Source organism: Rheinheimera sp. 1928-s, assembly GCF_029269265.1.
Lineage (GTDB): Bacteria > Pseudomonadota > Gammaproteobacteria > Enterobacterales > Alteromonadaceae > Pararheinheimera.
Window position 1 is genome coordinate 113603 of sequence record NZ_JARIXP010000007.1, and the last position, 57671, is coordinate 171273.

The window sequence follows — 57671 nt, forward strand, 5'->3', positions numbered from 1 at the left end:
AAGGTACCCCAGCCAAATAGTTGTTGTAATGACATACCATCTTCCCAGATTTAGTTTTTTTATTGAATTTTACTTTGCTGCAGCTGTTGTAAGGCTTGCATCGCTGCTTCTGCCTGATGCACAGGCACCAGAATATGATCATGAAAAGCGCCGGCAAATACATTACAACTTAAGCCTGAAGCGGCCAACGCTGTAGAAAACGCAGCTGTTAAGCCCACAGCTTCCAGATCTGAAAACACCGTCAGACTGATCCAACGCGCCCTGAACAAAACATCCAACTGATACTCCGTCGCCTGCTGTTCTGTCAGCACTAAGGTCAGACCTTCTTTTTCTTTAAAGGTGGCCAAAGGCAAAGGACCGTGCCAGCTTTTGTCCAAAGGCCAAATACAATACACATACACCTCTGGTTCCAACGTTGGCTGCATGGTACTCAGCAACTGATCCAGAGCTTGAATTGCCACTGTCATTGTTGATCCTCACTCCGTTATTTTAATAACACTGGCAACTGGCCCACAGATTTCACTTCCCCCAGTAAAAATCCAATCACCGCATCATAAGCTGGCCCTGAAAATGGTCGCTCTGCAGTTTGAGGTTTCTGATTATAGCTATAGGTAGCCAATCGTAAGTCTGCACTGTTGGCAAAATCACTCAGCTCGTAAGGGGTGCGTAAAGACACCATCACAGTTTTTTTGCCTGCAGCTTTAGCTTGTTGTAACAGCTCAACTAACACCTTTTTTTGCTCTGTCACTGTTAGTTTCATCGCAGGTAAAGCCTGTAAGTCAGCCAATACACCCAACTCGGCTGCGCTTTGAGCTGGCGAAATCAGTGAACCTAACACCAGATCAGCCTGAGCTATCTGCTGTAAAGCCAGCTTTTGCTCAAAAGAAGTTAAATCACTACAAGTGACTGACTTCGCTTTTATTCCCCACCCGCTTAACGCCTGCATCCAGCTTTGGCATTTGGTTTGATCAGGCGCAATCAGGTGTAGTTTTAAAGCGGAAAGATTAAGTGGTAACTGTAATTTATTTGTACCAACCTGCGTCAGGCTTGCCTCTGCCAGTTGTCGCTCCAATTGCAGATCATGCTCTAAACGTGTGGTATCAGGTAAAGACGTCTGTGCCGGGCTGGCGTTAAGCTGCTGGCGCAATCTGGTGATCCGCTGGGCTGATTGGGCTATTTCAGTGCTGTTTAACTGGCCTTGTTGTACCGCCAGCACCACTTGATCAATAAGCCTTGCCAAAGCCGCCATATCGGCAAGCGTTTTTATTTCATAAGGCATCAGCGCTATATCAGCACCAGCCGCAAACGTTTGGATCACAGCTTCCGAGGGGGTAAAAAACTGACTGATGCCCGCCATATTCAGTGCATCGGTAATAATGATGCCATTGAAGCCCATGTCCTCACGTAACAAGTCCGTAAGAATGGCACGGGATAAAGTGGCAGGTTTAATCAGCGCCTCACCGGATTTGCTGGTTAAACTGCTGTTATCCAACGCAGGGTACTGAATATGAGCTGTCATCACCATCGCAGGCTGATGCAGTTTTATCAGTTGACGAAATGGATACAAATCCACAGCTTCGACTGTGACTTTGTCATGCTCAACCAAAGGTAAACCTGTGTGGCTGTCAACATGAGTGTCACCATGTCCAGGAAAATGTTTAATGGTGCCTAAGACGCCCGCCTGTTGCATGGCATCCAGCATAGCGCCACCCGCCGCTGCTACAGCGACAGGGTTATCGCCAAAAGAGCGGGCATTAATCACAGGGTTAGCCGGATTATTATTCACATCCAGGCTGGGAGCGAAATTTAAGTTAATACCAAGCGAGCTTAATTGCTGCGCTATAGATCGGCCAACAGCAGTGGCATAGCTGTTGCCAGACCTTGCCAAAGTGGCCCCTATAGCCATATTACCGGCAAAGGCAGGAAACTCGTGAGTCGGTAGACGAGCCACACGACCGCCTTCCTGATCAATACCTATCAGCAGCGGTAAACCATCGCTGCTGGCCGCTTGCAAATCAGCAGTTAAACGGCGAATTTGGTTTTTATCTTTTAAGTTATTGGCGAATAAGATCACCCCGCCTAAATGCAGCTGCTGTATAGCCTCGGCAAATTCTTTGGGTAATTCAGTCAAGTCGGTTTTGCATTGTGCTGATGAGCCTTCAGCGCAAAAGTGGCGCAGGTCGATCATGAGTTTTTGTCCGATCTGACGGCGTAACTCTTGTTGCTCCAGTGATTTTTGTCCCACACAACCTCCTGCACTTAACGTCATTACTGCCAGCAGCAGTGCATATTGTTTCATCTTGTCACCACATTCTGAGTTTATCTGAGCACTATATCAGGGCTACGCAAGCTCTGTAACCGCATCAGTTGTAATGGTTTTTGTTTGTTCATTCTTTAAGCGCAGAAGCTGTGTTTATCCTCGTTCAGCGCTTTGACAGCATGCAGGCTTTTGTTATGCTCGGGCTGTTGTCATTCAAAGATCAATAAAAAACCTGGCCAAAGATGCCGGATGTGGCAACAGATGAAGCAACTAGATCGTACTCAATAAAGCAAAAATGGAGTCTGAACCTGATGAAAAAAACCTACCTGCTGGCTCTTAGTCTGAGCCTTGGCAGCCCCTTTTTATACGCAAAAACTCAGCCTGCGGGCGAACTGATGATTGTGGGCGGAGCTTTAGCCAGTTCCAACAAAGCCGTATACCAACAGTTTATTCAAAGTGCTGGTGGAGCAGATAAAGCCAGAATAGTGGTGATCCCTGCGGCCAGCAGTCAACCGGTGAAATACTTTCGTCAATTCCAGCAGGATTTAGCCTTATATGGCGTGCCTGAGCAGCAGGTGCAACTCCTGCCTATAGCGGTGAAAGATGACAAAAGCACCACAGAAGATGAATCCTTATGGCGTAATAATGCTGCAGACCCAAAACTGGCGGCTCAAGTGCAACAAGCCACTGCGGTCTGGTTTTTAGGTGGCGACCAAAATCATCTGGTTGATACCTTAAGAGCTGAAGGGAAAAACAGCCCAGTACTTGATGCTATCTGGCAACTTTATCAAAGCGGCGGTATTGTCGGCGGCACAAGTGCAGGCGCTGCAATCATGAGTGAAACCATGATTGCTTCAGGCTCGTCCTGGACTGCCTTAGCCAGAGCTGTTGCAAAGCCTGATACACAAATCGATGAAGCCGCAGATGAGCCACTGCAATTACGTCGCGGCTTAGGTTTTTTCCCTGATGGGGTGATTGATCAACACTTTGACCGCAGAGCCCGTTTTGGCCGTTTAATAGTAGCGGTGGCAGAACAAAACTCCGCTTCAGCTATAGGTTATGGTGTGGACGAAGACTCAGCGTTGTTTTACCAGGCTAAAACCCGGCAATTTCAGGCGTTAGGCTCTGGAGGCGTGACTGTGATTGATTTACGTCAGGCAAGAAAAGTGACGAACCCGCTTGGCTTTCAAATGGAAAATATCCGCTTAAGTTATCTGCAGGGCGGCGATCGGTATGACATTCAGCACCAGCAATTTTTACCTCACCCGGATAAAGTCAAAACTACAGGTGCAGAGTATGGCAGTAATCCAAATCCAGTGATGTCCGGTGTTTTTAGTGCCAATACACGTTTAAAAGATTTTATTACCTTTGAACTAACCGATAATAAAGCGGCCAATCAAGCCATTAGCTACCTGCATCAGGGCAATGGTCTGGTGTTTGGTTTAACCTTCAGCAAAGATGAAAAAACCACTGGTTACTGGCAATATCTGGATGGGTTAAAAGACAACAGCAGCGCCCATCAGGTTCGTTTGGACATAGTGCCAGGCCGGATACAAATTGATTTAAAACCACAAAGTTGAGCTATCAACAGCCGGAGATCAGCAGAGATCCGGCTTTGTTCTCGCACAGCGGCACGAAAAACCCCATAAAAGTTTGCATAGGCTATAGCTTAGGCAGTTATAATCGCCGCAGTCTTTTGTCGTTAAGCCGTAGTCGGAAAGGTTGTTATGTATAAGCCCACACCATTGTTAAGCTATTTCTGGGGTTTGTTTAGTGGTTTGATTGTCTCAGCATTTTTATTTAACTCCCTGACTCAAACTGAAGTTGAAACAGAGCATACCGAGCCTAAAGCAGAGCAGACTGATACAACTGCAAGCTCTACTCCTGCTGCAGATACACCGGTTTTGACCTTAGCTGCCAGAGCAGAATTATTACTGAAGTACTACACCATTCGGGATGGTGCTGAAGAAACCAATTTAGCGCCTTTGTTGCAAAAAAATGGGCATCTGGAGATTTTCCGTCAGATGTTGCAACAAAGCTCTGCGGATGTCAGCGATTTGATCCAGTCGACTCAATCTTTTACCGCAGCACAGTTTTATGCGTCATTAGTGCGTATTAAACAAAGAGATGAAGAGCAGCAAGCCAAAGCCCAACTGGAATTACTAAAACCTGCACAAGCACCAGCTCCATTGCAGACACAGTAAGGGCCTGACGCCTTAGCGGCCCTTACTGGAGAAACAGCTCGAACTATTGAGTTTGCATCTGAGCAATAAATTTATTTGAATCTGCTATCGCCTTATTCATTTCAATGATCAGGCTGCTGACATCCTGCTGTAAACCGGCAAAATCTGTTTGAATAGAACCAATGGCTTTAGCATTCAGGTTATGTTTTAAAAACAATACGTTGTCGTGCATGATTTTAAGCACTGGCTGCATTTTCTTTTCAGCGGAGCGCATCTTTTTCAACAGCATGTCGAACTGCTTTTCTGTCGTGACCAGCTTTTGTTTGCTCTGAGCTTTTAGACTGGCATTCTGGTATTGCTCCAGCTCGTCACGCCATTCGTTAAATAAAGCATCAGCCACAGACTGCACTTTATTAATACGGCTGCTGACCAGTTCAGCGGCTTTGACGCTTTGCTGATACTCCGAATCCAGCTCTTCGTATTTAGTTTGTAAGTCGCCGCCATGAAACTTCAATAACTGACTCAGCTCATCCAGCGCATCTTTAAACTGTTGCTGGCCTTCCACCTGAGCATCCCTGGCATCCTTCACCCTGTCGACCAGTATTTCACGCTTCTCCACACCAAACTTTTCCATGGTGGCGTAGTAGGCTTGCTGGCAGCCTGCCAGACATAAAACAAGCAGCAGTAAACCACTTAATTGTCGCATCCTGTACTCCAGAATTCTGTGTAAAAAACCATAGTACTAGCTTAAGGCCGGGAAATCATCTGACTCGAAACCCAAACACTATTTGAGTCTTGTTTTAACTCAGGCTAGCATTCACAAAAAATACACAAAGCACAGGCAAAATTGACAGACTGTACTCAGAAAATGTCAGCCTTTTCCGGCTTTTATTCCCCATTTCAGGTTAAATAGAGGAAGTTATGCAATTTAACCATTTGTCTATCAGACACAAGTTGTTACTCAGTTTAAGTGGTGCAGTGCTGATTGCCAGTGTGCTGATCAGTATGATCAGCCAGTCGATGACTCAGACGGTATTAACCGACAGGATGCTCAACAGCGAACTGCCAAAAAGTCTGCAGCAGATTAAAACCAGTATAGAAACCGAAATTGACCATCTGAGCCGTATTGCACAGCAATTAGCAACATCCCCGCAGTTTCATGACTTTTTGAACAGCAACAGAGATCCGGAGCGTGAACAACTGCTGGTCGCTGAACTGGAAAATATAAAGCAACGCCATGGTTTGCAGGCAGCATCCTTTTGCAACAGAGAACTGGGAGATTACTGGAACGAGGCAGGCTTTTTACGCAGGTTAAATCAGCAGGAAGATAGCTGGTTTTTTGCATTTAAAGACAGTGGCAAAGCCAGTCAGGTTTCAGTGTTCAACAGTCCGGAAGTGGGTTACCAGATTTTTGTCAACTACCAACAGTTGGATGGCAGAGGTTTGTCTGGCATCGCCAAGCCGCTGACTGAAATGGTGACCATGATCAGTCAGTACAAAATCGAACAGACTGGTTTTGTTTATCTGGTGAACCCTCAGGGTCAGATCCAATTGCATCCAGAGCAAAGTATTGGTACAGCATTATCCGCTGTTTTACCTGAAGTCGATCTCAGTGATCTGTTAAAACCACAAGGTATTCAAGTGCTTTCTGCAACAGTGAAGGATCAGAAACTGGTGCTGGCCTCAGTTTATGTACCAAGTATGGACTGGTATTTAGTGGCTCAGGTCCCAGAAAATGAAGTCTTCTCTGTGTTGGATCAGATCAAACAAACCAGTTGGGTAACGGCATTTCTGGTGACCCTGGTTTTTGCGTTTATATCTATACTGCTCAGTAACAGCATTAGCCGCCCTATTCAGCAATTAGGTGAACTTTTTGCGCGTATGGGTCAGGGTGAAGCGAATTTGTCGGTCAGAATTGAACAGCAAAAAGGTGCGGAACTGCAACAACTGACAGATGGATTTAACCAATTCATCGGTAAAATTGCCGATTTAATCAGCGACATTCATCAGAGCAGCATCACACTTAATGCCCAGGCCAAAGCCTTATCAGAACAATCTTCACTTAGTCTGGAGCAAAATCAACAACAGCTGGCATCCTATAACAATGTGCAGCAGGCGATGGATCAAATGGAAGCCACAGTGGCCGATATAGCGCAGAATTCTGCGCTGGCCGCCGATAGCACCAGCAATGTCAGTCTATTAGGCTCAAAGAGTAAATCCTGTGTTGATCAGGCCAGTGCTCATATCAGCAGTTTGTCAGTTGAAGTCACTCAAGTGGAAATCGTAATCAAGTTGCTGGCAGAAAAAGCCGATAGCATCAGCCAAATTCTCGATGTGATCCGTAATGTGGCCGAACAAACCAATTTATTAGCACTGAATGCGGCCATAGAGGCCGCCAGAGCGGGTGAACAAGGCCGTGGTTTTGCCGTGGTTGCAGATGAAGTTCGTAATCTGGCGGCGCGCACCCAACGCTCCACTACAGAAATTCAGGATGTGATCAGCAGTCTGCTGTCCAGCACTTCAGCGGCGGTAACAGCAGTCACTAAGGCAGATGCAAAAGCTCAGCAAGGAGTTGAACTCAGTCAGCAGGTCAGCCACAGTCTGAGCGCTATCGCTGACCAAATTCAAAGCCTGGAAAGTATGAGCCTGCAAATTGCCGCAGCCACAGAGCAACAAGCTATGGTGACAGCTGACGTCAGCAGCCAGTTAACACAGATGAACAGCGTGAATAAGGCGAACGTCAGCAGCGCCGAACAGATGCAACAAGCCTCACAGGGCTTATTAACATTAGCCCAGCAACTTAATCAACTCGCCAGTCGTTTCTCCGGCTAAATCACTCAGCAGACAGAGCGGACATAAAACTCCGCTCTGGTTTTAATAACCATAACAGCCTTCGAACCCATAGCGTTAAGTTATTTTTCTAAAATTTGTCACAGTTTTATCTTTTGCCGTGTCTTTGTTTTAACGCAGGTTACTTCAATAAAAAAACAGAGGACAGATCGATGAAATCAACTACAGTTTCCACTTCAATCCAACTTCATATCGCGGCAACTATCATAGCTGCTGTTGCCTTTCATGCAGCGTGCAGTTACAGCTCCGGCTGGTTTACGCCGCTGCTTTGTTATCTGCTGGCGATGATCAGCTTGTTTACTCTGATCCATCGTTTTGGTCCGCTGAGCAAGGCACAAAAAATTGGCTTATGGGCGGTTCAGCTAGTGGCAACACCAGCTTTTGTCGCCGCTTTATGGTTCAGCGGTAAACTGAACTCTATATTCTGAGCTAGCATATTTTCATCAGAGAAAGGTGCTTAGTGCAGTTTCCAGTTGGTCCAGAGACTGCACTTCCAGATCCGCTGTAATACCTGCAGGTAAAGTAGCGTTAAAACGATTGAGCCAGCAGGTATAAAAGCCTGCTTGTTTACCGCCACCAATATCAGCTATCGGGTTATCACCCACCATCAGCACGCTGCTAGGTTCAGGGTTTCCCATCAACTCTTTGGCGTGAGCAAAAATCTGCGGATGAGGTTTAGCCGCACCCACCTGCTCGGAAATCACCAGAATATCAAAGTGATTGTGTAAGCCAGTGCGCTCTAAACGGATTTGCTGTAGGTCGGTAAAGCCGTTAGTGATAATGCCTAATTTGGCTTTGCCTTGCAGCGCATTGAGTAAACTGACAGCACCAGGCAAAGGTGTGCACACTTCAGCCATAGCTTGTAAGAAACCGGCATTGAGCACTGAAGGTGCAATATTCAGCTGCTCGCCCCAATAGCTAAAACGTTGTTCCTGCAACTGTTTTGCACCGATTTCGCCGCTTTGATACTGTACCCAGAGTGGCTGATTGAGCGCCTGATACACGTCATACTGCTCAAGCGTAAAATCTACACCATAACCTTTAAACATCAGCTGTAAGCCAGCATAAGCATCAAAATGAAATAAGGTTTCGTCGGCGTCGAATAAAATCCAGTTAAAAGCTTTCACGTTCTTTCTCTTCAAATTGAAAATGGGGTCAGATCACATTAGTTACACGTAACTAATGTGATCTGACCCCATTTTTAGTTAACTGTCAGATGAGCCGTTGACTATCTCGGCTATCTCTTCCAGACGGCGCAGCGCCAGGTAGTTGATGGTGCGTTTTGGATACTGGCCTTTGCTGTTACGCTCACCGGCCGGCATATCCATTAACAGTTCCAGCGCTTCATCCACACCTTTGACCACATAAATATGGAACTGGCCCTGCTCTACCGCTTTGATCACTTCATCATTCAGCACCAGATTCAACTGGTTGCTGGCAGGAATAATACAACCCTGTTTACCTGTTAAACCACGGGACTCACACAAGCGGAAGAAACCTTCAATTTTTTCGTTCACACCGCCAATGGCCTGCACCTGACCATGCTGGTTAATAGAACCAGTCACCGCTAGACTTTGGGTAATAGGGATATCGGCTATGCCTGAAATCAGTGCACAGACCTCAGCCAAGGATGCGCTGTCGCCATCTATTAAGCCGTAGGATTGCTCCATGGCTATATTGGCCGACAAGGTCAGCGGAAAATGCTGAGCGTATTTAGCACCTAAATAACCAGTCAGCAGCATCACACCTTTGGAGTGAATGGATTTACCCAGTTCTACTTCACGTTCAATATCGACCACACCAGTGGAACCGGCAAAAACTGTGGTACTGATACGGGCTGGCGTACCAAAAGCAGTATCACCAATTTCCAGCACTGTTAAACCGTTAATTTTGCCAACAGCCCAATCGTCAGTGTCTATTAAAATCTGGCCTTCCTGAATATCTTCTAAAAAGGATTCGCTGATACGGCCTGTGCGGTATTGTTTGCCTTCCAGCGCCATTTGCACATGCTCTGCGCGCAGTTCAGACGAGTCATGCTGAGCGGCGTAAAAACAGGCTTCTCGCACCAGCTCCAGCACTTCGGCAAAACGGGCAGAGAGTTTGCGCTGATGTTCGGCCTGACGGAAACTGAAATTCAGCAACTGCTTTAAACCGCAGGCGGACAAGGTTTCCATATCCATTTGCTGAATTTGATCCTGAATTTGCAGCGACATATAACGCACTGTCTGCTCGTTAAACGGCAAATAATGCTCAAAGTCGGCTAACACACGGAACAGTTCGTTAAACTCATCGTCCACGTCCTGAACCAGATAATACAAATCCCGCGAGCCCAGCAGCACTATTTTGACGCTGAGTGGAATAGCTTTAGGCGTAATAATGGTGGAGTTGGTGACAGCATGATCGCTTAGGGTATCAATCAGAATTTCGCCGGTTTTCAGCGCCAGTTTCAGCGCATCCCAAAGGCTTGGCTGTGACAATAAACGATCGGCATCGAGCACCAGATAACCACCATTGGCTTTATGCAAAGCGCCGGGGCGGATCATGCGGTAATTTGTGTATAACGAGCCTTGCATTGAGCTGTATTCAACCCGGCCAAATAAATTGCCGTAGCTTGGATTCGGCTCAAAAATAATAGGAGCGCCGTCCATCAATTCGTGATGCATCAGCACATTAGGCACAAAGTCGCCAACAAAAATGCCACGGATATCCAGCTCTTCCAGCTTATCGCTTTCGGCTTCTTCAGGCAGCAGTTCCAGCATGGCTTTGACCAAAGCCGGTTTCATTTCACGCAGATAACGTAACACACCCAGCTCACCTGAATAGTCGTGTTCCAACTGCTTCAGCAATGGCTTAATGGCTTGTTCTATAGTTTCACGACGCAGCGCCCGCAGGTTTTCCGACAACTCACGTTTCCACTGTGGTAATTCCAGCAATTGCTCGTTCAGAATGGTTTCAAGCTCTGAGACTAAATCGTAGAAAAATTGGCGTTTTTCTTCCGACAAATTAGCAAATTCATTGTCATCCAGTGCTTTGCCATCCACCACAGGCGAAAAGCTGACAGCACCGTTTTCTTCGTACAGCACCACTTGCTGCTCTAAAGCTTTTCGTTCAACTAACTCTATAGCGGCTTCGTATTTATCATCAAATTCCTGATGAATGGCTTTTTTCTTACGTTGATAACCCGGGTTATCAAAAGCAGCAGGGAAAGTATCGAGCAGTTCATCGATTAAGGCTTCAACCTTTTTCACCAGCACTTTGCCTTCACCTGGCACTAAACGTAAGGTGCCCGGAATACGTTCATCGTCAAAGTTATTGATATAACACCAGTCGTCCGGCGTGGCTTTTTCGCTGGCGGCTTGTTGCAGAATATCTTGCACCAAGGTGTAACGGCCTAAAGCTGGCTCGCCCATCACATAAAGGTTATAACCCGGCATATCCATGCCGATGGCAAAATTTAATGCCGCCTTTGCTCTGTCCTGGCCAATAAAAGTGCTGGATAAACCTGTTACGTCCAGCGCTTGCTGGATCAGGTTTTTATCAAGTTGTGGGCCTAAATGTTCGGCGGTTAAAGCATATTTATGGCTGTTGTGCGTCATGCAACCTGCTCAGTGTTGAAAGATGAAAACTACAATTTCCGTCATCTTAACAAATCATTGAATAAAATGAAGGTTTTAAACAGGTAATCCATGACGGCTAAACTGTGTGCCCCCACAATAGACACAAGCGCCTAATTCAGCCGGATGGTAAAAGGCTTGTTGTTGCTGACACTGCTGGCATTGATACAGGCCCATGCCCACTTCTTCACCTTGGACATAAGTGCCCTGATGCTCTAAATCCTGCATCAGTTCCTGCCATTCAATCTGGGTTTTGTCGGTAATAAGCGAAAGTTCGTACCACAAAGTTTCAGGCCAAAGGGATGGCGCTTGTTCGGCCTCTGTGGCCTGACGTTTAAAGGTTTCGATAAAAAGCTGAGTTTCATAAGCCGTCAGCTCTTTACCTGCTTTGATATAAGCTTTGACAGTGTCGGCAAAGTCCACCAGATTATCCAGTTGCTGCTGCCTGCCTTCTTTAAGCATAGTCGCTAACTCATTGAGCCAATTCTGATATTTTTCTTTAAATTCGGACATAAAACCTCCTTACTGCTTTTCTTCAGTATAGTCGGCTAAAAACGAACAACTGAGTTTTAAACTTGTAGCCCGGCTTTTTAGTCGCAAGGCTATTGCGGCTTTTTGCTCTGAAGCTCAGTCTGCAGACAGAACTATAAAAGGGGTTGTTGATGAAACTATATTTTGCCGTTACTGCTTTGACACTGATCTTCAGCACCAGCAGCACAGCGGACTACTTTCCACCTGCAGGGCAATGGCAACAAAAACCAGCCGCCGAATTAAAGGTGGATGCTGTGTTGCTGCAACAAGCAGTGGATTACGCCATACAATCTGAAAACACAGCTGACCCGGATCAGGCGATTAATCAGGCTACCACCTTTGGTGCCAAAGAGCCTTATGATCAAATTATTGGTCCCATGAAAACCCGTGCTCCTGCCAATGGCATTATTATTTATAAAGGCGCAGTGATAGCCCAGTGGGGCGATACAAATGCTGTAGATATGACCCACAGCATCACCAAAACTTTTTTAACTACTGTGACAGGTCTGGCGGTGCAACAAGGTTTAATTCATAACCTGCAGGACAAAGTAGACAGCTACATGCCGCATGGTGTGGATTTGTATCAGGGTGACCACAACAGTCAAATTCGCTGGGATCATCTGCTGCGTCAAACCAGTGACTGGCAAGGCACTTTATGGGGCAAACCGGACTGGGCCGACAGACCTGAAGGCAAAACACCGGCTGACTGGCCAAAACGGCCGTTACGCACGCCTGGCAGTCATTACAAATACAATGATGTGCGGGTAAACCTGCTGGCGTTATCCACCTTGTATGTCTGGCGTAAACCTCTGCCCCAGGTGCTGAACGAACAGATCATGACACCTATTGGGGCTTCGTCCACCTGGCGCTGGTATGGCTACGACAATAGCTGGATTGAGCTGGATGGTCAGAAGATGCAGTCCGTATCAGGTGGCGGTCATTGGGGCGGTGGTATCTTTATTAATGCCTGGGATTTAGCCCGTTTTGGTTATCTGTTTTTACGGGAGGGTCAATGGCAGGACAAGCAGCTTGTCAGTAAAGAATGGATCAAACTGGCCAGTACAGGAGGCTCAGCCAATCCTGAATACGGCTTTGCCAACTGGTTTTTAAACCCGGGCCGTAAAGCTCTGCCAAATGCGCCTGAAACAGCCGTTACTTTTCAGGGCGCAGGCAGAAATATTATTTACATAGATAAAGAACATGATCTGCTGATGGTCACACGCTGGATAGGCAATGGCGATGAGCTGAATCAATTGGTGGGCAAAGTATTAACTGCTCTACCCCACTGATCGGGAACAGTCTGACTAGCGCTGGTCTGCCAGCGCTAATTTCACGCCCAAAGCGACAAATAAAGCACCAATACTTTTATTCAGCCAAAACGCAACCAGCGGGCTTACTTTCATTTTTTTTCCAGCAAAGCCTGCACTGACAGCTAAAAACACACACCAGAGCATGCCATTCAGGTTAAAAATAAAACCCAGAATGACAAAAGCCAAAGCTTTGTTGGCCGCATCCACAGCAATAAACTGCGGTACAAAAGCTAAGAAAAACAGCGCTACTTTTGGATTCAGTACATTAGTGACAAAGCCTTGCAGGAAAATGCTACGAAAGGATGCAGCAGACAGCTGCTGTGCAACAACGCCATGTTCAGGGCGTTTTGCCAACAAGATTTTCACCCCGAGATAAACTAAATAGGCAGCACCAGCCAGCTTCACCAGCGTAAAGGCCGTTGCAGAAGTCGCCAGCAAAGCTGAGACCCCCAAAGCAGCAGCAAAAATATGCATACAAACTCCGGCACCAATACCAACAACAGCGACCAGGCCAGCGCGCCAGCCCTGACTGGCACTACGGCTTATAATCAGCACCGTATCCGGCCCTGGCGAAATATTCAGCAATAAGCCAGAAATAATAAACAACATCAGATTTTCGATACCAAACACAATCAATTCCTTGATAAAACCCGCATCTTCAATTCACCACTTTATGCAGCCGGAGTACAGCAGACAAGAGCATCACCACAAAATAAAACAAAGCAAGGATTGTCCCTTGTTGCAGTTGTTGCCGACCCCCCGCTTGCGGTATGCTAGCGGCAATTTTTCCCGCCGGTTTCATCGGTCTGGTTTTGACTTCACGTTGGAAGGTTTTTAATGCACGAACAATATAACCCGCAGTTGATTGAACAGCAGCTGCAAAAGGAATGGGAACAAACAAACGCCTTTAAAGTAGTAGAAGATGCTTCGAAAGAAAAATACTACTGCCTCTCCATGTTCCCTTACCCAAGTGGCCGTTTACATATGGGCCACGTGCGTAACTACACCATAGGTGATGTGATCAGCCGCTTCCAGCGTATGCAGGGCAAAAACGTGATGCAACCTATGGGTTGGGATGCTTTTGGTTTACCGGCCGAAAACGCTGCTATCGCTAATAAAACAGCTCCAGCCAAATGGACTTACGCCAATATCGACTATATGAAAGGCCAGCTGAAACGCTTAGGTTTTGGTTACGACTGGGATCGCGAAGTCGCCACCTGTAAGCCTGAATACTACAAGTGGGAACAATGGTTTTTCACCAAGCTGTTTGAAAAAGGCTTAGTCTTCAAAAAAATGGCGACCGTAAACTGGGACCCGGTTGATCAGTGCGTTTTAGCCAACGAGCAAGTCATTGATGGCCGCGGCTGGCGTTCAGGGGCCTTGGTAGAGCAGCGCGAACTGGCACAGTGGTTTATTAAAATCACCGATTACGCTGAAGAGCTGTTACAAGACTTAGACCAGTTAGACGACTGGCCTGAGCAAGTAAAAACCATGCAGAAAAACTGGATCGGCCGCTCAGAAGGTGTGGAGATCGAGTTTAAAGTGGCGGGTTCAGACCAGACGATGTCGGTCTACACCACCCGCCCTGATACTTTATACGGTGTCACTTACGTTGCCGTTGCCGCTCAGCATCCATTAGCCCAGCAAGCTGCCGTGAATACCCCTGAATTACAGGCCTTTATTGACGACTGCAAAGGCGGAAAAATGGCCGAAGCCGATATGGCGACCATGGAGAAAAAAGGCGCGCCAACAGGTTTATTTGCCATTCACCCTTTAACAGGTGAACAAGTACCGGTTTGGGTAGCCAACTTTGTATTGATGCATTACGGCTCTGGTGCTGTGATGGCCGTGCCTGGTCACGATCAACGCGACTTTGAATTTGCGACTAAATACGGTCTGGCGATTAAACAAGTGGTTCAGCCGGAAGCTGGCAGTGCGGCAGTGTGCGATTTAACCACTGCAGCCTTTACTGAAAAAGGTGTGCTGGTTAACTCTGCCGAATTTAACGGTTTAGACTTCGCAGCTGCTTTTAAAGCCATTGCCGACAAGTTAACGGCCATGGGCATTGGTCAGGTCAAAGTGAATTACCGTTTACGCGACTGGGGTGTATCCCGTCAACGTTACTGGGGCTCACCTATTCCTATGCTGACGCTGGAAGATGGCACTCAGGTGCCAGTACCAGAAGATATGCTGCCGGTGCGTTTACCAGAAGATGTGGTGATGAACGGCGTGACTTCGCCTATCAAAGCTGACCCGGAGTGGGCAAAAACCACGTACAACGGCCAGGCCGCTTTCCATGAAACCGATACCTTCGACACCTTTATGGAGTCGAGCTGGTACTATGCCCGTTACTGCAGCCCGGATCATGACAAAGCCATGCTGGACCCGGCCAAAGCCAACTACTGGCTGCCGGTTGATCAGTACATTGGTGGTATTGAACACGCTATTCTGCATTTATTGTATGCCCGTTTCTTCCACAAACTGTTACGTGACGTCGGTTTAGTGCAATGTGATGAGCCCTTTAAGCGTTTATTGTGCCAGGGCATGGTATTGGCTGAAACCTTCTACCGTGAAACTGAAAACGGCGGTAAAGAATGGTTCTCTCCTGCGGATGTGGCGACAGAACGTGACGAAAAAGGCCGCATTACAGCGTCTGTTTTAAAAGCAGATGGCAAACCAGTTTTGTCGGCAGGCATGAGTAAAATGTCCAAGTCGAAAAACAACGGTATTGACCCACAACTGGTAATAGACCAGTACGGCGCTGATACAGTGCGTTTGTTTATGATGTTTACTGCGCCGCCAGAACAAACTCTGGAATGGCAAGATTCAGCGGTAGAAGGCGCAAACCGTTTCTTACGTCGCATTTGGACTTTAGCGGCTGAACATAAAGACTTATTCACTACAGCTGTGACGTCACTGGAATTAAACTCAGATCAAAAAGCTTTGCGCCGCGATATCCATAAAACAATCGCCAAAGTGTCAGACGATATAGGCCGTCGTAACGTATTCAATACCGCTATTGCTGCCATTATGGAGCTGGCGAACAAGGTGCAAAAAGCCCCTGTGGATACGGACGCTGACAAACAAGTGAAACGCGAAGGTATTCAGACCTTAATTCAGTTACTGAACCCAATCACGCCTCACTTGTCGCAGTACCTGTGGAAAGAATTAGGTTTTACCACGTCACTGGAACAAAGCCCATGGCCAGTCGCTGATGCAGCTGCTATGGTGGAAGATGAAAAATTAGTGGTAGTGCAAATTAACGGTAAAGTTCGCGCTAAAGTCACAGTGGCAGCTGATGCCACTGAACAACAAGTGCTGGAACTTGCTCATGCTGAAGAAAACGTTCAGCGTTTCCTTGAGGGTGTCACTATTCGTAAAGTGATTTATGTTCCGGGTAAACTGCTGAGTCTGGCCGTAGGATAAAATGAAAAAACACTCCGTATGGACAGGGCTGCTGTTGATCAGCAGCCTGCTTCTGACCAGCTGTGGCTTCCACTTACGTGGCAGCCTGCCGCTGGAACGTTATCCGGCTATTTTTGTTGATGCCAAAAAGCATTCGGAACTGGCAAGCTTGTTATCAGACCAGTTGGAAAGCAATAAAGTAAAATTGCTGACCGAACTGGATCCAAAAGCTCCGGCTCTGATGCTGCAGCAGGACAGTCTGGAACGCCGGACTTTATCTTTATTCCCTAATGGTCAGGTTGCAGAATATGAACTGATCTATAGAGTGAAGTACCAGTTATTGCTGCCGGATCAGGAACTGCAAGAGTTTCAATTTGAACTGACCCGCGACTATCAGGACGATCCTAACCTGGCACTGGCTAAGGCGAAGGAGCTTGATCTGTTGCTGCAGGAGTTACGTTCTCAGGCAGCAAGCCGTATTATCCGCCAGTTAAACCGGCTCAACTAATGCTGAAACTGTATAGCAATCAGCTTGCTGCACAGTTACAAAAAAACCTGGCACCAGTCTATCTGGTGTTTGGTGAAGAGCCGCTGCAAAAGCAGGAAAGCATTGATTTAATTCGTGCTGCTGCGAAAAAACACGGCTTTGACGAGAGGCAAAGTTACAGCTGGGACAACAGTTTCAGCTGGAACGACTTTCTGATGGAACTGAATAACTTATCTTTGTTTTCACCCCGCCGGGTTTTTGAGCTGGAACTACCGGCGAAGTTGCCCACAGGCGCAAGCGATTTATTAAAACAACTGCCTTCGTTATTGCACCCGGATTTAATTCTGGTGCTGCATGCTGCCAAAAATGCCAATGATTATGCAAAATCTGCCTGGTTTAAAACACTGGCGGAACAAGCGGTGCAGGTGCAGTTTTATCCGCTGGACGATCAGCAGTTTCAGCGCTGGTTACAGCAGCGAGCCTCTGCATTAAAACTGCATTTAACGCCGGATGCCATCACCTTAATGCAACATCACTGTGCCGGTAATTTATTGGCCGCTGCACAGGAGTTGGAAAAACTGGGTTTAACTTTGGTCAGTGGCACTATTGATGCTGAACTGCTGGAACAACATTTAGCCGACCAATCGCACTTCTCCGTGTTTCAATTAGTGGATGCTTTACTCTCTGGTCAGGGTAACGAAGCCCTGCACCGGCTTGATCGTTTATTACAACAGGACACTGAACCTGTAATTATTGCCTGGCAGTTGCAAAAAGAAGTCACCACATTGATGCAAATGCATTTGGCGCAACAGCAAGGTAAACCCTTGGCTGATTTCTTTAAGAAAAATGCGATTTGGCCTAAACGTCAACCTATGTATCAGACCGCTGTATCACGCTTACCTGCCAAATGGCTGGGTTATGTACAACAAGAACTGGCTGCTTTTGACCGCGCCTTTAAATCCGGCGCATTAAGCAGCCCTGAACTGGCATTAGCGCATTTAGTCAGTTTGTTGGTGAGCCCTGTGTCTAAAGTTTTTTCATTGCAGCAACGTTATGCCGACTTCACGCCCTGATCGTGCTTTTGCCGTATTTGGCGGCACTTTTGACCCCATACATCAGGCGCATTTAGCCTGCGCTCAGTACGTATTAAAACACTGTGCTGTCCGTGAAGTGCAACTAATGCCCTGCCACCTACCCGCTCATCGCGCAAGTCCCGGCGTCAGCGCTGAACACAGAGCAGCCATGGTACAACTCGCTATTGAGCATATTCCAGGTGTGCATCTTCAGCCACTGGAGCTGAATAAACACAGCCCTTCGTACACTGTGGATAGTTTGCGTTTGCTGCGCGAACAATATCCGCGGGGCGGCTTGTTATTTGTGATGGGTATGGATTCGCTGTCGTACTTTAAACAATGGCATCAATGGCAAAGCATTTTACAGCTGGCGCATTTGGTGGTTTGCCAAAGGCCTGGCAGTTCAGCAGAAGATGGCGATTGCCCGGCACTGCTTGAACAGTTTGGTACCCAAGCTTTACAAGACCTGCATTTACTGGACTCTGGTAAAATTATGCTGCTGGATAACCCTCCGCTGGATTTGAGCGCAACGCGGATCAGAACCTTATTGGAAAAAAACCAGCAAAGCACCGAACTAAGTCAGTTAATACCAGCCGAAGTCTTGCAGTATATAAAAGCAGAAAGGCTGTACAGCGGCGTATAAGATCAAAACAAAAAGTGTTAACATGTCGCGTTTTTAGATCCCGGAGTTAAAAGTGCAAGCACAAGAGTTATTAGCATTCGTCCTCGACAAGCTGGACGATATGAAAGCCAAGGATATCGTCAGCCTGGATGTCAGAGAAAAATCCAACGTGACGGATTCAATGGTGATCTGCTCAGGCACCTCAAACCGTCATACCCGTTCTATCGCCGATCATCTGGCCAAAGAAGCGAAAAAAGCCGGCATCAGTGTGTTAGGCATTGAAGGTGAAGGTTCAGGTGAATGGGTACTGATTGATTTGGGTGATGTGATTGCCCATGTCATGCAGGAAGAAAGCCGCAGTTTTTACCAATTAGAGAAACTCTGGAGCGTTTAACGGCATGAAGTTAATGCTGATTGCAGTCGGCACAAAAATGCCTGATTGGGTCACTACGGCTTATGAAGAATATGCCCGTCGTTTTCCGCGTGATTTACCACTGGATTTAATTGAAATTCCGGCTGGTAAACGCGGGAAAAATGCGGACATCAAACGTATTCTGGAAACCGAAGGCGAAAAAATGCTGGCTGCTGTGCCCAAAGGCGCCCGCATTATTACGCTGGAGGTGGAAGGTGCCAACTGGAGCAGTCCACAACTGGCACAAAAGCTGACACAATGGCAAATGGATGGCCGTGATGTCTGTTTACTGGTGGGAGGTCCTGAAGGTTTAGCGCCAGCCTGCATAGCAGCCAGTGAAGGCAAATGGTCTTTATCTGCATTGACCATGCCCCACCCTATGGTTCGGGTTGTATTGGCAGAGAGCCTGTACCGGGCCTGGAGCATTAGTACTAACCATCCATACCATCGCGAATAATCATGATAAAAAAATGCTCTTCAATTCAAATCCTCACAACCCAAAGCCAGGTATTTAATCAAAAGGCTTTGTATGATTTTGCTAAGGCGTTGATTTATGGGAGTATTAGCACCAACCACCCTCTCTTTGTAGATAACCGCGAATAACCATGATTAAAAAACGCCCCTCTATTCAGGACCCAGCAGCCGAAAGCCAGATGTTTAATCAAAGGGCTTTGTTTGGTTTTGCCGTTGTCATGATTTGTTTTTTTGTGGTGGTGTTTAACCAATACAAGTTACAGGTAGTGATGCACGACCATTATGTGACTCGTGCCGATGGTAACCGTATCAAACTTATTCCACAGCCACCGAACAGGGGGCTGATTTATGATCGAAATGGTATTTTGTTGGCGGAAAATCGCCCTATTCACTCGGTAGAACTTATTCCCGAGCAAGTGAAAAACATTCCGGAAACTCTGGCTGAAATCGCAAAACTGATTGAAATCACACCAGAGCGTCAGCAAGAGTTTTTAAAAGAAGTAAAATACCACAGACGTTTTGTCAGTATCGCTGTGAAAGAGCACCTGACGGAACAGGAAGTCGCCATTATTGCGGTCAATCAGCACCGGCTGGAAGGTGTGACATTAGAAGCCCGTTTGACCCGACACTACCCTTATGGTGAACTTTTTACTCATGCTATAGGTTACATCGGCAAAATTAACGCTAAAGAACTGGAGAAACTGGAAGAAAATGGCGTAACTGCCAATTATGCTGCCAGCCGGGACATAGGCAAAATTGGTCTGGAACGTTTTTACGAAAGCCAATTGCATGGTCAGGTCGGTTTTCAACAAGTAGAAGTGAATAACAGAGGCCGGGTGATCCGTATTCTGGATTCTAAACCTGCGACTTCTGGTGAGGATTTGATCCTGTCCATCGATATGCATCTGCAACAAAAAGCCAAAGAACTGCTGGGTGAAAACCGTGGCGCTATAGTAGCCATGGATCCCCGCGATGGTGCTGTTATCGCCTTTTACAGCAACCCCAGCTACGACCCGAATTTATTTGTGCATGGTATCAGCGGCAAAAACTACCGTGAATTGCTGGAATCCCCTGATCGTCCTTTGGTGAACCGGGTCACTCAGGGGGTGTATCCGCCTGCGTCAACCATCAAACCTCATATGGCTATTTTGGGCTTGGAGAATGGTACTGTCACAGAACAAACCCGCATCGCCGATCCGGGTTTTTATAAGCTGCCTAATTACAGCCGGCCTTATCGCGACCACATCAGATGGGGCCATGGCTGGGTAGATGTATACACAGCCATCACCAAAAGTTGTGATACTTATTTTTACGATTTAGCCGTTAAACTTGGCATAGACAAAATTTCTGATTATATGAAAAAGTTTGGTTTTGGCTCCCGCACTGGCATAGACGTGATGGAAGAAAGTGCAGGCCTGATGCCCTCTAAAGAGTGGAAAAGAGCCAGACATAAACAAAGCTGGTTTCCTGGTGATACTGTCTCTTTGGGCATAGGCCAAAGTTACTGGAGCGTGACCCCGATGCAATTAGCATTGTCTACTGCAATACTACTGAACGATGGCCTAAAACCTACGCCGCATATGGGCCGTTATTTCCGTAATCAAAACAAAGATACCAATCTTATTGCCCCGCTGGAACGCGTTATAGAGGTCAAAGACCCCAACAACTGGCATATTTCAAAAGAGGCCATGCGTCAAACTCTGATGGTACAAGGCGGCACCGGCTTTAACGCCTTTAAAGGCATCAGTTATAGCGCAGGCGGTAAAACAGGCACTGCACAGGTCATTAATATGGCAGCAAACCAAAAGTATGATGCCAATGCGATTAAAGAAGTGCATCGGGACAACGCTATGTTTATTGGCTACGCACCAGCAGAGAACCCGACTATTTCTTTAACTGTGACTGTTGAAAACGCCGGTGGTGGTGGTTCAAATGCCGCACCTATAGCCCGTAAAATGATGGATTATTACTTTACACGCCAAAGTGCGGCAGGAGCTCAGCCATGATGTTGCTGCACTGCCCCTGCGACAAAGAGCTATTAGCAAAACCAGATCCTGATCAAGTTATCTATTTTACCCGTCAAGATGTAACAGGAGCTCAGCCATGAATGTGCTGAAAGACCCAAGTCATAAAGGGCTGCTGGCCAAGCTGCATTTAGATGGTCCTTTATTAGCGGGTTTATTACTACTGTGTATTACAGGGTTATTTGTGCTCTACAGTGCCAGTGGCCAACACTGGGATATGATGGCGGCGCACAGTACAAGATTAGTCATTGCTTTTGGTGCTATGTTGTTTTTGGCTCAGGTAAAACCTCAAACCTTTAGCTTCTGGGCTGTGCCGTTATTTTTAGCGGGTACAGCTATGCTGGTGATGGTGTTGGCTTTTGGTCATATAGGCAAAGGCGCACAACGCTGGCTGGATTTAGGTTTTATGAAATTCCAACCTTCTGAAGTGATGAAGCTGGCCGTGCCTATGGCCGTCGCCTGGTATGTATCCTCTCACCCTTTACCGCTGAAATTCCGGCACTTGATTGTCGGTTTTATTATGTGCGCTATTCCTACTGTACTTATCCAGCAACAGCCCGATTTAGGCACATCCATTCTGATTTTTGTCGCCGGCATTTTTGTGCTGTTTTTGGGCGGTATGAGCTGGCGCATAATCACAGCACTAGCATTAATTGTCCCTGTTGGTTGCTACAGTATGTGGCTTTTTGTGATGCACGACTATCAGAAGCGACGGGTACTGACCTTTTTAAATCCTGAAAGCGATCCTTTAGGTTCTGGCTATCATATTATCCAGTCAAAAATTGCTATAGGTTCAGGTGGCTTTGAAGGCAAAGGCTGGATGCATGGCACTCAGTCTCAACTGGAGTTTTTACCAGAGCGCCATACCGACTTTATATTTTCTGTGTTCAGCGAAGAGCTTGGCATGATAGGTGTGCTGTTTCTGTTAGTCTTGTATGCCTTTGTCATTGCCCGCGGTTTGATTATCGCAAGTCAGGCTCAGGACAACTTCAGTAAGCTGCTGGCAGGCAGCATTACGCTGACATTTTTTGTCTACGTGTTCGTTAACATTGGTATGGTGTCAGGATTATTACCTGTAGTGGGGGTGCCTTTGCCTTTGATTAGCTACGGCGGGACATCCATGGTTACACTGATGGCAGGTTTTGGTATTCTAATGTCGATCAGCACTCATAAACGACTTTTAGCTCAGCAGTAGAAAGAATCAATGATTAAAAAAATAACTATCGTATGCTGTACTCTGATCTTGGCTTCCTGCTCACAAACGCCGGCACCAAAATCAGCCAAAACCGGACCAACCCCAACCTGGGAAGAACCTAATAAAGGCCGTTATTCACAAGCCACTGACAGCCATCCGGACCGTCTGCCAACCTTACTGGAAATGACAGATCCTGACCCCAGGGCTGAAGCCTTAAGCCGTGGTGGGAACAAACCCTATAATATTTATGGCGTGGATTATTCTCCCCGTACTGATCTGATGGAATACAAGGAAACAGGTATAGCCTCCTGGTACGGCCATAAATTTCATGGTCATCTGACATCCAACGGTGAAGTTTATAATGTGTTTGCCATGTCGGCAGCACACAAAACCCTGCCATTACCTTCTTATGTGCGAGTAACCAACCTCGACAACGGTAAGTCAGCCATAGTGCGGGTAAACGACAGAGGACCTTTCCATCAGGACAGAGTGATCGACCTGTCTTATTCAGCGGCTTATAAAATTGGCATGATGGGCAAAGGCACAGCACGGGTTCAGGTCGAACTGCTGGCATCTCCTGCCATGACCAATCAGGAAAGTTATGCCATGGGATTAGGCAACAGAGGCAACAGGTTTGAAGAAACCACTATAGCCTCTAACCCTGCCAGCCCAAGACCTGGCAGCGTTGCAGCACCTTCAGCGCCAGTTGCAGCCCCAGTGATAGCGACAACAGCACCAGTTGCCCGTTCTAAGGTTACAGGCTGCTTTATTCAACTGGTTGCCAGCAGCAATAAAGAGAAACTGCAAAAGTTAGGTTCGGATTTACAGCAACAATGGTCTGTATCTACACAAATTAACGAAGGCAATGGAATTTTCCGTTTACTGGCGGGTCCAATGCCATCAACGGCCGAAGCGAACAGCTGGCTGGAACGTTTTAAAAGTGCTGATTACCCATCGGCTTATATTACAGATAAAAAAAGCTGTGGTTAAAACCACGGTTGATTTTCTTTAAAAAAGAATTCAGTTCAACAACATAAGAAAGGTCTCATGAATACGTACTCCAGAATTTTTATTGCTTGCTCCTTTGGTGTTGCCAGTTTTTTAGCAGCCGGACAAACAGCCCCTCTTACAGCGTCACAAATGACGCCGCAGCCCCCTGAAGTAAACGCCAAAGGTTATATCCTGATGGATTACCATACGGGAGCTGTATTGGCCGAAGGCAATGCAGATGGGTTATTGGCACCAGCCAGCCTGACCAAAATGATGACCAGCTACATTATTGGTACAGAAATTAAAAACGGTACTATCAAACCATCAGATCCTGTCACTATCACCGAAAACGCCTGGGCTAAACAGTATTCAGACTCTTCCAAAATGTTTATCGAAGTAGGCGAAACCATCAGCGTTGAAGAGTTAAACCGCGGCATTATTGTGCAATCGGGCAACGACGCTTGTGTCGCTATGGCCGAACATATAGCAGGCACTGAAGGCGCCTTTGTTGAATTAATGAATGCCCATGCGGTGCGCTTAGGTATGGACAATAGTACCTTCACCAATAGCCATGGTTTACCTGATGAAAATCAGCGTACTACAGCCCGTGATATGGCCAAACTGTCGATCGCTTTAATTCGTGACACGCCAGACGAATACAAAATTTACTCTGAAAAAGAATATGTATTTAACGGCATTAAACAATACAACCGTAACGGCTTATTGTGGGATAAAAGCCTGAACGTGGACGGTATCAAAACAGGCCACACCTCAGAGGCTGGTTATAGTCTGGTCACTTCAGCCACTAAAGATGATATGCGACTGATTTCTGTCGTCATGGGCACAGACAGCGCCAAAATCCGTGAAGCAGAAAACAAAAAATTACTGACCTATGGCTTTCGCTTTTTTGAAACCTTTTCTCCTTATAAGGCAGGTGAAAAGTTTGCTGAACAACGCGTATGGCAAGGCACCAAAGAAATCATTACGTTAGGTGTGCTGGCAGAAACCCCTATTACCTTGCAACGTAACCAGCGTAAAGAGTTAAAAGCCGACTTTAAATTGAATCAGGAACTGATTGCCCCCATATCCAAGGGTCAGGTACTGGGCACTGTTTATTTGAAATTAGGTGACAAAGATATCGCCGAATTTCCTTTAGTAGCGCTGGAAGATATCGAGCAAGCGGGTTTATTCAGTCGCTTAGTCGATATGGTAAAAATGCGTTTCCAGTAAAAAAGCGACAGCCCATATCTAAATTAGTCCCGGCAAGTCCGGGACTTTTTGTTAAAATAGATCAAGATTATTTTTGTGAGCAGAACATCATGACAATTGAAGTAAAAGACACCCGCTTTGATGAATTTTTAGAGTTTCCATGCTCGGTAAACTTTAAAGTACTGGGCGTCGCTGTACCAGAACTGGTGGACCATATCGTAGTTGTGCTGCAGGAACATGCCAAAGCCGACGACTACAATCCGCAAATTCGCCCTAGCAGCAAAGGCAGTTATCACTCTGTATCTGTGTCTGTGACTGTCACCAGCAAAGAACATATGGAACTGCTGTACACAGAACTTGGCCGTTTAGAACTGGTTAGGTATGTGATCTGACGAGTGGCACTGCCCTTTTTGCTGGCAGTGCAGGTATAATGCGGCACTTTCAACTGAACCGGAGTTCGTTGTGGTTGACTCTCAAGGCTTAGTGATACGGAATTTAGGGCGCCAGCCTTATGTTCAGGTATGGCAAGCCATGCAAAAATACACAGATGAGCGGACAGAACAGAGTCCGGACGAGCTGTGGTTTGTTGAACATGATCCGATATTTACTCAGGGTCAAGCCGGTAAAGCAGAACATCTGCTGATGCCAGGTGATATTCCTGTGGTACAAGTAGACAGAGGCGGTCAGGTGACGTATCACGGCCCTGGCCAGCTGGTTGCTTATGTATTGCTGGATATCAAAAGACGTAAGCTGGGTGTGCGCGAACTGGTCACCTTGATTGAACAGGTGATCATTAAAGCGTTGGCCCCTTATGGTATTGAAGCTTATGCCAAAGCCGATGCGCCCGGCGTGTATGTGCAGGAACAAAAAGTCGCTTCGCTTGGATTGCGGGTGAGAAAAGGCTGTACCTTTCATGGTTTGGCTTTAAACGTAAATATGGATTTGTCACCTTTTTCCAGGATCAACCCATGTGGTTATGCCGGCATGCAGATGATCCAAACCAAAGATATTGCTGGTCCACAATTAGTGGATGAAGCAAAGCAGGCTTTGCAGTCACAATTTGTGGCTCAATTGGCAGTAAGCCAAACTGAGCACAAAACAGGGTTAAGTGAGTAATATGACCATCAAAACAGCTCGTATGGAACCAGGCGTTAAGTTACGTGATGCCGATAAAATGGCCCTGATCCCAATCAAAGTGTTACCCACCGAACGTGACGAAATGTTACGTAAACCTGATTGGTTAAAAATCAAATTACCGCGCAGTACAGACCGCATTGAACAAATCAAAGGCGCTATGCGTAAACATGGTTTGCACTCAGTCTGTGAAGAGGCCTCTTGCCCTAACCTGTCAGAATGCTTTAACCACGGCACCGCAACTTTTATGATTTTAGGTGCTATCTGCACCAGACGTTGCCCATTCTGTGATGTAGCTCATGGCCGCCCTTTGCCTCCAAGTGCAGAAGAGCCGGAAAAACTGGCGTTAACTATCAAAGATATGGCGCTGAAATACGTGGTAATTACTTCGGTAGACCGTGATGACCTGCGTGATGGCGGTGCCCAGCATTTTGCCGACTGTATCAGTTCTATTCGTCGTGAAAGCCCGGCTATTAAAATTGAAGTACTGGTACCGGATTTCCGTGGCCGTATGGATGCAGCGCTGGACATTCTGACACAAACGCCACCAGACGTATTCAACCACAACCTGGAAACAGCGCCACGTTTATACAAGCTGGCACGTCCAGGCGCTGACTATAAATGGTCACTGGAACTGCTAAGACGCTACAAAGAAGCCCATCCGGAAGTGTCGACCAAGTCAGGCCTGATGGTGGGTTTAGGTGAAACCACAGAAGAGATTATCGAAGTGATGCGGGACTTACGTCTTCATAATGTCGATATGCTGACTGTCGGCCAATATCTGCAGCCAAGCAAACACCATTTACCAGTCAAACGCTACGTATCTCCGGATGAGTTTGACGAAATAAAACGTATTGGTTACGAGTTAGGCTTTAAACACGTTGCCTCAGGCCCCTTCGTCAGATCGAGTTATCACGCAGATCGCCAGGCGGCAGGTGAAGAAGTCAGCTAATAACTAAGTGACTGTGCAGGCAGTTAAATTTAGCTGCCTTTGCTGTCTTTTCATGCCGGAAACAACTATGCTCAACGTAGTGAATGAAAGGATTTGGTATGGACAACAGACGTTTTAGCCGGGTGTTATTTTCCGGTCCGGTACAACTGAAAAATGCTGACGCTGTATACACAGGTCAATTGCAGGATTTGTCGCTTAAAGGTGCTTTGTTGCAGTTAGATGCAGCAACGGTATTACAAGCAGGCCAACACTTTCAGTTGCAGTTTCAGCTGAATGAATCCGGTGTGGATTTATTTATGGATGTCACAGTAGCTCATTTGAATGACTCCTGTGTGGGTTTACGCTGCGATAAAATTGATATCGACTCTGCCAGTCATTTACGCCGCCTGCTGGAGCTGAATTTAGGTGATGCCGATTTATTAAGCCGCGAACTTACGGAGCTGTCGGAATAGCTGAAGCCTCTTGTAACGAGTGCAGAGCATCCGGATAACCTTGTTTAGCAGCCTGATCCATCAATAAGCGCCAATGGTACCAATCCTGTTCTTGCCTGGCTAAATATGCATAAAAATACTGTACCGGCATAATCAACTCTGGCTTTGCCAGCACCTTTTGCATTAACTTAATGTATAAATCTGGTACCTGAGCCTCGTGTGAGCGCATAAAGCTTAAATTGCTTACAGGGGCGTAAGCCTGCACACCTGCATTATCACAACTCTCCACTGGCTGTAACTGAACATCGTGCTTTTCTAATTGCCAATGTTGCAGATAGATATCCAACTGGGTTTTATCAGTCAGTAAGTTAGGCCGGATTTTATCGCTGCGACATTCAGTTTGAGCCACTTCTGTACTTAAACTGTATTCATCCATAAAACCCAGAATATGGGCAAACTCGTGCCGGAACACCTCAAAAGAACTGCTTTCAGCCAGTTGCACTATGCCATTGTTGTAATTGGCTGTACCTTCACCTGCAACCACCAGTAACTGACTAAATCCGCCTTTGGCCACATCAGGTGTTAATACCTGATACTGACACTGAATTCGTTGTCCGGCCTGATAACTGCACTGCAAGTCAGTACTGTTCATACGTTTTTCAGGTAAAAAACAGACAGCTAGAGAGGAAAGCTGAGGGTCCTGTTGCCACTGTTGTTGTAACAGCTGCAATTGACGACTTCCGGCTTTGGATTGCACTACAGGTTGTAAAGTCAGGCTACAAGAGGAATCTGAGTTCGATGCAACCTTAGCTGGGCTCTGAACATAATGCCAGAGGCCATAATCAGTGGCTAAATCAGCCTCTGCTGCGTTTACACTCTGTTGTTGCTGTAGACGGTGCTCAAGATAGCTTGCGGTCGCTAAAAAGCCATCCTGACGCTGTTTTAATGCAAGTAAAGCAGCAAGTTCATGTGTGAGCCCTGCATCCAGCGCTTTTTGATACCAGTTAAGTGCCGCAGGAATGTCTCCCTGCTGTTGACGTTTTTTCGCCAGTAGTACTGCGGCAGCCCCATGGCCTTGCTGCGCTTTATCCATTAATTGCTGTTCAGGCAAATGCTCCAGCGCAGGTTCACAGCCGACTAAACAGAAAAGCCACGCGATAGCCAAAGTGCTTTTAAAAACAAAAAAGCCAGAAAACCGGCTTTTTTTATTGAATCGCTTCTGTCTGTTATTCAACAGGAATCGCACTGGCATCTAAACCACGCAATCTGTTCATTTCTATGCGGGCATAACGGTGTTCAACAAACTCATACACATTAGTCGCCAGTACTTTTTTATAGTAATTCAGCGCTTTGCTTGGGTTTTGTTGCTGATGCCATTTAGCCAGATAGAAATACACTTCGCATAAACGTTCAGCCAGTTGTTGTTGATCCGAATTCAGAGTAGCGGCAGCGTCCAGTAACTCTTGTTCTGAGATTTTACCCAGATAAAAAGCAACTATCTTGCTGGCCCAATGGTCTGGATCTAATTTAGTCTGATTTAAAGCTAAACGCGCCTGAGCTTCTGGCACGGATAAATTAGCGTCAGCAAAATACAACCACAATGAACGGTACGGATCTTCAGGTTTCGCCTTATGAAACTGTTCAAAGTCGCCTACAGCCAACGCAGTTTTACTGTCATACAGCAGCGCTATACCCCGATTTAAATAAGCATAATCGTAATCTGGTGCCAGTTCTAACGCAGCATCAAAAGACTCATAAGCTTCGGTGTAGTTGCCCACTAAGGTATGGTGAATACCAATAAAGTTATAGGCATCCGCCATATCAGGCTGTAAACGCAAGGCTCGCAGAAAATCAAAACGGGCTAATGAACGTAAACCAACACTGTCGTACATCACGCCGCGATCGTAAAATAACCTGGCACGTTGTTCGTCTGTGGTTTCGGCTTTATTCAGCAGCTCGGAAATTCGCGCTATGGCGATTTCAGTGCGATAAGAGACAGCAACTGGTTCTGGTTCCAGCGGATTTTCCACCAGTACAGCAACTTCAGTTGAAGGTTTCTGGGCGCAAGCGCCCAAAGCCAGCAGTGCTGCAAGCAGCACTGCACTTTTGGTCAGGTCAGGGACCTTACTGAGCTTCAACAGCATCGGCAGACTCAACAGCAGCAGGTTTGTCCTGAGCTTCTTTAATGCTTAAACGCACACGACCCTGCTTGTCTACTTCCATTACTTTTACAGCAACTTTCTGACCAATGACTAAGTGGTCAGCCACATTGCTCACACGCTCATCAGAGATTTGTGAAATGTGAACTAAACCGTCTTTGCCAGGCAGAACGTTAACGAAAGCACCGAAGTCAACAATACGTACTACTTCGCCCTGATACACTGCACCTACTTCGATTTCAGCTGTGATAGCTTCGATACGGTTGATCGCAATGTTGGCAGCTTGCGAGTTAGTCGCAGCAATTTTCACTGTACCGTCATCTTCGATTTCGATCGTAGTACCAGATTCTTCAGTGATCTGACGGATCACAGCACCACCTTTACCAATCACGTCACGGATTTTTTCCGGGTTGATTTTTAAAGTGTAGATACGTGGAGCATGTTCAGACAGCTCTTCACGGTGCGTGCTGATAGCCTGATCCATCACGTTCAGAATGTGAATACGGGCAGCTTTGGCTTGTTTCAGAGCGATCTGCATGATCTCGCGAGTGATACCTTCGATTTTTATATCCATCTGCAGTGCAGTGATACCTTCAGTAGTACCAGCCACTTTAAAGTCCATGTCACCTAAGTGATCTTCATCACCTAAAATGTCAGAAAGAACAACGAAGTCATTACCTTCTTTTACCAGACCCATAGCGATACCAGCGACAGAAGCTTTGATTGGTACACCAGCATCCATCAGAGCTAATGAAGAACCACAGACAGAAGCCATAGAGCTTGAACCGTTTGATTCAGTGATTTCAGACACCATACGTACTGTGTACGGGAAGTCATTGAAATCTGGCATTACAGCAGCTACACCACGTTTAGCTAAACGGCCATGACCGATTTCGCGACGTTTTGGTGAACCTACCATACCTGTCTCGCCCACTGAGTACGGAGGGAAGTTGTAGTGGAACAGGAAGTTGTCAGTTTTTTCGCTCAGTAAGTCATCTACTGTTTGCGCATCACGGGCAGTACCTAAAGTACAGGTTACTAACGCCTGAGTTTCGCCACGAGTGAACAAAGCTGAACCGTGGGTACGTGGTAACAAACCAGTCATTACACTTAAAGCACGGATCATTTCGTTGTCACGACCATCAATACGTGGTTCGCCTTTGATGATACGGCTACGGACGATTTGGCTTTCCAGGTTGTGGAAAATCTCGTTGGCTTCAGTTTCGTTAAAGCCTTCGCCTTCCGCTAATTCAGCTTTGATTTTAGCGAAGACTTCAGCTTTGATTGCACCAATGGCTTCGTAACGTTTTGCTTTTTCAGTGATACGGTAAGCTTCGCCTACCGGAGCTGTTGCCAGTTCAGCAATTTTGCTGGTCACTGTAGCGTTTTTCACCGGTGCAACCCAGTTCCAGACTGGTTTAGCTGCTTCAGCCGCAAATTCATTGATAGCGTTGATCACAGTTTGCATCTGGTCGTGACCAAATACCACTGCGCCTAACATCACTTCTTCTGACAATACGCCAGCTTCAGATTCAACCATCAATACAGCGTTTGCAGTACCTGCAACCACTAAATCCAGTTTGCTGTCTTTTAATTCAGTTTCTGACGGGTTTAACACGTACTGGCTGTTTACATAACCAACACGGGCCGCGCCTAATGGACCACTGAACGGGATACCAGAGATAGCCAGTGCAGCAGAAGTCGCGATGATAGAGATAATGTCCGGCTGAATTTCAGGTTGTACTGAAACTACAGTGGCAATAACCTGAACTTCGTTCGTGAAGCCTTCAGGGAATAATGGACGGATTGGACGGTCGATTAAACGAGAAGTTAACGTCTCGCCTTCTGACGGACGGCCTTCACGCTTGAAGAAACCACCAGGGATGCGGCCTGCCGCATAAGTTTTTTCCTGATAGTTCACGGTCAGAGGGAAAAAATCCTGACCTGGTTTTGGTTGTTTTTTAGCGACCACTGTGACTAACACAGAGGTATCACCCATGCTTGCAAGTACGGCCGCGTCAGCTTGACGGGCGATAACGCCGGTTTCCAGAGTGATAGTGTGTTGGCCAAACTGGAATGATTTTACGATGGGGTTCACTGATTATTTCCTTTCTATTTTTCGCGTTTTTTCGCGGAGTCTTTTGGTCTGTTTTTCGCGGCACAGTATAGCCTGTTACAAGGCTGAAAAGATAGCTGGCACCAGAGTCGCAGGGTATAAAATTTAAGCATGTCCGGGCGGTAAGAACATCATGAAGGCATTAAGTTGCATTGGTATGATTTTTTTCTACATTTTAAAAAGCAAAAAGCCAGTCTAGGACTGGCTTTTTCAGGCATAAGCTGCGAATTAACGACGCAGACCTAAACGCTCGATCAGAGTAGCGTAACGCTGACCGTCTTTGCCTTTTAAGTAATCTAATAACTTACGACGTTGGCTAACCATACGTAACAGGCCACGACGTGAGTGGTGGTCGTGCTTGTGGTCAGCAAAGTGTGGTTGTAACTTAGCGATAGTTGCAGTTAATAATGCAACTTGTACTTCTGGTGAACCAGTATCGCCTTGTTTAACAGCGAAATCTGCTAAGATTTGCGCTTTTTCAGCTGTAGTTAGTGACATAGAGCCTCCAATAGAGAGATATGTTGTGCCGGCCACTAATCCAGCAACAACGAAAATGAGCGCGCATTCTATGCGCTTTCTTAAAGTCTTACAAGCAAAATTATATCGCTGGAGTTTGCCAAGCGCTGGTGTTCAGTAAACGTCGTACTGACAGCACACCGGTCTCTAACGAAGCCACACCAATAAACTGCTGGGCAGGACCATACAACTTAATAGCGCCAGCAGATTCCGTGCCTAAATCGGCCAGTTCGGATTCAGTTAACAACACAGTTTGACCATGCACTAAACGTTTTTGCTGCGCTTCCGTAAGCTTTAATTCTGGCAAGCCGGTTAAGGCTAAATCCATTGGCAGCAATAAAGCGTCTAAGCCAGCCCAGTCCTGCTTTTCATTAAAAGGCACCAACTGTTCCTGCGTCAGCATTTGTGCAGCATCAAAAGGCCCGACATGAATACGGCGCAAGGCGCTGACATAAGCACCTGAACCTAAAGCCTCACCTAAATCGTCGATTAAAGTGCGGATATAAGTACCTTTGCTGCAATGCACCAGAAAGCTGGCGTATTCGCCGTCAAACTGCTGCAACTCAAAACGGAAAATGGTGATAGGCCGGGCTTCACGTGGTACTTCAATACCCTGGCGGGCATATTTGTACAGCGGCTGCCCCTGATACTTTAAAGCCGAAAACATAGTCGGAATTTGCATCTGCGGGCCACGGAACTGCTGCATCATTTGCTCAAGCAGGGCTTGATCAAAGGTCACTGGCTTACGGCTGATGATTTCACCTGCAGCGTCGCTGGTGTCAGTACGCAAACCAAAATGCGCTGTCACCAGATAAGTTTTGTCTGTATCTAATAAGAACTGACAAAACTTAGTGGCTTCACCAAAGCATATCGGCAGTAAACCACTGGCCAGTGGATCTAAAGCACCGGTGTGGCCAGCCTTTTCCGCCTGATACAACCAACGCACCCGCTGCAAAATACCATTGCTGGAAATTTCTAACGGCTTATCAAGTAACAGAATGCCGTGGACAGCACGACGCGCCATTACTCGTCCTCGTCCTGGTCGACCTTAGGTTTACGATCCGGTTCCTGACCAGCATCAATACGACGCTTTTCATCTTCACGGCGCACCTGTTCAACCAGGTTGGCCATATGAATACCCTGATCCAAAGACTGGTCAAAGTAAAAACGTATAGTTGGAACAATACGGGCCTGAATACGTTTGGCGATCAGACTGCGGACATAACCACAGGCGTCGTTTAATATATCCAGGTTTGCTTTTACCTTGTCAGCTTCTAAGCCTAAAAAAGTAACAAAAATTTTGGCGTGTGATAAATCACGCGACACGTCCACATCAGACACTGTAATCATGTTGTGTAAACGTGGGTCTTTGATTTCACGTTGTAAAATCACTGCGATTTCCTGCTGCATTTGCTGCGACAGACGGTCTACCCGGGTAAATTCTTTAGCCATAACTCTTTCCAACACATTTGAGCAGAAAGAAACAGGGGCCTGTGTAGCCCCTGCTGATCTCTGTATCTATATTTCTACCAGCACAAAGTGTTTATAAAGTACGTTCAACCTGAACGACTTCAAACACTTCAATCTGGTCACCTTCACGCACGTCGTTGTAGTTCTTCACGCCGATACCACACTCGAAGCCATTGCGTACTTCGGATACGTCGTCTTTCACACGACGCAAGGACTCCAGTTCACCTTCGTAAATAACTACGTTGTCACGCAGTACACGAATTGGTGCGTTACGTTTAATAACACCTTCGGTCACCATACAACCAGCGATAGCACCAAACTTCGGCGAGCGGAACACGGCACGAACCTGAGCCAGACCAATGATCTGCTGTTTAAACTCAGGCGCTAACATACCAGTCATCGCTGCACGTACTTCGTCTAACAGTTCATAAATGATGCTGTAGTAACGTAAGTCCAGGTTCTCGTCTTCGATGATCTTACGGGCTGTACCTTCGGCACGCACGTTGAAACCGATAACGATAGCTGAAGAAGCTGCGGCTAAAGTAGCGTCAGTTTCAGTAATACCACCCACACCACTACCGATGATTTTGATTTTCACTTCATCAGTCGACAGTCGGCTCAGTGATTCACTGATTGCTTCCACAGAACCTTGTACGTCTGCTTTCAGAACTATGTTCAGTTCTGACACATCGCCTTCAGACAGGTTCGCAAACATGTTCTCCAGCTTAGATTTCTGCTGACGAGCCAGTTTGACGTCACGGAATTTACCTTGACGGTACAAAGCAACTTCACGGGCTTTACGCTCGTCTTTCACTACAGTCACTTCATCACCAGCCTGAGGCACACCGGACAGACCTAAGATCTCAACCGGAATGGATGGGCCAGCAACTTTGATTTCTTTACCGTTTTCATCGCGCATTGCACGAACACGGCCGTATTCGAAACCACAAAGTACAATTTCGCCTTGTTGCAGTGTACCTTCCTGGACCAGGATGGAAGCAACAGGACCACGACCTTTATCCAGACGTGATTCAATCACCACACCACGGGCCAGACCTTTTCTTACTGCTTTTAATTCAAGCAGTTCAGCCTGGTTCAGGATGGCTTCCAGCAGGTCATCGATACCCATACCGGTTTTCGCAGAGATAGGCACGAACTGAGTATCACCGCCCCACTCTTCAGAAATAACGCCAAACTGAGATAATTCGTTACGAACACGATCCGGATCTGCATCCGGTTTATCCATCTTGTTGACAGCAACAACCAGAGGCACACCAGCAGCTTTTGCGTGCTGAATAGCTTCTTTGGTTTGTGGCATTACGCCATCGTCTGCTGCAACCACCAGAATAACGATATCTGTCGCTTTAGCACCACGGGCACGCATTGAAGTAAAGGCTGCGTGACCTGGAGTATCAAGGAAAGTCACCATACCGCGTTCTGTTTCTACATGGTAAGCACCGATATGCTGAGTAATACCACCGGCTTCGCCAGCTGCTACTTTTGCTTTACGGATATAATCCAGTGTAGAGGTTTTACCGTGGTCAACGTGACCCATAACGGTAACAACCGGAGCACGAGGCTCTAACTCGCCTTCACCTTGACGGTCAGACATGACTGCTTCTTCCAGCTCGTTTTCTTTGGTCAGAGTGAACTTGTGGCCCATCTCTTCACAAACGATAGCTGCAGTTTCCTGATCAATCACCTGGTTAATGGTTGCCATAGCACCCATTTTCATCATGACCTTGATCACTTCAGAAGCTTTAACGGCCATCTTAGAAGCTAATTCAGCCACTGTGATGGTTTCGCCAATTTTCACTTCACGTTCTACCGGCTGAGCTGGTTTGTTAAAACCATGCTGCATGCTGACAGGCGTTTTCTTTTTCTTGTGACGATTAGCACGGTTAAACGCGTCTTTATCATCAGCATCATCTTTTTTCTTGGCTTTGCCAGCAGGGGCTTTTTTCGTTGTACGACGGCCACCACGTTCTTCACGGGCATCCACTTCGTCTTCAGCAGCTTTAGCGTAGACGTTGCTGGTTAAGTGATAATCAGCGTCTTCTGCTGCTGGTTTAGTCTCTTCTTTAGCCCAACGTTCAGCATTTTCTTCAGCTAAACGACGCGCAGCTTCAGCTTGTTGTAAAGCTTCTGCTTCCAGCTTACGTAACTGCTCAGCTTCCTGTTGTGCTTTGATGCGCTCAGCTTCAGCCTTAGCTTCTTCTTTCGCTGCACGACGAGCCGCTTCTTCCGGATCGTCTTTCATTAACTGGGCATGTTTTGCTTCGTCACGTTTTTTCTGTTCAGCAGCTTTACGATCAGCTTCTTCTTTCGCTTTACGGTTGGCTTCTTCTTTTACTTTTTGCTCAGCAGCTAAACGCTCATGTTCACGTTTTGCAGCTTCTGCTGCTTGTTCTGCGGCAATACGTTCTTCTTCAGCCAGCTTCGCAGCTTCTTCGCCAGAAGGACGTTTAACAAAAGTCTTTTGCTTGCGCACTTCAACCTGAATTTCACGGTTGCGACCAGCGCCACCGGCCACACTCAGAGTGCTTTTTTCTTTACGAACTAACGTCAGTTTGGACGGTTCAGCGGACTGACCGCCGTGGGCACGGCTTAAGTGATCCAGAAGAGTTTTTTTCTCTTCTTCATTGACCATTTGGCCGACTTGTTTTGTTATGCCTGCATCCGCAAACTGTTGGATTATACGATCAACAGTCGTATTGACGTCACTGGCCAGTTTTTCTATGGTTACATCTGCCATGTCAGTTTTTACCTCCGTTGACCCACTTATTTGTCTTCACTGAACCAAACAATATTACGGGCAGCCATAATCAGCTCTGCCGCTTTTTCTTCAGTCATTTTTTCGATTTCAATCAAATCATCTACCCCAAGCTCTGCCAGATCATCAAGAGTGATGATGCCTTTGCTGGCCAACACATAAGCTGTGTGGGTACCAACACCTGGCAGATTAACTAATGCTTCACTAGGCGCTGAGCCTTCCAGTGATTCTTCGCTGGCCAGAGCACGTGTGGTTAACACGGCTTTAGCACGTTTACGTAACTCTTCTACTGTATCTTCGTCTAAACCATCAACTGACAACAGTTCGCTGACCGGCACATAGGCGATTTCTTCTAAGGTTGAGAAACCTTCGTCTACTAACACACCAGCAAAATCTTCGTCGATTTCCAGTGCAGTCATAAACAATTCCAACACCTTGGCATTTTCTTCCTGGTGTTTGCTTTTCATAGCAGAAACCGTCATCACGTTTAATTCCCAGCCAGTTAATTGGCTGGCTAAACGGACGTTCTGACCAGCGCGACCAATGGCCATGGCCAGGTTGCTGTCTTCTACTGCAATGTCCATAGAGTGCTTGTCTTCATCAACGATGATGGAAGCCACTTCTGCCGGAGACATAGCGTTAATTACAAACTGAGCCGGGTTGTCATCGTATAAAACGATATCAACACGTTCGCCCGTTAATTCGCTGGATACGGCTTGTACACGTGAACCACGCATACCGACACAAGCTCCCACAGGGTCAATACGACGATCGTTGGTTTTCACTGCAATTTTAGCGCGTGAACCCGGATCGCGTGCAGCACCACGGATTTCAATCATCTCTTCGCCGATTTCAGGCACTTCAATGCGGAACAATTCGATCAGCATTTCAGGACGGGTGCGGCTTAAAAACAGCTGAGCACCACGGGCTTCTGGTTTTACTTCAAACAACAAAGTACGGATGCGATCGCCTGGACGGAAGGTCTCACGCGGCAACATCTCTTCTTTAGCTAACATGGCTTCCGCATTGTTACCTAAGTCGACAATGATGCTGTCACGGTTTACTTTTTTCACCACGCCAGTGACTAACTCACCAACCTGGTCCACATAAGCTTCAACCACTTGTGAACGTTCTGCTTCACGTACTTTCTGTACTATGACCTGTTTCGCCATTTGGGTGGTGATACGGTCAAAGGTAATAGAGTCGATTTGCTCTTCAACATAATCGCCCACTTGTAAGTGAGGTTCGTCGTATTGAGCTGCAGACAAGGTGATTTCGCGGTACGGATGTTCTTGTACCTGATCGTCTGGAATAACCATCCAGCGACGGAAAGTTTCATAAGAACCGGTTTTACGATCAATAGTCACGCGGACTTCGATGTCGCCTTCGTTTTTCTTTTTAGTGGCGGCCGCTAACGCGTACTCTAACGCCTGGAAAATTTTCTCGCGCGGAACTGATTTTTCGTTCGAGACCGCGTCTACTACTAATAAAATTTCTTTAGCCATATTATTTTGCCTCGCTTCGACCCGTGTATCAGAACACAGGCACTACGTTCGCTTTATCTACGTTATCCATCAGCAAACGGTAGAGTTTGCCATCCACTTCCACTACTAACATATCGTCTTCGATTTGTGTCAGCAGGCCTTTAAATTTGCGGCGTCCATCTTGAGGAATAGCCAATTTTACATCAATGATCTGACCAACAACTTTGGCAAAATGCTCTGGAGTAAAAAGAGGGCGGTCTAAACCAGGAGAGGACACTTCAAGGAAATATTCATTCGGGATAGGGTCTTCAACATCAAGTAACGCACTCACTTCACGGCTTACAGTGGCGCAGTGGTCCACAGTAATACCATCCTGATGGTCAATATAAACCCGCAGAATAGAGTGACGTCCAGCACGAACGAACTCTATGCCGACCAGCTCAAAGCCTGCGGCTTCTACTGTTGGCGTTAACAGCTCAGTTAACTGCTGTTCTTGTTTAGTCAAAGAGACCTCCAGAAATAAAAAAAGGGCATAGAGCCCAGAATAGTAGTACAACCTTGTCGCCAGATATAAAAACGCCCCGAAATCTCGGGGCGACTTTAGAGCTGACTGGACTTTGATATCGCCAATCAAAATCCTGAATTCTGTAGGCATCACAGTGAACTGTTTAACCTGGGCATAGCTTCGGTTTAACCAAAGCATCTTACGGTTACAATTTTGCTGTTTAATGAAACTTGCGAAGTTTTATTTATCAGCAAAATTTGCTTGCGGGAGCCGGATTTGAACCGACGCCCTTCGCCCGGGTTTATAAAGAGGAGCCCGTGGGCTTTTTCTTTATATTTACTTCACCGTACGAATTGGTTGCGGGAGCCGGATTTGAACCGACGACCTTCGGGTTATGAGCCCGACGAGCTACCAGGCTGCTCCATCCCGCGTCCGTAAGCGACGCACATTATATAGTCCTGGTCTGACTATCGCAAGCTTAGTTTCTTATACTTTGCTTGCCGTGCTTTGTATATTGGTGCCGAGAGCGGGACTTGAACCCGCACGCCCGAAGGCACTACCACCTCAAGGTAGCGTGTATACCAATTTCACCATCTCGGCTAAAAAATCAGAGGTGCGATCAGTTTCCTACGGGAATATCTGATGCTGGCTTTTTCTCTTCTACTGCGTCAGCTGCTTTAGTTTCGACTGGTATAGATAAATCCTGCCATTCGTCTACAGCTTTCACACGGTCTGTACTCAGGTTGCCCAGTAACAAACTCAAAGCGAAAAATAAAGTTGCCAGTACTGTCGTAGTACGAGTTAAGAAGTTACCTGTACCTGATGAGCCAAAAATAGTGGCTGAACCGCCAGCACCAAAAGAAGCGCCCATGTCAGCACCTTTGCCGTGCTGGATTAATACCAGCACAATCAGAGCTAATGCGACTAACAGATACAATACAATAAACAATTCGTACATTATGAATCCTTTGCCATTGTGCAAATCGCAGAAAAATCTGCCACTTTCAAACTGGCGCCACCAATAAGGGCACCGTCTATGTCCGCCTCTGCAAACAGGGCTTCACAATTGGCAGCAGTGACACTGCCACCATAAATAATTCTTAATACATCCGCTGCTTGAGCATCATATTGCGCCAAATGTTGGCGTATAAACTGATGCACTTGCTGAGCTTGCTGAGGTGTTGCTGTCCGACCTGTGCCTATGGCCCAAACCGGCTCGTAACTTACCACAGAATGTGCCAGTAAATAAGGCTGCGCAGCATACACCGCATCTAATTGCCGTGCAAGAACCTCTAAAGTTTTTTCTTCTTCTCTTTGCTGTAGAGTTTCGCCGACACAAAGTATCGGAGTTAAACCCGCATCTATCGCCACTTTTACTTTCTGGCTGATCAGAGGATCCAATTCACCGTAGATAGCACGGCGTTCAGAATGACCAATAATGACATGGGAAGCGCCAGCTGCCAGTAGCATATCTGCTGAAATTTCACCGGTAAAGGCCCCACTCTGCTGTTCGCTCATATTCTGAGCACCCAACTTATAGTTCTGATGTTTTGGAAAGTGAGTTAGAAGAATTACCGGTGGGCAGATCAAAATGTCAGGTAAGGGCTGTTTTAGTACAGACAAGGCTTCTGACATCTGTTGAACCAGATCTGAGTTACCATTCATTTTCCAGTTAGCGACTACTAACGGCTTACGTTGTCTCATGTTATTGCCTCTGTATTAAAACGGGCGAGATACTAACTAACCTCACCCGTTCAAACAAGACTTGATAGCTAAATTAGCAATTTTTAGCTGGCGATCTTGACGGCATCGGCTATTTTTTGTGCGTATTGTTGTACTTCGTCTTGTATCCTTCCTTCCACCATTACACGAATTAATGGCTCAGTCCCGGATTTTCGGATCAAAACACGGCCCTGACCGTTTAAATCCTGCTCAACTTGCTGTATCACTTTCTTGACGTGCAAGTTTTCTAAAGGTGCTGTGCCTTTCTCAAACTTCACGTTCACCAGCACTTGTGGCATCTTGGTCATGCCCTGCGCCAAATCTGCCAGAGATAACTTTGCTTCCAGCATAGCTGTTAATACCTGAAGAGACGCGATAATACCGTCGCCTGTGCCAGCGTGGTCCAGATTCAGTACATGACCAGAATTTTCACCGCCAATACGCCAGTTTTTCTGCGCCAGCATTTCAACCACATAACGGTCGCCAACGTTAGAGCGGGCAAAGGGGATATTTAGTTCGGCTAAAGCCAGTTCTAATCCCATATTGCTCATCAGCGTGCCCACGACTCCGCCTTGCAGCTTATTCAGCTTTTGCGCATTACGGGCAATGATATAAACAATTTCATCACCATCAATCACACGGCCTGTGTGATCAACCATCATTACCCGATCGCCATCACCGTCGTAGGCAATGCCTAAGTCTGCTCCGGTTTCAACCACTGTTTGTTGCAACAGATCGGTATGAGTGGCTCCACAGTGGTCGTTAATATTTAAACCATTAGGACTAACACCTATAGCCTGAACATCAGCGCCTAACTCGCGGAATACGTTAGGAGCTATGTGATAAGTGGCGCCATGGGCGCAATCCAATACTATTTTTAAACCATTCAGGGATAAATGATTTGGGATATGGCTTTTACAGAATTCGATATAGCGACCAGCTGCGTCATCGATACGCATCGCCTTACCTAAACGCTCTGACGATTCACACACCATAGGCTGTTCCATCGCTTCTTCGATCGCTAGCTCGACATCGTCAGGTAACTTGGTGCCGTCGGCAGAGAAAAACTTAATGCCGTTATCATAATAAGGATTGTGCGATGCACTAATCACAATGCCTGCTTCAGCCCGAAAAGTTCGGGTCAGATAAGACACGGCAGGGGTTGGCATAGGGCCTAACAAACGCACATCTACACCAGCAGCGACCAATCCAGCTTCTAGTGCAGTTTCTAATAAATATCCTGAAATTCGGGTGTCTTTACCAATCAATACTTTTTTGGTACCACGCTGGGATAGCACCCGACCAGCGGCCCAACCTAACTTCATGGCAAATTCAGGCGTGATAGGGAACTCGCCTACTTTGCCACGCACACCATCAGTGCCGAAATACTTTCTAGACATGCTCTACTCCAAATAAGGTGGCTGAAGCAACAGCCACGGCCTGCACAGTTTCTTTAACATCGTGCACACGAATAATGCGGGCACCTTTGATGACAGCTATTGTGGCACAGGCCAAACTACCTGCCAAACGATCATCCAATTGGACGTTCAATAACTGACCAATCATCGACTTACGCGACATTCCAACTAACAGAGGGTAATTTAACGCCAGTAACTCTGAAAGCTGACTTAACAGCTGATAGTTGTGCTGCAAACTTTTGCCAAAACCAAAACCCGGGTCGAGAATAATCTGGCTTTTGGGGATCCCCGCAGCGATACATACTTCTGCCCTTTGTTTTAAAAAGTCACACACCTCTTTGACCACGTCCTGATACAGAGGGGAATGCTGCATAGTTCTGGGTTGCCCCTGCATATGCATCAAACACACAGGTACTTTGGCAGCAGCAGCCACGTCAACCGCACCTGGGTCTAACAAAGCTTTAATATCGTTAATGATATCAGCACCAGCAGCCACAGCTTCTTTCATGACTTGTGCTTTGCAGGTATCGATAGAAATCACACAATCCAGTTCAGAGCGGATGGCTTCAATCACAGGCAAAACTCTGTCGAGTTCTTGTTGCAATGGCACTTCTTCTGCACCAGGGCGTGTCGACTCACCACCGATATCCAAAATAGCAGCACCAGCAGCAAGCATGGCACGAGCTTCTGCAATAGCTGCCGCTTTACCAATAAAGCGGCCACCATCCGAAAATGAGTCTGGTGTGATATTTAAAATCCCCATCACTTTTGGCCGGGATAAATCCAACTGACGCTGACGAGGTAACTGCAACAACATAAAAATACTCCTTCACCTTCTCCATCGTAGCAACAACGAATCCGGCCTCCACCAGAGGCGGAGGCGTGATGTCGGCGAAATGCCAAACTTTTGGCATTTAGAAAGACCGACATCACCCCACTGTTGCGACATACCGTACGCCCTGCACATCGTCGCAACAACGTTCCCGACAGTTGCGACATACCGTACATCCTGCACATAGCACAAACCCCGGGAATTCCCGGGGTTTGCTTGATCAGAACTAAAGTTTTACAGAGGGTTTTCTGTGGATGGCTCTGACGGACTAACAGCATCAACAGGTTTGGTTTCATCGCTGTTGGAGTCTTTATTTTTGTCCTTTGGTTCCCAGTTTTCTGGCTGACGCACTGTGCGACGATTCATCAGGTCGTCAATTTGTCTGGAATCAATAGTTTCATACAACATCAGCGCTTCTTTCATCGCATGCAAAATATCCATGTTTTCTTCAATCAGAGTTTTTGCTCTGTTGTAGTTACGATCGATAATAGCTTTGATCTCAGAATCAATGATACTGGCTGTTTCATCAGACATATTCTTCGCTTTGCCCATACTGCGGCCCAGGAATACTTCACCTTCTTCTTCAGCATACAACAGCGGACCTAATTTGTCCGAGAAGCCCCACTGAGTCACCATGTTACGCGCAATAGAAGTCGCGTATTTAATGTCCTGAGAAGCACCTGTGGATACTGAATCAGTGCCGTAGATTAACTCTTCAGCCAAACGACCACCGTAGGCCACTGAAATTTTACTTTCCAGTTTGCGACGGCTGATGCTGATGGCATCGGCTTCTGGTAAGAAGAAGGTTACACCTAAAGCACGGCCACGAGGAATGATCGTCACTTTGTGCACAGGGTCATGCTCTGGCACCAGACAACCTACAATAGCGTGCCCTGCTTCGTGATAAGCCGTCATTTCTTTTTCTGCTTCCGACATCACCATAGAGCGGCGCTCTGCACCCATCATGATTTTATCTTTGGCTTTTTCAAACTCTTCCATGCCAACCACACGGTTGTTACCGCGGGCAGCAAACAATGCAGCTTCATTCACCAGGTTGGCTAAATCGGCACCAGAGAATCCCGGAGTACCACGAGCAATTACGCTAGCTTTGACATCGTCACCTAACGGAACTTTGCGCATATGCACTTTAAGAATCTGTTCACGACCACGTACGTCAGGCAAACCTACCACCACCTGACGGTCAAAACGACCTGGTCTTAATAAAGCAGCATCTAATACGTCTGGTCTGTTGGTTGCGGCAATAATGATGATCCCTTCGTTACCATCAAAACCATCCATTTCCACCAGCATCTGGTTTAAAGTTTGTTCACGTTCATCATGACCACCACCTAAACCTGCACCACGCTGACGGCCAACGGCGTCAATTTCATCGATGAAGATAATGCAAGGAGCGGCCTTTTTAGCTTGCTCGAACATATCACGCACACGGCTGGCACCCACACCAACAAACATTTCAACAAAGTCAGAACCTGAAATCGCGAAGAATGGTACTTTAGCTTCACCGGCAATCGCCTTGGCTAACAGGGTTTTACCTGTACCTGGTGGGCCGACCATCAAAATACCTTTTGGAATTTTACCGCCAAGCTTCTGGAAACGTGATGGGTCTTTTAAATAATCCACCAGCTCCGTCACTTCTTCTTTCGCTTCGTCACAACCAGCAACATCAGCAAAAGTAGTTTTGATTTGATCTTCACCCATTAAACGGGCACGGCTCTTACCAAAGGACATAGCGCCCTTGCCACCGCCGCCTTGCATCTGGCGCATAAAGAAAATCCAGACACCTATTAATAGCAGCATAGGGAACCAGGAAATAAAAATCTGTCCAAGCATGCTTGGGCTTTCCGGTGCAGTGCCAGAAAAGGTGATGTCATTTTTGTACATGTCATCAATCAGTTTCGGATCATAGCCAGTTGGGATCACAGTCTCGAAACGCTCGCCTGAACGTTTTATACCAGTGATAACGCCTTTCTGTTCCTTCACCTCACGGATCTGGCCCTGACTGGCTTCTTTCAGAAACTGGGTATAACTCATTTGCTTATCTGCTTTGTCAGCAGGACCAAAACTATTAAATACCGACATCAATACAACGGCGATAACCAGCCATACGATGAGATTTTTTGCCATGTCACTCAAGGTGAGAACCTCTCAGTTACGAAAACAGTTACGAAAAAACGGTTACGATAAAATGAACCTACCGCTACTTTACTAGACTTTAAAGCCTGTCGCTACGATATATGTCTCACTGGATCGTGCCCGGGACGAATCTGGCTTACGAATTCGTACCGTGGTGAATACACTGCGAACCTGCTGTACAAAGGGTTCAAAGCCTTCACCATGAAATACTTTGACCACAAAACTGCCATTTTTCTTCAATACGTTGTTACACATTTCCAGGGCCAGTTCGACCAGATACATACTTCTGGACTGATCCACTGTGCTGTTACCACTCATATTGGGGGCCATATCGGACAATACAACATCCACATTGCGGCCACCAATACGCTCTAACAACGCATTTAGCACGGCGTCTTCACGAAAATCCCCTTGTAAAAAGGCAACGCCAGCTAAAGGGTCCATTGGCAGAATATCACAAGCCACTACGCAACCTGCCTGCCCTACCAATTCAGCGGCACGGGCCGACCAACTGCCTGGTGCTGAACCAAGATCTACGATCGTCATGCCGGTTTTGATCAGTTTATCTTTGTCCTGAATTTCATCCAGCTTGAAAGCAGCACGGGATCTTAGCCCTAATTTTTGCGCTTTTTGCACAAAAGGGTCGCTTACGTGTTCCTGTAACCAGCGAGACGAGCTGGCGGAACGTTTTTTCTTTGTCATCTGAGTACTCTTAAATAGTCTTCATAGCAAGATGGCGGTACAATAGTGTAATTTCAAGCTTTCCAACACGGAAAATCTACACATATGAACCTTAGTAATAAACAAAAACAGTTTTTAAAAGCCAAAGCACACGAGTTAAAGCCAACCATTCTGCTGGGTGGCAACGGATTAACTGAAGGTGTAATGGCCGAAATTGATTTGGCATTAGAGCACCATGAACTGATCAAAGTGAAAGTTCCAAGCATCGATCGCGAAGAAAAAGTCGCGATTATGGACGCTATAGTGCGCGAAGCCAAAGCACAAAAAGTGCAGGTGATTGGCCATATTCTGGTGATCTACCGCGCTGCCAAAGAGAAAAAGTTACATATTCCAAAGGGCTAATCAGCGCCTTTTAAGTAACCTGCGGCCTGCAAAAACATGCGGGCCGACTCTTCATTTTCTGCAATATGCCTGGTCAAATACGCTGGTTTCTCGACTTCAGTCGCTTTTAAATACTGCCAGGTGAGCATTTCATCGGCCGGTAGCAACAATTCCACATGATGCAGATTGTGCGCGAAAGCCCAAACCGAGTTCTGTTTTAGCAAATCTAACGACTGGGCCGGACTGGCTTGCCATTGCCTGATATCCAATACCACAGCCCAAGGTTTCGCTACTATTGGAGCAACCAAAGCGCGGAAATCCCTGATGTACTCTTCAGTACCCAGTAAGCTAGACACACCAAAAACCTGAACCCAAAGTACCTGGTCCATCAGTTGAAGCTGATAAGCTTTTGCCTGACCTCTTTGCATATCTGTATGCTCTGCTACCTGTGTTCTGAATGGTTTAGAGTAAAAAGGCGGCCTAAGCCGCCTTTTTAACACTGGTCCAGTTTACAAATACTGCACCTGGGTGATCTCAAACTCCACCATACCAGCTGGAGTATTGATGGTGACCACGTCTTCTTCTGTTTTACCAATTAAACCGCGGGCTATAGGTGAATTCACCGAAATCCTGAAGTTTTTAATATCCGCTTCATCATCACCGACAATACGGTAGGTGACTTCTTCTTCCGTATCAAGGTTCAGAATGGTTACAGTGGCACCAAAAATCACTTTACCGTTATTTGGCATTTTAGTGATATCGATGATCTGTGCATTGGACAACTTGGCCTCGATATCCTGAATGCGGCCTTCACAAAACCCCTGTTGTTCGCGGGCTGCATGGTATTCCGCATTCTCTTTTAAATCACCATGGGCACGCGCCTCAGCAATAGCTGTAACGATGGCCGGACGTTTCACGGTTTTCAGCTCTTGTAGTTCATCACGCAAGCGCTGAGCCCCTTGAACCGTCATAGGGATCTGACTCATCCGTATACTCTCTTATGTAGTTCCTGCACTGATGCAACTGTAGCAAAAGCATTGGCTGCGTTGGCTTTACAGGTTGCAAAAGCTGCATTTAAAGTTGTTGTGTAGTTGGCTTTATGTTGCAGCGCGCCACGTCGTAACACTTTAGAGTCTTCAATCGCCTGGCGACCTTCTGTAGTGTTGACAATATAGCTGTATTCACCGTTTTTGATCCGGTCCAGAATATGCGGGCGACCTTCAAATACTTTGCTGACAGTACGGCATTCAATGCCTGCTGCTTCTAAAGCTTTGGCAGTACCACCTGTTGCATCCAGCTCGAAACCCAGCTCAACCATAGTTCTGGCTAATTCAACAACGCGCACTTTATCGCTGTCACGTACTGAAAGTAAAGCACGACCACCTGTAGGGATCACTGTGCCTGCACCTAACTCTGCTTTGGCAAAAGCTTCAGCGAAGGTATCACCCACACCCATCACTTCGCCTGTTGAACGCATTTCAGGGCCGAGGATAGGATCCACACCCGGGAATTTGTTAAACGGGATCACCACTTCTTTCACTGAGAAATAAGGTGGAATGATTTCTTTAGTAATACCTTGCGATGCTAAAGACTGGCCAGCCATACAACGGGCGCCTACTTTAGCCACTGCCATACCTGTAGCTTTTGATACAAAAGGCACAGTACGGGCAGCACGAGGGTTCACTTCAATCAGATAAATTTCGTTATCTTTCACCGCAAACTGAGTGTTCATTAAGCCGACTACACCCAACTCCAGTGCCAGCTTTTTCACCTGCTCGCGCATTCTGTCCTGTACATCAACAGATAAGCTGTGTGGTGGCAAAGAACAGGCTGAGTCGCCTGAGTGCACACCGGCTTGTTCAATGTGTTCCATAATGCCGCCGATGATGACTTCTTTGCCGTCACAAATGGCGTCGATATCCACTTCGATGGCATCATCAAGGAAGCGGTCCAGCAGTACCGGAGAATCATTCGACACGCTGACTGCTTCGGTCATATAACGACGTAAGTCGATATCGTCATAGACGATTTCCATAGCGCGGCCACCTAATACATAAGACGGACGCACAACCATTGGATAACCAATGGCCGGAGCTTTAGCAATGGCTTCTTCCAGACTGGTGACAGTGGCGTTTTGTGGTTGTTTTAAACCTAAACGCTCTACCGCGTGCTGGAAACGTTCACGGTCTTCAGCACGGTCAATGGCATCTGGTGAAGTACCAATAATTGGCACTCCGTTCGCTTCTAAAGCACGGGCTAATTTTAATGGCGTCTGACCGCCGTACTGAACAATAACGCCTTTTGGCTGTTCTTTGATCACGATTTCCAGTACGTCTTCCAGGGTAATAGATTCGAAGTACAGACGATCGGAAGTGTCGTAGTCTGTCGATACGGTCTCAGGGTTACAGTTGACCATAATAGTCTCGTAACCGTCTTCACGTAAGGCCAGAGCAGCGTGTACACAGCAGTAGTCAAACTCAATACCCTGACCTATGCGGTTTGGACCACCACCAATAATCATGATCTTGTCACGATTGGTGGGTGCAGCTTCACATTCTTCATCGTAAGTGCTGTACATGTAGGCCGTGTCTGATGAAAATTCAGCAGCACAGGTATCGACACGTTTATACACCGGATGCAGACCAAAGCTGTGACGCTTTTTACGCACTTCGCTTTCAGCTACACCTAATAAGTCAGCCAGACGTTGGTCGGCAAAACCTTTACGTTTTAAGACCTTTAAGCGTTTTTCATCTAAACCGGCAAAACCAGCAGCTTTTACTGCAGTTTCTTCTTTTAATAAATCTTCAATCTGAACCAGGAACCAGTGATCGATTTTGGTCAGCGCATAGATTTCATCCATGCTCATGCCTAAACGGAAGGCATCGGCTATGTACCAAATACGGTGTGAACCAGGTTCACGCAGTTCACGAATGATTTTTTCTTTGGCTTCAGGAGCGTGTATATCGATAATCGGGTCTAAACCACAAACACCAATTTCCAGACCACGTAAAGCTTTTTGCAGCGACTCTTGCTGGTTACGGCCAATCGCCATCACTTCACCAACAGACTTCATCTGTGTGGTTAAGCGGTCATTAGCACCAGCAAATTTTTCGAAGTTAAAACGTGGCACTTTGGTCACAACGTAGTCGATGCTTGGTTCAAACGAAGCCGGTGTTTTACCGCCTGTGATATCGTTTGCCAATTCATCCAGCGTATAACCACAAGCCAGCTTAGCCGCCACTTTAGCAATAGGGAAACCTGTTGCTTTAGAGGCTAAAGCTGAAGAACGTGATACACGTGGGTTCATCTCGATGATGACCATACGGCCATCTTCAGGATTGATACCAAACTGGACGTTTGAACCACCGGTTTCCACACCAATTTCACGCAGTACAGCCAAAGAGGCGTTACGCATGATTTGATATTCTTTATCCGTTAAGGTCTGAGCAGGCGCTACGGTGATCGAGTCACCTGTATGTACACCCATAGGGTCGAAGTTTTCGATAGAACACACGATGATGCAGTTGTCGTTTTTATCACGAACCACTTCCATCTCGTATTCTTTCCAGCCGATCAGAGATTCATCAATCAGCAACTCTTTAGTTGGCGATAAATCCAGGCCACGGGTACAGATTTCTTCAAATTCTTCACGGTTGTAAGCAATACCACCACCAGAACCACCCATAGTGAACGACGGACGAATGATGCAAGGGAAACCAATAGTTTCCAGCACGCCGTACGCTTCTTCCATCGAATGGGCAAAACCAGCACGTGGGCAAGACAGGCCGATAGAGCGCATGGCTTTATCGAAACGGCCACGGTCTTCTGCTTTGTCGATTGCATCGGCAGTCGCGCCAATCATTTCGACATTGTATTTTGCCAGCACACCGTGACGCTCTAAATCCAGCGCACAGTTTAATGCGGTCTGACCGCCCATGGTCGGTAACACCGCACATGGACGTTCTTTTTCAATGATTTTCTCCACCACTTGCCAGTGGATAGGTTCGATGTAGGTCGCATCGGCCATTTCCGGGTCTGTCATGATAGTGGCAGGGTTAGAGTTCACCAGTATAACGCGGTAACCCTCTTCTTTTAATGCTTTACAGGCTTGAGCACCTGAATAATCGAACTCACAAGCCTGACCAATCACAATAGGACCGGCGCCGAGGATAAGAATACTTTTAAGATCGGTACGTTTTGGCATAGCTATTCTCTGTCTCTCTGATTCTTACCAATTAAGCCTGACGCTGTTGCATCAATTCGATAAAGTGGTCAAACAATTCACTGGCTTCGTGTGGACCAGGACTGGCTTCAGGGTGGCCCTGGAAGCTGAACGCTGGTTTGTCGGTGCGGTGAATGCCCTGCAAAGTACCATCAAACAGCGACTTGTGAGTCGCACGTAAATTGGCAGGCAAGGTAGCTTCTTCCACAGCAAAACCGTGGTTCTGTGCTGTGATTAACACCTTGTTTGTATCCAGATTTTTCACCGGATGGTTACCACCATGGTGACCCACTGTCATTTTGATCGTCTTGGCACCGCTGGCTAACGCCAATAACTGGTGACCTAAACAAATACCAAACACAGGAATATCAGTGGTCAGCAAAGTTTCGATGGCTTTAATAGCGTAATCACAAGGAGCCGGATCACCAGGACCGTTGGATAAGAAAATACCGTCAGGGTTCAGTGCAAGCACTTCTTCAGCAGGAGTTTGAGCCGGAACTACAGTTAAACGACAACCGCGATCGGCCAACATACGTAAAATATTACGTTTCACGCCAAAATCGTAGGCAACTACATGAAAGGCTGAATTATCTGGTTTGGCAAAGCCCTGACCTAAAGTCCAGCTGCCTTCTGTCCATTGATATGGCTCTTTCACTGAAACTTCTTTGGCTAAGTCCATACCGGACAAACCAGGGAAAGCACGTGCCAGTTCTAAAGCTTTGCTTTCATCTAAGTGATCACCTGCCATTAAGCAGCCGTTTTGTGCGCCTTTTTCACGCAAAATACGGGTCAGCTTACGGGTATCTATATCGGCGATGCCTAAAATATTACGGGAACTAAGATAGTGACTAAGAGAGGCTTGATTACGGAAATTGCTGGCTAACAAAGGAAGGTCACGGATAATCAGGCCCTTGGCCCAGATTTTATCGGATTCCTCATCTTCATCGTTCGTGCCGGTATTTCCAATATGAGGATATGTCAGAGTGACGATTTGTTCAGCATAGGAAGGATCCGTGAGGATTTCCTGATACCCGGTCATTGAGGTATTAAACACCACCTCTCCAACAGAAATACCTTCAGCGCCAATGGCTGTACCGCGAAATACGGTGCCGTCTTCCAGTACGAGCAGGGCGGACTTAGTCAAAATAACCTCCAAACAGCAGAAAACGGGGGAAAAACATTGTTGTTCACCACCCGTTTTGACCCAGAATTTTTGTATCCACGTTTGCTTAGGCAAACCTGACTATTCTAGGCGATTTGAGCTATTTGGTCTAACTCTTTTTTGATATTTTATAAAAATGACGCTTTGATCGCATTTTTATAACATATTGCTCAAAAAGTTAAGCTAAGTCGGCCAAACCCAGCACTTGTTGCATAGAATAAAGTCCTGGCTGTTTATTTTGCAACCAAAGCGCTGCACGCCATGCGCCCTGAGCAAAAGTACTGCGACTGGATGCCTTATGGGTAATCTCCAGCCGTTCACCGAGGTCAGCAAAGAGTGCGGTATGGTCACCAATAATGTCACCGCCCCGCACAGTCGCAAACCCAATAGTCTTTTGATCACGCTCGCCGGTCATGCCTTCACGGCCATAAACAGCCACATCAGCCAGGTTGCGATCCAAAGCTTTAGCGATTTGATGGCCAATAGCCATAGCCGTGCCAGAAGGAGCATCTTTTTTAAATCTGTGGTGGGCTTCGATAATTTCAATATCAGCCGTCTGCCCCATGACCTTAGCTGCAGTTTCTACCAGATGCAGTAGTAAGTTCACACCAACGCTCATATTGGGCGCCCAGACGATCGGAATATGTTCAGCGGCTTGTTGCACTGCTGCATATTGGCTATCTGTGAGACCCGTCACACCAATGACCAAGGCTTTTTTTGCCTGCACTGCTAATTCTAGATGCTCAAGCATAGCTTCTGGCATAGTGAAATCAATCCAGATGTCGGCCAAAGCAAAAGCAGCCAAAGAGGTTTCTGTAAAAGCCAGGTTTAGTTTGCCACAACCCGCCAGTTCACCTGAATCCATACCTATTAACGCAGAACCAGCACGCACAGTAGCAGCGCTGATCGGCAATTGATGCTCTTTAGCCACGCTAACTAAAGCTCTGCCCATACGGCCGTTGGCGCCTAAGATACCTACTGCACTCATCTGTTGTTCCTGGAATTGGCTACTGTAATACGGGCGCTATTAAACGGCAGTCCGGATGGATATGCAACCCCAAACTGCCAGTCTCTATTAAACTGCAGCAGTAAAAATAGCACGGCTGGCGCTGTAGTCGATATCGCCATGCTCACCGAGCTTATCCATGCCCTGGTTCATCACTTTAGCCATTAGCTCGTCTACAGAAGAAGCAGGCAAGCCATAAGCAGTTAAACGGGTTGGAACACCCATTTGCTCAAAGAATGCGCGGGTATGACTAATGGCTTCATCAATCTGACGCTCCGGATCCTGTTGCTGCAAACCCCAAACTCTGCTGGCGTACTGCAACAACTTGTCACGTTTGGTGGCTCGTTGCTGTTGCATTAAGGCGGGCAGCACAATGGCCAGCGTCTGAGCATGATCTAAGCCATACAAAGCTGTGAGCTGATGGCCTAAACCGTGAGTCGCCCAATCTTGCGGCACACCTACGCCAATCAAACCGTTCAGCGCCATAGTGGCAGCCCACATAACATTGGCTCTGATATCATAATTTTCAGGTTCATTTAAGGCTTTGGGTCCTTCTTCAATCAAGACCTGTAATAAGGATTCAGCAAATCTGTCTTGCACTGCGGCATTGACCGGATAGGTCAGGTATTGCTCCATTACATGGACAAAAGCATCTACTACACCGTTAGAAATTTGTTTAGCTGGCAAGCTGTAAGTAACTTTTGGATCAAGAACGGCAAACTGCGGATAAACCGAAGGATGTGAAAACGCTAGCTTTTGCTGAGTGCTCTGACGGGTAATAACAGCGTTCGCATTACTTTCAGTGCCGGTTGCTGGCAAAGTCAGCACACAACCTAAAGGCAATGCCGCTTTAATACGCACTTTATTTTCTAAAATTGCCCAGCCGTCCTGCTCCAACAGTGCAGCTGCTGCTATGTATTTACTGCCATCTACTACTGACCCGCCGCCTACAGCCAGAATAAAATCGATCTTTTCAGCTTTTACCAAAGCGACGGCTTTACTTAAAGTTTCATAACTAGGATTAGGTTCTATACCGGAAAACTCAACATAGCTATGGTCTTTTAAAGCATCAATAACTTGTTGATACACGCCGTTTTGTTTAATGGAGCCACCGCCATAAGTCAGCAGTACTTTACTGCCTGCTGGGATCAACTTTCCCAGTTGGCTAATTTGACCATCGCCAAACACAATACGGGTCGGGTTCTGGTAAGAAAAATTAAACATAAAAGCTCCAGTGTATAAAACTTAATTGAGTTGTTTATATGGGCCTGAACCGCTTTAAGTTCAAGCTGCTTTTGGCTTTTTCTTCTGCCGTAGGCAAAATGTCTGAATTCAGTTAGGCTGATTTTAAGCCATTGAAGCTTCTCGTTTGTTATGAAACTTGTGATCTGAAGCAATCATTTTTATTCGTTTGGCTATAGCTTAGTCAGCTTTAATATTTGACAGGACTTCTGGACGTCTCTATATTCCAGAAAATTTTAAAACCTTACAGGTTTAGAGGAAAACTCATGACGTTATCGCAAAAACAGCAAGCCCGTTTGTCCTTGCTGCCGTTGTTGCTGTTTGTCGCTCTGTTTTTAGGCACTGGCTTGTATCTGCAATCCCAGGGCGTTGACTATGCCTTTTATCAGTTGCCAGGGCCTGTGGCTGCTATACCAGCTTTAGTGTTGGCCATTTGGTTATATAAAGCACCATTAACTGAATCTCTGGAAGTATTAGTCCGGGGCGCAGGCAACAACAATATTATTACTATGTGCTTTATTTTTCTGCTGGCTGGCGCTTTTGCTACTGTAGCTCAGGCGACAGGTGGTGTGGATGCAGTGGTCAATGCAGGTTTGACCATAGTACCAGCACAGTTTTTATTGCCCGGCTTATTTGTTATTTCAGCCTTAATTGCAACAGCCATGGGCACTTCGATGGGGACCATAGGTGCTTTGGCTCCTATAGCTGTAGGTTTAAGTACTCAGGCCCAGCTGGACCCGGCTTTAGTGGCTGGTGTGTTGTTAAGTGGCGCTATTTTTGGTGATAACCTGTCGATTATTTCTGATACAACCATTGCCTCCACCCGCACTCAGGGGGCTGAAATGAAAGATAAATTCAGAGAAAACCTGAAAATTGCATTGCCTGCGGCAGCTGTCACTTTGTTACTTTTTGTGTTGATAGCACAAAGTCAGACGGAAGTTGCGGTGAAAGACTTTAGCTGGACTGGCGTAGTGCCCTATGCAGCTATCCTGATATTGGCACTCGTCGGTATCAATGTATTTGTGGTGTTACTGCTGGGTGTGGTGTTAGCCGCAGTGCAAGGCGCAGTTTTTGCCGATTATCAACTGGCCAACCTGGGTAAAGATATTTACAAAGGTTTTGGTTCAATGCAGGAGATTTTCCTGCTGTCGATGCTCGTCTGCGCTTTGGGTGAGTTTGTAAAACAACAAGGTGGTTTGCAGTATTTATCCAATCATGTCGCAGCTTTGGCTTTAAAGTTGAAACTGGCAGGCAATAAAGCGCAACAGCTGGCGATTGCCGCTTTGGCTTTTGTCAGCAACTTATGTATTGCTAACAATACTGTGGCCATAGTTGTGGTGGGTGAAGTCAGTAAAGATATAGCCCAGCATCACCAAATCACGCCTAAACGCAGTGCAAGCTTATTGGATGTGTTTGCCTGCATAGCACAGGGCTTAGTGCCTTATGGCGCTCAGGCTTTGTTATTAGGTGCCAGTTTTGGCATATCGCCATGGGATGTGGTAACGAACAGCTATTACTGCTTGATCCTTGCAGCTTTTGCCACAGCACGCATTTTGGTTGAAAAAATCGACCGGAGCGATTTTTAACATCGGAGCGCAGCGACGATGGCCTGGACAGGCATTTTGCAGGACAGCAAAATGTAAAAACCAGGCCAGCATTAAGCTGGCCCTGTTATTTAAATTTTAAGCTTTATTACAGTTCGGCAATGCGCCCTGACTGCGGCGCTGCTGATAAAAACTTTCTGCCACCGCCATATGTTTATTCAACTCTTTAATTCTATTGTCCGGCACCGGGTGGCTGGATAACAGCTGTGGAGTTGAACCACTGCCTTTCGCCGCCATATTCTGCCATAACTTCACAGATTCAGTAGGCACAAAACCTGATTTAGCCATCAGTTCCAGCCCCATAATATCGGCTTCTGTTTCATGAGCTCTGCTAAACGGCAGAGCTATACCCACCTGAGCGCCTAAACCAAAAGCAGTGCGCATTTGTTGTTGATAAGGCGAACCAGCCACCGTCATAGCACCATCAGCAACAGATAAAGCTGTGGAAATAAACTGGTCGCTGGATAAACGTTCGTTGCTATGCCCTGCCATCACGTGGGCAATTTCATGACCTATGACGGCCGCCAGTTGTGACTGGTTATCAGCCACTAACAACAGTCCGGTATAGACGCCCATTTTGCCGCCAGGTAAAGCAAAGGCGTTTACCTGATCATCTTCAAACACCACAATTTCCCAAGGCGTTTGTTGCCATTTGGCATCGGTGTGTTTGAGCAGGTTATTTGCCACACACTGTACATACTGATTCACTTTTTTATTTTTACTGATCGGAGTTTCTGCCTTCATCCCTTCAAAAGTCTGAATACCCATAGCGCTGAGTTTTTTATCATCAAACAACATCAACTGGCGACGGCCAGTAGGGGAATGAGTACAGCTTGCAAGCAGCACACTAGCGATTAACAATGGAAGCACTAACTTAGTACGCATCAAATGATCCTTCTTTTCGTACTTGAAACGGCAGCTAATAGAACTATCAAAGCTCCAATAAGTTCAGTTATTGTGCGGCATCTGAAAAAAGAAAACCACCCGCAGGTGGTTTTCATTCAGTATCTGCAGAAAACAGATGTTAGCCGGTTAAATCATCAAAAAACTTCTTCACACCGTCAAAGAAGCCTTTGGACTTAGGTCTGTGTTTGGCTTCACTATCACCACCCCAACTTTCATCCAGCTGGCGCATTAAGTCTTTTTGCTTATCGCTTAAATTAACAGGAGTTTCCACTACCACTTTACAGACCAAATCACCTACTCCGCCACCACGGACCGACTGCACGCCTTTACCACGCAGACGGAACATTTTTTCGGTCTGGGTTTCAGCCGGGATCTTCAGCTTGACGCGACCATCTAAGGTTGGCACATCAATTTCACCGCCTAAAGCGGCAGTACTGAAACTAATCGGCACATCGCAATACAGGTTGTTGCCGTCACGCACAAAGATAGGGTGATCTTTCACATGCACTTGCACATACAAGTCACCAGCCGGCGCACCAAACTGCCCTGCTTCGCCTTCACCTGCCAAACGGATACGGTCGCCTGTATCGACGCCAGCAGGAATTTTCACCGACAGCGTTTTGGTTTTTTCTACTCGGCCGTCGCCATGACATTTAGTACATGGGTCTGGGATAATTTTGCCACGGCCACTACAGGTAGGACAGGTTTGCTGCACAGCAAAAAAGCCCTGACGCATAGTGACTTGTCCAGCACCATGACAAGTTGGACAGGATTTAGCTTGAGTGCCTTTTTTCGCGCCTGAACCATCACAGACATCACAGGACACCCAGGTTGGCACTTTAATTTCAACCGACTTACCACGTACAGCATCCTCGAGATTTAACTCCAGGTTGTAGCGTAAGTCTGAGCCACGTTGGGCACGGGATTGACCACCACGGCGGCCACCACCGAAGATGTCACCAAACACATCACCGAAGATGTCGTTAAAATCGGCACCACCACCGCCGCCACCACGGTTTGGATCCACACCAGCGTGACCATAGTTATCATACGCAGCGCGCTTCTGGTCATCCGACAGGATCTCATAGGCTTCTTGCACTTCTTTAAACTTCTCTTCCATAGCTTTATCACCCTGAGTTCGATCCGGGTGAAACTTCATGGCGAGCCGTTTATAGGCCTTTTTGATTTCTTTATCGTCAGCGCCTTTTTCGACGCCAAGCACTTCGTAATAATCACGCTTCGACATAACAACTCATCTTGATAGAGGAGCGACCGCACAAGGCGGCCGCTCACATTTACTCAGGTATGGGGCGCATCTTAAAGAGGCGACCCCACAGACACAATGATTATTTGTTGTCTTTAACTTCTTCGAACTCTGCGTCGACGACGTCATCACCAGCAGCATTGCGTGCTTGAGGTTCAGCACCACCTTGTTGCGCTTTCGCCTGAGCTACTTCAGACAATTTCTGAGATGCCTGGATCAGAGCCTGAGTTTTGGCTTCGATCTCAGCTTTATCGTTTGCTTTGATGGCAGTTTCCAGCGCAGCAACAGCAGCTTCAATCTCTTGTTTGTCGTTAGTGGCTAAGTCGTTACCAGCTTCTTCAATTTGCTTGCGGGTTGCATGCACTAAAGCGTCAGCCTGGTTCCGGGTTTGCACTAACTCTTCAAACTTTTTGTCTTCTTCAGCATTCAGTTCTGCGTCACGTACCATACGTTCCACTTCTTCATCTGTTAAGCCTGAAGAAGCTTTGATAGTGATCTTCTGCTCTTTACCTGTGTCTTTGTCTTTAGCAGACACATGCAAAATACCGTCAGCGTCTAAGTCGAAGGTGACTTCGATTTGTGGTTCGCCACGACGGCCAGGCCTAATACCTTCTAAATTAAACTGACCCAGTGACTTGTTGGCAGAAGCTTGCTTACGCTCACCTTGCAGCACATGGATAGTTACCGCAGCCTGGTTATCATCTGCAGTAGAGAAGGTTTGTGACTTCTTGGTTGGGATAGTGGTGTTCTTCTCAATCAAGGCAGTCATCACGCTACCCATAGTCTCGATACCTAAAGACAATGGAGTTACGTCTAATAACAAGACGTCCGTCACGTCACCAGACAATACAGCGCCCTGAATGGCAGCACCCACAGCTACAGCTTCGTCAGGGTTCAC

At 46.7% G+C, this 57671-nt stretch carries 53 protein-coding genes and 2 tRNA genes (2 of these 55 running past the window's edge); 21 read left to right on the forward strand and 34 right to left on the reverse strand.

Features of this window, described 5'->3' with window-relative positions; translation table 11 throughout:
• The 3 genes in view from P3C17_RS17305 to P3C17_RS17315 are tightly spaced (at most 24 nt apart) and all read right to left on the reverse strand, a layout consistent with a single transcriptional unit that may run on beyond the window.
• Nucleotides 1–35, reverse strand: the 5' end (the start) of a protein-coding gene (locus tag P3C17_RS17305) for a DoxX family protein (protein WP_300930607.1). The gene continues 352 nt to the left of window position 1, outside the view; only the first 35 of its 387 coding nucleotides appear in the window; its start codon is at nt 33–35; its stop codon lies beyond the left edge, outside the window.
• A gap of 24 nt (nt 36–59) precedes the next feature.
• Entirely contained in the window at nt 60–467 is a 408-nt protein-coding gene (locus tag P3C17_RS17310; protein WP_300930608.1) for an ACT domain-containing protein, read from the reverse strand.
• Nucleotides 468–484: 17 nt separating this feature from the next.
• Nucleotides 485–2299, reverse strand: coding sequence for a glycoside hydrolase family 3 protein (locus tag P3C17_RS17315; protein ID WP_300930609.1), 1815 nt, complete (start codon nt 2297–2299; stop codon nt 485–487).
• Nucleotides 2300–2571: 272 nt separating this feature from the next.
• Between P3C17_RS17315 and P3C17_RS17320 the strand changes: the two genes are divergently transcribed.
• Together P3C17_RS17320 and P3C17_RS17325 are read left to right on the forward strand one after the other, a co-directional pair.
• Nucleotides 2572–3840: a cyanophycinase gene (locus tag P3C17_RS17320; RefSeq protein WP_300930610.1), complete on the forward strand. Its 1269-nt coding sequence runs from the start codon at nt 2572–2574 to the stop codon at nt 3838–3840.
• 147 nt (nt 3841–3987) lie between these two features.
• Entirely contained in the window at nt 3988–4464 is a 477-nt protein-coding gene (locus P3C17_RS17325; RefSeq protein WP_300930611.1) for a hypothetical protein, read from the forward strand.
• A gap of 43 nt (nt 4465–4507) precedes the next feature.
• Here the strand turns inward: P3C17_RS17325 and P3C17_RS17330 are convergent, their stop codons facing one another.
• Nucleotides 4508–5149, reverse strand: a complete 642-nt coding sequence (locus P3C17_RS17330) for a DUF2959 domain-containing protein (RefSeq protein WP_300930612.1) — start codon at nt 5147–5149, stop codon at nt 4508–4510.
• 215 nt (nt 5150–5364) lie between these two features.
• Between P3C17_RS17330 and P3C17_RS17335 the strand changes: the two genes are divergently transcribed.
• Both P3C17_RS17335 and P3C17_RS17340 read left to right on the forward strand, forming a co-directional pair.
• Nucleotides 5365–7275 (forward strand): methyl-accepting chemotaxis protein, encoded by a 1911-nt coding sequence (locus P3C17_RS17335; RefSeq protein ID WP_300930613.1) that lies wholly within the window; start codon nt 5365–5367, stop codon nt 7273–7275.
• Between the two features lie 170 nt (nt 7276–7445).
• The gene (locus P3C17_RS17340; RefSeq protein ID WP_300930614.1) at nt 7446–7721 is read left to right on the forward strand and encodes a hypothetical protein; all 276 of its coding nucleotides are present in this window, start codon (nt 7446–7448) and stop codon (nt 7719–7721) included.
• 15 nt (nt 7722–7736) lie between these two features.
• Here P3C17_RS17340 and yjjG read toward each other — a convergent pair whose 3' ends face one another.
• The 3 genes from yjjG to P3C17_RS17355 form a co-directional block, all read right to left on the reverse strand.
• Nucleotides 7737–8420: a pyrimidine 5'-nucleotidase gene (gene yjjG, locus P3C17_RS17345; protein ID WP_300930615.1), complete on the reverse strand. Its 684-nt coding sequence runs from the start codon at nt 8418–8420 to the stop codon at nt 7737–7739.
• Nucleotides 8421–8498: 78 nt separating this feature from the next.
• On the reverse strand, nt 8499–10889 hold the full coding sequence (locus P3C17_RS17350; RefSeq protein ID WP_300930616.1) for an ATP-binding protein: 2391 nt from the start codon (nt 10887–10889) through the stop codon (nt 8499–8501).
• A 75-nt stretch (nt 10890–10964) separates the two neighbouring features.
• A complete protein-coding gene (locus P3C17_RS17355; protein ID WP_300930617.1) occupies nt 10965–11420 on the reverse strand; it encodes a hypothetical protein in 456 nt (151 codons plus the stop codon).
• A gap of 149 nt (nt 11421–11569) precedes the next feature.
• Between P3C17_RS17355 and P3C17_RS17360 the strand changes: the two genes are divergently transcribed.
• Entirely contained in the window at nt 11570–12727 is a 1158-nt protein-coding gene (locus P3C17_RS17360) for a serine hydrolase (RefSeq protein WP_300930618.1), read from the forward strand.
• A gap of 15 nt (nt 12728–12742) precedes the next feature.
• Here P3C17_RS17360 and P3C17_RS17365 read toward each other — a convergent pair whose 3' ends face one another.
• Nucleotides 12743–13378, reverse strand: coding sequence for a LysE family translocator (locus tag P3C17_RS17365; protein WP_300930619.1), 636 nt, complete (start codon nt 13376–13378; stop codon nt 12743–12745).
• Between the two features lie 207 nt (nt 13379–13585).
• On the opposite strand from P3C17_RS17365, the gene leuS reads away from it, so the two are divergent.
• The 14 genes from leuS to P3C17_RS17435 all read left to right on the forward strand — a co-directional run bounded on the left by leuS (nt 13586) and on the right by P3C17_RS17435 (nt 27177).
• Nucleotides 13586–16174: a leucine--tRNA ligase gene (leuS, locus tag P3C17_RS17370; protein ID WP_300930620.1), complete on the forward strand. Its 2589-nt coding sequence runs from the start codon at nt 13586–13588 to the stop codon at nt 16172–16174.
• Nucleotide 16175: 1 nt separating this feature from the next.
• Nucleotides 16176–16661 carry an LPS assembly lipoprotein LptE gene (gene lptE / locus P3C17_RS17375; protein WP_233079029.1) on the forward strand — a complete coding sequence of 162 codons (486 nt, stop codon included), beginning with the start codon at nt 16176–16178 and terminating at the stop codon, nt 16659–16661.
• Entirely contained in the window at nt 16661–17713 is a 1053-nt protein-coding gene (gene holA, locus P3C17_RS17380; protein WP_300930621.1) for a DNA polymerase III subunit delta, read from the forward strand. The genes lptE and holA overlap by 1 nt, the downstream gene beginning before the upstream one ends.
• Nucleotides 17694–18356, forward strand: coding sequence for a nicotinate-nucleotide adenylyltransferase (gene nadD, locus P3C17_RS17385; protein ID WP_300930622.1), 663 nt, complete (start codon nt 17694–17696; stop codon nt 18354–18356). Before holA ends, nadD begins: the two co-directional genes overlap by 20 nt.
• Before the next feature lie 52 nt (nt 18357–18408).
• Nucleotides 18409–18729: a ribosome silencing factor gene (gene rsfS, locus P3C17_RS17390; RefSeq protein WP_233011122.1), complete on the forward strand. Its 321-nt coding sequence runs from the start codon at nt 18409–18411 to the stop codon at nt 18727–18729.
• Between the two features lie 4 nt (nt 18730–18733).
• On the forward strand, nt 18734–19204 hold the full coding sequence (rlmH, locus tag P3C17_RS17395) for a 23S rRNA (pseudouridine(1915)-N(3))-methyltransferase RlmH (RefSeq protein ID WP_008900365.1): 471 nt from the start codon (nt 18734–18736) through the stop codon (nt 19202–19204).
• A gap of 148 nt (nt 19205–19352) precedes the next feature.
• Entirely contained in the window at nt 19353–21227 is a 1875-nt protein-coding gene (mrdA, locus tag P3C17_RS17400) for a penicillin-binding protein 2 (protein WP_300930623.1), read from the forward strand.
• A gap of 97 nt (nt 21228–21324) precedes the next feature.
• Complete coding sequence (rodA, locus tag P3C17_RS17405; RefSeq protein WP_300930624.1) at nt 21325–22440, forward strand: rod shape-determining protein RodA; 1116 nt, start codon at nt 21325–21327, stop codon at nt 22438–22440.
• A 9-nt stretch (nt 22441–22449) separates the two neighbouring features.
• The gene (locus P3C17_RS17410; RefSeq protein ID WP_300930625.1) at nt 22450–23430 is read left to right on the forward strand and encodes a septal ring lytic transglycosylase RlpA family protein; all 981 of its coding nucleotides are present in this window, start codon (nt 22450–22452) and stop codon (nt 23428–23430) included.
• A gap of 57 nt (nt 23431–23487) precedes the next feature.
• Nucleotides 23488–24660 carry a D-alanyl-D-alanine carboxypeptidase family protein gene (locus P3C17_RS17415; RefSeq protein ID WP_300930626.1) on the forward strand — a complete coding sequence of 391 codons (1173 nt, stop codon included), beginning with the start codon at nt 23488–23490 and terminating at the stop codon, nt 24658–24660.
• A gap of 89 nt (nt 24661–24749) precedes the next feature.
• Nucleotides 24750–25031 carry a DUF493 family protein YbeD gene (gene ybeD / locus P3C17_RS17420; protein WP_008900370.1) on the forward strand — a complete coding sequence of 94 codons (282 nt, stop codon included), beginning with the start codon at nt 24750–24752 and terminating at the stop codon, nt 25029–25031.
• 70 nt (nt 25032–25101) lie between these two features.
• Nucleotides 25102–25755 (forward strand): lipoyl(octanoyl) transferase LipB, encoded by a 654-nt coding sequence (gene lipB / locus P3C17_RS17425; RefSeq protein WP_300930627.1) that lies wholly within the window; start codon nt 25102–25104, stop codon nt 25753–25755.
• A gap of 1 nt (nt 25756) precedes the next feature.
• Nucleotides 25757–26725 carry a lipoyl synthase gene (gene lipA, locus P3C17_RS17430; protein ID WP_346015675.1) on the forward strand — a complete coding sequence of 323 codons (969 nt, stop codon included), beginning with the start codon at nt 25757–25759 and terminating at the stop codon, nt 26723–26725.
• 98 nt (nt 26726–26823) lie between these two features.
• Nucleotides 26824–27177, forward strand: a complete 354-nt coding sequence (locus tag P3C17_RS17435) for a PilZ domain-containing protein (RefSeq protein WP_300930628.1) — start codon at nt 26824–26826, stop codon at nt 27175–27177.
• On the opposite strand, the gene P3C17_RS17440 is transcribed toward P3C17_RS17435, so the two are convergent.
• The 17 genes from P3C17_RS17440 to rlmE form a co-directional block, all read right to left on the reverse strand.
• A complete protein-coding gene (locus tag P3C17_RS17440; protein ID WP_300930629.1) occupies nt 27158–28321 on the reverse strand; it encodes a hypothetical protein in 1164 nt (387 codons plus the stop codon). The genes P3C17_RS17435 and P3C17_RS17440 overlap by 20 nt on opposite strands.
• A gap of 61 nt (nt 28322–28382) precedes the next feature.
• The gene (gene nlpI, locus P3C17_RS17445) at nt 28383–29300 is read right to left on the reverse strand and encodes a lipoprotein NlpI (protein ID WP_300930630.1); all 918 of its coding nucleotides are present in this window, start codon (nt 29298–29300) and stop codon (nt 28383–28385) included.
• Nucleotides 29281–31413: a polyribonucleotide nucleotidyltransferase gene (gene pnp, locus P3C17_RS17450; protein ID WP_264343238.1), complete on the reverse strand. Its 2133-nt coding sequence runs from the start codon at nt 31411–31413 to the stop codon at nt 29281–29283. Before pnp ends, nlpI begins: the two co-directional genes overlap by 20 nt.
• Before the next feature lie 246 nt (nt 31414–31659).
• Nucleotides 31660–31929 carry a 30S ribosomal protein S15 gene (rpsO, locus tag P3C17_RS17455; protein ID WP_008900377.1) on the reverse strand — a complete coding sequence of 90 codons (270 nt, stop codon included), beginning with the start codon at nt 31927–31929 and terminating at the stop codon, nt 31660–31662.
• A 100-nt stretch (nt 31930–32029) separates the two neighbouring features.
• Nucleotides 32030–32971, reverse strand: coding sequence for a tRNA pseudouridine(55) synthase TruB (truB, locus tag P3C17_RS17460; RefSeq protein ID WP_300930631.1), 942 nt, complete (start codon nt 32969–32971; stop codon nt 32030–32032).
• A complete protein-coding gene (rbfA, locus tag P3C17_RS17465; RefSeq protein ID WP_233079018.1) occupies nt 32971–33399 on the reverse strand; it encodes a 30S ribosome-binding factor RbfA in 429 nt (142 codons plus the stop codon). Before rbfA ends, truB begins: the two co-directional genes overlap by 1 nt.
• A 91-nt stretch (nt 33400–33490) precedes the next feature.
• Nucleotides 33491–36172: a translation initiation factor IF-2 gene (infB, locus tag P3C17_RS17470; protein ID WP_300930632.1), complete on the reverse strand. Its 2682-nt coding sequence runs from the start codon at nt 36170–36172 to the stop codon at nt 33491–33493.
• Between the two features lie 26 nt (nt 36173–36198).
• Entirely contained in the window at nt 36199–37695 is a 1497-nt protein-coding gene (nusA, locus tag P3C17_RS17475; protein ID WP_300930633.1) for a transcription termination factor NusA, read from the reverse strand.
• A 28-nt stretch (nt 37696–37723) separates the two neighbouring features.
• Nucleotides 37724–38179: a ribosome maturation factor RimP gene (gene rimP, locus P3C17_RS17480; RefSeq protein WP_233079015.1), complete on the reverse strand. Its 456-nt coding sequence runs from the start codon at nt 38177–38179 to the stop codon at nt 37724–37726.
• A 354-nt stretch (nt 38180–38533) separates the two neighbouring features.
• Nucleotides 38534–38610, reverse strand: a tRNA-Met gene (locus P3C17_RS17485).
• An 84-nt stretch (nt 38611–38694) separates the two neighbouring features.
• Nucleotides 38695–38779: transfer RNA gene (locus tag P3C17_RS17490), tRNA-Leu, on the reverse strand.
• A gap of 19 nt (nt 38780–38798) precedes the next feature.
• A complete protein-coding gene (gene secG, locus P3C17_RS17495) occupies nt 38799–39137 on the reverse strand; it encodes a preprotein translocase subunit SecG (protein ID WP_300930634.1) in 339 nt (112 codons plus the stop codon).
• Complete coding sequence (gene tpiA / locus P3C17_RS17500; protein ID WP_300930635.1) at nt 39137–39883, reverse strand: triose-phosphate isomerase; 747 nt, start codon at nt 39881–39883, stop codon at nt 39137–39139. The genes secG and tpiA overlap by 1 nt, the downstream gene beginning before the upstream one ends.
• Nucleotides 39884–39966: 83 nt before the next feature.
• Nucleotides 39967–41301: a phosphoglucosamine mutase gene (gene glmM, locus P3C17_RS17505; RefSeq protein WP_300930636.1), complete on the reverse strand. Its 1335-nt coding sequence runs from the start codon at nt 41299–41301 to the stop codon at nt 39967–39969.
• Nucleotides 41294–42136, reverse strand: coding sequence for a dihydropteroate synthase (gene folP / locus P3C17_RS17510; protein ID WP_300930637.1), 843 nt, complete (start codon nt 42134–42136; stop codon nt 41294–41296). Before folP ends, glmM begins: the two co-directional genes overlap by 8 nt.
• 249 nt (nt 42137–42385) lie before the next feature.
• Complete coding sequence (ftsH, locus tag P3C17_RS17515) at nt 42386–44296, reverse strand: ATP-dependent zinc metalloprotease FtsH (RefSeq protein ID WP_300930638.1); 1911 nt, start codon at nt 44294–44296, stop codon at nt 42386–42388.
• Between the two features lie 81 nt (nt 44297–44377).
• Entirely contained in the window at nt 44378–45007 is a 630-nt protein-coding gene (gene rlmE / locus P3C17_RS17520) for a 23S rRNA (uridine(2552)-2'-O)-methyltransferase RlmE (RefSeq protein WP_300930639.1), read from the reverse strand.
• Between the two features lie 84 nt (nt 45008–45091).
• Between rlmE and yhbY the strand changes: the two genes are divergently transcribed.
• Nucleotides 45092–45388 (forward strand): ribosome assembly RNA-binding protein YhbY, encoded by a 297-nt coding sequence (yhbY, locus tag P3C17_RS17525; protein ID WP_008900389.1) that lies wholly within the window; start codon nt 45092–45094, stop codon nt 45386–45388.
• On the opposite strand, the gene P3C17_RS17530 is transcribed toward yhbY, so the two are convergent.
• The 6 genes from P3C17_RS17530 to P3C17_RS17555 form a co-directional block, all read right to left on the reverse strand.
• On the reverse strand, nt 45385–45795 hold the full coding sequence (locus P3C17_RS17530; RefSeq protein ID WP_300930640.1) for a hypothetical protein: 411 nt from the start codon (nt 45793–45795) through the stop codon (nt 45385–45387). The two genes, yhbY and P3C17_RS17530, sit on opposite strands and share 4 nt — an antisense overlap.
• A gap of 81 nt (nt 45796–45876) precedes the next feature.
• A complete protein-coding gene (gene greA, locus P3C17_RS17535; protein WP_233079008.1) occupies nt 45877–46353 on the reverse strand; it encodes a transcription elongation factor GreA in 477 nt (158 codons plus the stop codon).
• The gene (carB, locus tag P3C17_RS17540; protein ID WP_300930641.1) at nt 46350–49571 is read right to left on the reverse strand and encodes a carbamoyl-phosphate synthase large subunit; all 3222 of its coding nucleotides are present in this window, start codon (nt 49569–49571) and stop codon (nt 46350–46352) included. The genes greA and carB overlap by 4 nt, the downstream gene beginning before the upstream one ends.
• Before the next feature lie 31 nt (nt 49572–49602).
• Nucleotides 49603–50733, reverse strand: coding sequence for a glutamine-hydrolyzing carbamoyl-phosphate synthase small subunit (carA, locus tag P3C17_RS17545; protein WP_300930642.1), 1131 nt, complete (start codon nt 50731–50733; stop codon nt 49603–49605).
• Nucleotides 50734–50929: 196 nt separating this feature from the next.
• Nucleotides 50930–51739 (reverse strand): 4-hydroxy-tetrahydrodipicolinate reductase, encoded by an 810-nt coding sequence (gene dapB / locus P3C17_RS17550; protein WP_300930643.1) that lies wholly within the window; start codon nt 51737–51739, stop codon nt 50930–50932.
• Nucleotides 51740–51826: 87 nt separating this feature from the next.
• Nucleotides 51827–52981 carry an iron-containing alcohol dehydrogenase gene (locus tag P3C17_RS17555; RefSeq protein ID WP_300930644.1) on the reverse strand — a complete coding sequence of 385 codons (1155 nt, stop codon included), beginning with the start codon at nt 52979–52981 and terminating at the stop codon, nt 51827–51829.
• A gap of 284 nt (nt 52982–53265) precedes the next feature.
• On the opposite strand from P3C17_RS17555, the gene P3C17_RS17560 reads away from it, so the two are divergent.
• A complete protein-coding gene (locus P3C17_RS17560) occupies nt 53266–54585 on the forward strand; it encodes a Na+/H+ antiporter NhaC family protein (RefSeq protein WP_300930645.1) in 1320 nt (439 codons plus the stop codon).
• A 96-nt stretch (nt 54586–54681) separates the two neighbouring features.
• Here the strand turns inward: P3C17_RS17560 and P3C17_RS17565 are convergent, their stop codons facing one another.
• The 3 genes from P3C17_RS17565 to dnaK form a co-directional block, all read right to left on the reverse strand.
• Entirely contained in the window at nt 54682–55488 is an 807-nt protein-coding gene (locus tag P3C17_RS17565) for a M48 family metallopeptidase (RefSeq protein WP_300930646.1), read from the reverse strand.
• Between the two features lie 139 nt (nt 55489–55627).
• Nucleotides 55628–56755, reverse strand: coding sequence for a molecular chaperone DnaJ (dnaJ, locus tag P3C17_RS17570; protein WP_300930647.1), 1128 nt, complete (start codon nt 56753–56755; stop codon nt 55628–55630).
• Between the two features lie 100 nt (nt 56756–56855).
• Nucleotides 56856–57671, reverse strand: the final stretch of a protein-coding gene (gene dnaK, locus P3C17_RS17575) for a molecular chaperone DnaK (RefSeq protein WP_008900399.1). It continues 1092 nt past the right edge of the window; 816 of the gene's 1908 nt are visible here — the last part of the coding sequence; the start codon falls outside the window, past its right edge; its stop codon occupies nt 56856–56858.

What these genes read in the sequence shown, in the direction of transcription:
- P3C17_RS17310 (WP_300930608.1), bottom strand. Translation starts at nt 467, where the DNA reads ATGACAGTGGCAATTCAAGCTCTGGATCAGTTGCTGAGTACCATGCAG.
- P3C17_RS17315 (WP_300930609.1), bottom strand. Translation starts at nt 2,299, where the DNA reads ATGAAACAATATGCACTGCTGCTGGCAGTAATGACGTTAAGTGCAGGA.
- P3C17_RS17320 (WP_300930610.1), top strand. Translation starts at nt 2,572, where the DNA reads ATGAAAAAAACCTACCTGCTGGCTCTTAGTCTGAGCCTTGGCAGCCCC.
- P3C17_RS17325 (WP_300930611.1), top strand. Translation starts at nt 3,988, where the DNA reads ATGTATAAGCCCACACCATTGTTAAGCTATTTCTGGGGTTTGTTTAGT.
- P3C17_RS17330 (WP_300930612.1), bottom strand. Translation starts at nt 5,149, where the DNA reads ATGCGACAATTAAGTGGTTTACTGCTGCTTGTTTTATGTCTGGCAGGC.
- P3C17_RS17335 (WP_300930613.1), top strand. Translation starts at nt 5,365, where the DNA reads ATGCAATTTAACCATTTGTCTATCAGACACAAGTTGTTACTCAGTTTA.
- P3C17_RS17340 (WP_300930614.1), top strand. Translation starts at nt 7,446, where the DNA reads ATGAAATCAACTACAGTTTCCACTTCAATCCAACTTCATATCGCGGCA.
- P3C17_RS17350 (WP_300930616.1), bottom strand. Translation starts at nt 10,889, where the DNA reads ATGACGCACAACAGCCATAAATATGCTTTAACCGCCGAACATTTAGGC.
- P3C17_RS17355 (WP_300930617.1), bottom strand. Translation starts at nt 11,420, where the DNA reads ATGTCCGAATTTAAAGAAAAATATCAGAATTGGCTCAATGAGTTAGCG.
- P3C17_RS17360 (WP_300930618.1), top strand. Translation starts at nt 11,570, where the DNA reads ATGAAACTATATTTTGCCGTTACTGCTTTGACACTGATCTTCAGCACC.
- leuS (WP_300930620.1), top strand. Translation starts at nt 13,586, where the DNA reads ATGCACGAACAATATAACCCGCAGTTGATTGAACAGCAGCTGCAAAAG.
- lptE (WP_233079029.1), top strand. Translation starts at nt 16,176, where the DNA reads ATGAAAAAACACTCCGTATGGACAGGGCTGCTGTTGATCAGCAGCCTG.
- holA (WP_300930621.1), top strand. Translation starts at nt 16,661, where the DNA reads ATGCTGAAACTGTATAGCAATCAGCTTGCTGCACAGTTACAAAAAAAC.
- nadD (WP_300930622.1), top strand. Translation starts at nt 17,694, where the DNA reads ATGCCGACTTCACGCCCTGATCGTGCTTTTGCCGTATTTGGCGGCACT.
- rlmH (WP_008900365.1), top strand. Translation starts at nt 18,734, where the DNA reads ATGAAGTTAATGCTGATTGCAGTCGGCACAAAAATGCCTGATTGGGTC.
- mrdA (WP_300930623.1), top strand. Translation starts at nt 19,353, where the DNA reads ATGATTAAAAAACGCCCCTCTATTCAGGACCCAGCAGCCGAAAGCCAG.
- rodA (WP_300930624.1), top strand. Translation starts at nt 21,325, where the DNA reads ATGAATGTGCTGAAAGACCCAAGTCATAAAGGGCTGCTGGCCAAGCTG.
- P3C17_RS17410 (WP_300930625.1), top strand. Translation starts at nt 22,450, where the DNA reads ATGATTAAAAAAATAACTATCGTATGCTGTACTCTGATCTTGGCTTCC.
- P3C17_RS17415 (WP_300930626.1), top strand. Translation starts at nt 23,488, where the DNA reads ATGAATACGTACTCCAGAATTTTTATTGCTTGCTCCTTTGGTGTTGCC.
- ybeD (WP_008900370.1), top strand. Translation starts at nt 24,750, where the DNA reads ATGACAATTGAAGTAAAAGACACCCGCTTTGATGAATTTTTAGAGTTT.
- lipA (WP_346015675.1), top strand. Translation starts at nt 25,757, where the DNA reads ATGACCATCAAAACAGCTCGTATGGAACCAGGCGTTAAGTTACGTGAT.
- P3C17_RS17435 (WP_300930628.1), top strand. Translation starts at nt 26,824, where the DNA reads ATGGACAACAGACGTTTTAGCCGGGTGTTATTTTCCGGTCCGGTACAA.
- nlpI (WP_300930630.1), bottom strand. Translation starts at nt 29,300, where the DNA reads ATGCTGTTGAAGCTCAGTAAGGTCCCTGACCTGACCAAAAGTGCAGTG.
- rpsO (WP_008900377.1), bottom strand. Translation starts at nt 31,929, where the DNA reads ATGTCACTAACTACAGCTGAAAAAGCGCAAATCTTAGCAGATTTCGCT.
- truB (WP_300930631.1), bottom strand. Translation starts at nt 32,971, where the DNA reads ATGGCGCGTCGTGCTGTCCACGGCATTCTGTTACTTGATAAGCCGTTA.
- rbfA (WP_233079018.1), bottom strand. Translation starts at nt 33,399, where the DNA reads ATGGCTAAAGAATTTACCCGGGTAGACCGTCTGTCGCAGCAAATGCAG.
- infB (WP_300930632.1), bottom strand. Translation starts at nt 36,172, where the DNA reads ATGGCAGATGTAACCATAGAAAAACTGGCCAGTGACGTCAATACGACT.
- nusA (WP_300930633.1), bottom strand. Translation starts at nt 37,695, where the DNA reads ATGGCTAAAGAAATTTTATTAGTAGTAGACGCGGTCTCGAACGAAAAA.
- secG (WP_300930634.1), bottom strand. Translation starts at nt 39,137, where the DNA reads ATGTACGAATTGTTTATTGTATTGTATCTGTTAGTCGCATTAGCTCTG.
- tpiA (WP_300930635.1), bottom strand. Translation starts at nt 39,883, where the DNA reads ATGAGACAACGTAAGCCGTTAGTAGTCGCTAACTGGAAAATGAATGGT.
- glmM (WP_300930636.1), bottom strand. Translation starts at nt 41,301, where the DNA reads ATGTCTAGAAAGTATTTCGGCACTGATGGTGTGCGTGGCAAAGTAGGC.
- folP (WP_300930637.1), bottom strand. Translation starts at nt 42,136, where the DNA reads ATGTTGTTGCAGTTACCTCGTCAGCGTCAGTTGGATTTATCCCGGCCA.
- ftsH (WP_300930638.1), bottom strand. Translation starts at nt 44,296, where the DNA reads ATGGCAAAAAATCTCATCGTATGGCTGGTTATCGCCGTTGTATTGATG.
- rlmE (WP_300930639.1), bottom strand. Translation starts at nt 45,007, where the DNA reads ATGACAAAGAAAAAACGTTCCGCCAGCTCGTCTCGCTGGTTACAGGAA.
- yhbY (WP_008900389.1), top strand. Translation starts at nt 45,092, where the DNA reads ATGAACCTTAGTAATAAACAAAAACAGTTTTTAAAAGCCAAAGCACAC.
- P3C17_RS17530 (WP_300930640.1), bottom strand. Translation starts at nt 45,795, where the DNA reads ATGCAAAGAGGTCAGGCAAAAGCTTATCAGCTTCAACTGATGGACCAG.
- greA (WP_233079008.1), bottom strand. Translation starts at nt 46,353, where the DNA reads ATGAGTCAGATCCCTATGACGGTTCAAGGGGCTCAGCGCTTGCGTGAT.
- carB (WP_300930641.1), bottom strand. Translation starts at nt 49,571, where the DNA reads ATGCCAAAACGTACCGATCTTAAAAGTATTCTTATCCTCGGCGCCGGT.
- dapB (WP_300930643.1), bottom strand. Translation starts at nt 51,739, where the DNA reads ATGAGTGCAGTAGGTATCTTAGGCGCCAACGGCCGTATGGGCAGAGCT.
- P3C17_RS17555 (WP_300930644.1), bottom strand. Translation starts at nt 52,981, where the DNA reads ATGTTTAATTTTTCTTACCAGAACCCGACCCGTATTGTGTTTGGCGAT.
- P3C17_RS17560 (WP_300930645.1), top strand. Translation starts at nt 53,266, where the DNA reads ATGACGTTATCGCAAAAACAGCAAGCCCGTTTGTCCTTGCTGCCGTTG.
- P3C17_RS17565 (WP_300930646.1), bottom strand. Translation starts at nt 55,488, where the DNA reads ATGCGTACTAAGTTAGTGCTTCCATTGTTAATCGCTAGTGTGCTGCTT.
- dnaJ (WP_300930647.1), bottom strand. Translation starts at nt 56,755, where the DNA reads ATGTCGAAGCGTGATTATTACGAAGTGCTTGGCGTCGAAAAAGGCGCT.